The organism is Bacteroidetes Order II. bacterium (genome assembly GCA_016788705.1).
Classification (GTDB): Bacteria; Bacteroidota; Rhodothermia; order Rhodothermales; family UBA2364; genus UBA2364.
Genome location: JAEUSQ010000030.1, coordinates 1 through 55,237, shown reverse-complemented (window position 1 = coordinate 55,237; position 55,237 = coordinate 1). Strand labels below are relative to the sequence as shown.

Genomic DNA, 55,237 nt, shown 5'->3' with positions numbered 1-55,237 from the left:
ACTAAATGCCAAAAAGAGAAGACCTCGCCTGGCGCAACAACCAAGCCATTTATACAAGCAGCGCCTTTATAAATATTGTGGTGCTTTGCCTCAAAACTTTCGGTTCGACGGATTTGCTGCTGGAGGACATGACGGACGGGCCACCGAGGAGGGACACATTTTTTGCTTAGTGTTATTCCGGAAGCAAAATCCTGAAGCCTACGCTGTGCATACCGAAGCCTGCCAGACAAACGACGTTTAAGTGAGGTCATTTTTTTAGAATTAAAAGTATGCCCCAAAGTCGAAGCGAATACCTTTTTCGAAGCAAAGCATGTACCGGTAAAGGGCCAGTAAATATAAGGGGCGCAACGAAAAGATCGAAACGCCCTACAGTCTTTGTTCGTTCTAACGGAGACTGCTTATCACTACCACGTGAGCAGTTTTATTTCTTCCGCTTTCAAGCCACGTTCGTTTTCTACCACCGTAAACTCAAAAATATGGCGACTACTCGGCAATTGATATTGCACGGAGGTATTGTATAATTCTGAAAAATGGAAAAAGGCACTCTCGAAAAAGTCCGGATTGCGAACATCATTTAAATAGAGCGAGTGGGGAATCTGCTTGAGAAAGGTCATCGAGCCAATGCCTTTGTCGGGATTATAGCGGCTACACCAGCCCCGAACCCGTGTTCCAGATGCCCCCCAGTTATCGCGTTCCAGAATATTGGCCATCGGAAGCAAGTTGGGAATGATATATCCGGACGTGAAGTAGTCGGCCTCTGTACGAAGTTGATTGGAAATGTTTTCGAAGGCCAATACCTCTACCCGAACGCCCTTGTTCTGTAGTGCCTCCACCAGTCGGACAAAATCACCATCTCCAGTGGCCAATAAAACACGGTCTAAATAATCGGACTGTAACATCATGTCCACCACCATGTCTATATCGGCATTGGCCTTTGTATAGGTATTTCCTTCATCGTCTTTGTACCGAATGACATCTTTAATCACCACCTTGTATCCAAGTGCCCGAAGCGCATCATGGAAAGACAACGCCTTGTTCCGGTACATCAGATCCTCTAAAGAACGTTCACGATCAAAAGACACATAAGCGTTCATGCGGACAGGCTCCGAACCATCCCGGCAGGCGTAATCCCGAAGGACGTCATACTGCATTTTAAAGCCACCATTGTAATACAAGTTGCTACTGTCCACATAAATTCCGACTTTGTTGCCTGATCTTGGGTTGTTCATATGATTTAATCACTCCTTAATAAACACGATAATGCGTCTATAATGGTTAAAAAGAAAAAAGTCAAACGGTTAATAAGGTTCTTTGATGAGGTTTTTTTTGGCTATTTCCCACCATTTTGGATAGGGAAAAGTACTCGGCATATGCAGAGCAAAGTTAAAAATAACAACAATATAGCGTGTAGTAGCCGTGGGTAAGGCGTTGGTAGCAAGATAAAGTTTTGCCAAAAACAAAAAAGAACGGCGAAGGATACGAAATAATGCAGTACGAATGAAAGTGCTTGCTTTAAAATAAATTGAAAAACGTTTAGGAGCGTTCAAGATTTACCGTTCAAGAATCGTTTCTTTACCAAGTAAACTTCATTGTAACCGTCAAAAATCCGATAATCTACTTCATCCATAAGCTTGTTCATCAGGAAAACGCCCCAACCTCCCCCTTTTCGCGCATTGATCGAGGCACGGAGGTCTTGTGGATGGTGGTACTGTTCCCGCTGAAACGGAATGCCACGGTGGCGCAGACTGATCCGGAAGGCCAGTACATCCACTACGACCACTACTTCGATGGCTTCGGTGTTTTTTCGTTGATAGGCGTGGTCAATGATATTGGTACAAGCTTCATCTACGGCCAATTTGATGTGTTCGATCGCAAATTCGGGAAAACCAGCTATGTTTGCGTGGGCTTCGATAAAACGACGCACGTCTGCCAAGTAGCGTTTATCGCTCGGCACTCGGAGGCTATATTGCATCGTTTGTTGTATCATAAGAGTGTCGCTAAAGACAGCGAACTTTAAAAATGACATTGGTTAATGGCGCAATTCTCCGGCCATAAATTTAGCTTCAGCTTCTTCCAAGGTTGGCAATACATCAAATAAATGTGGGAAGCCTAACAGATCGAAGGTGTCATATACCTGTGGTTGTAGGGCCACAATTTTGATGTCGCCACCGCTTTCTCGTACTTCTTCGACAAAGGCCATAAATACACCAAGACCAGCACTGGAGATATAACGCAGGTTTGCGCCATTGATCACCAAAGCAAACTTGCCATTGCTTAAACTGGTCTGGATGGCCACTTCTAAGTCTTGTGCCGTGTGTGCGTCTAATTCGCCATTCAAATCCAAGATTTGGGCGGCGGGCGTGGTTCTAAACGTAACCGAAAAACTACTCATGAGGATGAAGGGTAAATGGAGGTTTCGGATATACGGACATTTTTCAAGAAGGTTACATATGTGTCCGCACAGATTGCCCATGCCATTTCAGTACAATCAAGGTGAGGTCATCAAAGTACCGGAGGTCTCCTGTAAACTGGTTTAAATCTGCCAGGAGGGCGGCATGGATCCCCGCAGCATCTTCTTGCCGACACTTCTTGAGGGCTTCTGTTAATCGTTCATAGCCATAAGGCTCTCCCATTGCGTTACGGCTTTCAATAACGCCATCGGTATATAAAACAAAGACATCACCGGGTCTTAGCGGGAGGGTAATGGGAATAAATGTTTTTGCGAGAACCTTCGAATTGGTCAGTCCCAGCCCCAATCCACCTTCCCGTAGTTGCCTCACTTGGCCGTGAAGATCTATGTGAATGGCTGGTGAATGTCCTGCCCTAAGCATGGTTAAGGTTTCCGTATCTGCATCCAATAACCCTGCAATGGCCGTAATAAAAATATTTTTTTCTTTTTGTACCGAGAGTGCTTCATTGGCTTTCAACAAGAGCGTTCGCGGGTCTGCATCGGATCGGGCGAGGGCATGATACGTTCCTTTGAGTGCGGCCATATAAAAGGCAGCCGAGGTCCCTTTACCAGAGACATCGCCGATAATAAAGCTATAACGGTTTGCATCTGCCTGTACAAAATCAAAATAGTCGCCTCCCACTTCATGTGCAAACTCATACGAGGCAAACAAGGAGGCGCCCGGGATTTCCGGGAGTTTGTCGGGGAGCAAGCGTTTTTGGACTTCGCGTGCAATCGCCAACTCACGCCCCAGCCGTTCTTTCTCGATGCGTTCTTCGAATAGGCGTGCATTGTCTATAGCGAGCGCCACCTGATCGGCAAAAGCGCCTAAACTCTTTGCATCGTCCTCGTCGAATCCATCGGCCAAGGTTTTGCCAACAAATAATGCGCCGATTACTTCGTTTCGGGTAATAAGGGGCATCATGGCCAAACTACCAATCTCGTAACCGGGTGTATGAATGCGATGGTCGCGCACGGCGTGGTTGAGAATCAGCGGTTCACGGCGGGTTTGAAGTTCTGCATAAAACGCATCTAAGTCTATCCACCGTGTCAACTGTGATTCAGCAATACCCGTCATCGCAGCCACTTTTGGACGAAGCGTACCTGTTCGGGCATCCGAGAGGGCGAGCCATGCTATTTGTTCTTCTCCCACAAACTGTCGGACGGACTCTAAAACGAGTTTGGGCAGATGCTGGGCATCAAAAACTTGGCCGACCATTTGCGTAAGGGCACGCATTGCGGCCAAGTCGTCGGTCTTGCGTTGAAAATCGCCTGAAGTGGGAAGATGGAAAATAAGAGAAAGCAATGTGGTAACACTGTACAAAATCCCCAGAACCAAGGTCAAGGTAAGCGTTAAGTTGAGTGCAAAACTATATTGTGCTACAAAGGGATCCGCTTCCCAGATAATAAAGTTCCATTTGCGCATGGGTACGGCCTCGCTAAAGGCGGCAAAAAGAACCAGTAACATAACCAAACTTACGGCAAGCCCAATTATTTTTTGTCGAAACGGCAGATAGGCAACCCACGAAAGGCGGAAGACATTGATAATAATGGTTGCACCTGCAAATACGATGGCAAACTCCACCACATAAGGGATAGGAATCATCTTCTCTAAAACCACGGCACCAAAGGTACCAACCAAACTCCAGAGCAACATATACCAGTTTCGGACGGTAACAGCGGTGCGCTTAAACAATACCAATTCGCGTAATTGTACCAATAAGAAGGCCCCGCCTGCACCCTGTAGAAACGCCATACCACAAATCACCAAAACGCCTGGAATGGTTCGGTCTGGAATTTTGTGGGTAAAAAACCACATGCCCTTTTCGTAGTGTAGCCCAAAAAGACCGCTCAGAAATACAATACCCAGCATCACCAACGACAGAGACCAAAGCGCACGAATGGGACCCAGTTTGCGTTGCTGAAAATGATCTGCCAGCAGTTGATATACCAATCCAAACGTGGCAGCAACGGCCAATTCGGCCAATACTTCGCGCCACCGTACATTCCATCCACCCCAGACTTCAAGATGAATATGATACACAACCGTACAGGCAAACAATATACCCGCTGAAAGGCCAAGTATGATTTGTTGTGTACGGAGGCTTAGAGATCGAAAACCCATGGGGTGATAACGCGATATTTGGCGAAGTAAAAACGAACATACCGCAAAGTAGAACTTTTTGTTGCGATACAACGATCTTAACCAAGTTTTTTTGCCTCGGTGCGATCCACATGTTGTACCTTTCTGGTTATGATGCAAACCGAAGACCATATTAAGGCTCAACTAATGGATGCTGCGGACTTAGACCGGACGTTGTCGCGGATGGCTCGTGAAGTGACTGAAGTATTTGAGCCTAGCACACTCTCCGCATCTAATCTGGCATTGGTGGGGATGCAGACCCGTGGGGTATATTTGGCCCGACGATTGCACCGTAAAATTCGGGAGGCAGAAAACACTTCGGTTAATTTGGGTATTCTTGACCCCACCCTCTACCGCGACGACGTGCGGAAACGCCTCCACCAACCACTGGTACGGCGTACCGAGATTTTATTTGATGTTAATGATGCGCATATTGTATTGGTGGACGATGTACTGTTCACCGGACGTACAGTGCGTGCGGCGTTAGACGCCCTGCTCGACCTGGGCCGCCCGTCAACCATTCGGCTTTTGGTACTGGTAGATCGGGGATTGCGCGAGTTACCCCTTCAGGCAGATATTGTGGGGCGTTTTGTTCCAACAACCCTCGGAGAAGAAGTGCGGGTGAAACTACAAGAATATGACAAAGAAGAGGGGGTTTGGTTGGTTGATGTCCCCACACACAAACGCAAAAGCGGAAACAATCCTGATTTTGGCCAACGAGTACACAAGCATTGATGACACAACCGCTTACCACGCTCCACCATCGGCACCTATTGGGCTTGGCCACATACAGTCCGGAAGAAATTGCCCTGATTCTTTCTACGGCACGAGCGTTTCGGGAGGTGCTCCGGCGCCAGATTCCCCGTGTCCCGTCTCTGCGCGGCCTAACGGTGGTAAATCTTTTTTTTGAACCTTCCACCCGCACCCGCATCTCGTTTGAGTTGGCAGAGAAACGACTCTCTGCGGATACCGTGAATTTTGCCTCCTCAGGCTCGTCGGTTTCAAAAGGGGAAACCCTCAAAGACACAGCACGGAACATAGAGGCCATGAAGGTGGATATTGCGGTTATCCGTCATAGGTCTCCTGGAGCGGCGTATTTTTTGACGCAGTGTATAGATGCCGTGGTACTTAATGCTGGTGACGGTGCACATGAACATCCCACACAGGCCTTGTTAGACCTCCTTACAATTTCTGACATTTCGCCCCGTTTGGAAGGCTTAAATGTATCCATCATTGGCGACATCATGCACAGCCGTGTGGCACGCTCCAACCTGTATGGCCTGACGAAAATGGGGGTTAATGTTACGCTCTGTGGTCCCAAAACCATGATGCCATTTGGCGTTTCACAATTTGGTTGCCGTGTTACGCACCGTCTGGAGGAAGCTCTCGAAGGGTGTGACGTTGCTATGGCGCTCCGCATCCAGTTGGAGCGACAAGACACGAGCCTTTACCCCAGTTTGCGTGAATACCATAACCAGTTTGGTATTAAGCGGGAACACTTGGATCGGTATCCCGACTTGCGGATCATGCATCCGGGGCCTGTAAATCGGGGAGTGGAATTGGCCAGCGAAGTAGTGGATCATGAGCGGGCCGTTATATTGGATCAGGTAACAAATGGGGTCGCTACCCGAATGGCCTGTCTGTATTTGCTCGCGGGAGGACAAAATCCGGCTTCTCTTGCGGAAACCGGATGATCGGAACCAAGCCCATGGTGTTCGATATTCTTTATGGAAATTGCCATAAATCTGACACCATTTCTCTTACAGCATTGGCGTAAAAGTGAAACAGCTCTGTGACAACTTGCGGGTTTCGGCCTCGTTAAATTGGGTGTAGCAATACAAGATATTCCACTTTAAATAATACTGTTATGAAAACCAAAATCTTTACGTACACCCTCAGCGTCTTTGCTTTTGTACTTACCCTTTTACCCAATTTTGTCACCGCACAAAATCCTCGTCAGGAAATGCGACCAGATCGTGCAGCCCTCTCGTGGCGTTTAGCCGCCGATTTACAGTCCACCCTTACCAAAGAGCAGAAAGTCCAACTTTTTGAACGCATGGAACGCGTCAAAGGACACCATAAAGACGCGATCGGCTCTGGAGGCCCTTTGATGGGGGCGCGTCAAGCAGGTCGTGGTGCGGGTATCACCCCGCTAGGGCCGGTCGGTAATGTATTAACCCAAGAACAAAAACAAGCCTTGATGCAAAAATACCATGCCGAAATGCCAGGTAACCAAATGCGGGAAGCGCATCAGCGGGCAATGGCCGAAGCCCTCAATCTTACAGCCCGCCAGCAAGAACAATTGGCAGCGCTTAGGGCCGAAACCCAAAATAAAATGCAGGCACTGCGGGAGAATGCCAAGTCCGGCAATCGTCCTGCCAACCGTACAGCAATGCAACAAATTATGGAAGAAGCCGAAGCCGCCCATGCACGCATTCTAACGCCGCAACAACTCGAAACGGTCAAAATTCATCGTGCAATGGTTGCGGGAAAAAAGATGAACCGCGATGCCGCACCAAACCAACGTATGCGGAAAGCAGGAATGCGGCAGGAGCGTTCAGGATTTATGCAAAACCGTGGCCGCGGTTTTAGGGGAATGAGAGGCCGTTTTTAAGCCATTCTCCAGATAGATAGGCATCCACCCAAAAGCCGCCAGAATCAATCCTGCGGCTTTTTTGTATATTATAGTGGCTCCACCCTGTTTTTTATCCAAAATGGTAAAGAGTAAAACCCAAACAATTTTTCTAACGTCACCCAAAAGCTAAACATGATACCCCAGATGAAAAAAATGAAGCCTTATGTTTATGCCATCGCCCGTTTTTCGCTGGGCATGATGATGATGCTCCATGGTTGGCCCAAAATATCTGGCGGGATAGAAAAATGGAACTCGTTAGGTGCCGCAATGGAAAACTTTGGAATCTACTTTTTTCCGGTTTTCTGGGGGTTTATGGGAGCAATTGCCGAATTTCTGGGAGGAATACTGGTGGCTGTGGGGCTTGGAACGCGGATTGCTGCCGCATTTGTGGTCATGACCATGATGGTGGCTGCAATGGCACACCTTGGAAAAGGAGAACCCTTCATGGAAGCCGCCCATGCCATTGAAACTGGTTTGGGATTTTTATTGATTTTATGTATAGGCGGGGGGGCTTATAGTTTAGATCGGATGTTCTTTACCTCTCGCACCGATCAACCTGCCGATGATTGACCGTTTCAACATGCTCCGTTTATCTATTCTACTTATGGTGTTGACACTGCCCGCGTGTCATGCACAAACTCCTTGGCGTTCGAAACGAAATGTCCCCTTGGTGCAGGATAACCCCGATGTACCGTTTCGTGATGGCGGAAAAACGACCATGCCTCGTTCACAACAAGCAACACTCATTCGCCAAGACCCGCTTTGGCGAAGGGCGATTGGGTTGCATTATGATGCCTTTGTAATGGACGGACACATAGACGTCCCCACCCTGATGGTATCGGATCCCAATTATCAATTTCGCAGGCGTCATAAAACACCGCCGCATGTGGACTTACCGCGTATGGTGGAAGGGGGGTTGGATGCTGCTTTTTTCTCGATTTATGTGGGATCGGAATATCCAGAGGGCCGAGAATCCATCAACAGGGCGAAGGAAGAGATTTTTTATCTACGGCGGCAATTAGAGGGGCTTGAAGACTCTGTACGTATCGTTACTTCTGCCGCTGACCTCCGAAATGTCACAAGCACAGGTAAAAAGGCAATCCTATTGGGCATTGAAGGGGGGCACGCCATCGCAAATGCCGACTTCGAGGTACTTCGCCACTTCCATAATGAAGGTGTTCGATACATTACCCTGAGCCATGTAAATACAAACTCTTTTGCCGACGCTTCACAATCACCACCGAAATGGGGTGGACTCAATGAAGCCGGACGAAATCTGGTACAGGAAATGAACCGACTCGGTATTTTGGTGGACCTCTCGCATGTGGCAGATTCTACGTTCTGGGATGCACTTGCGGTCTCCAAATCCCCCATGATTGCCTCGCATTCTTCTGCTCGGGCGCTGACCGAGAATGTACGCAACATGACCGACGACATGATTCGGGCCTTGGGCCAACGGGGGGGAGTGGTGATGGTGAACTTTATGGAAAGTGTGGTGAACCGCCAAATGACCAAAGCCGTGATGGAGGAGGTCTATGAACGGCTCCGAAACGACTATAACAATAATTATTACATGATGTGGCAAGTGATTTCGATGGTGCAGCGCGAAAAGGGTTTACGACCAGGCAACTTAGATGATGTAATTGCACACATTATCCATATCGCCCGCATTGCCGGAGTGGATCACGTGGGTTTAGGGTCCGACTTTGACGGGGCTACCATGCCGGATGGACTCGAAGATGTCACAAAACTGCCCTATATCACTTATAAACTCCTTAAAGCGGGGTTTTCTGAAGTGGAGGTCCGAAAAATTTTGGGTGGGAATAGCCTTCGTGTTTTAGCCGAAGCAGAGCGCATTGCTGCATCTCTGAAAGGGGCGCCATGAATTGTTATTCCGTTGCAAAAACAGATAAGATATGCAGAAAGGAATGTAACCTAACGCAATAAAGTAATGAAAAATAAATCAATACTCTTTTTAAAAAAGCTAACCTATTTAACGTCTTGTTTGACATTAACTTATTTGTTTATTTTGATGTTTCCAGGTTTTATTTTTGCATATTCAGTAACTTACAAACAAGTCTCGGTTTATTCTGACCGTAAAATAGACAAGAATATTTATGCAGTCGTTGAAGATGCTTTAACCAGGATTAAAAGATCTGAATTATATAATAATGAAATCCATTTTGATATCTATATCTGTAACGACCTTTGGAGGTTAGGCTTTTTTACACAAGGAAATACCTTAGCAGGAGGGATTGCACAATACAATTTTACACGTGATATTTTCATAAGAACAAGTAATATTAGAGAGAACAAAATAATTCCTCCGGATGAATGGTATTCTGCTAATAAACCCTTTTCATTTCAGGACAGACCCCTTTCCTATTACTTTGCACATGAAATGACACATATCTTGCAATCAAGATATACAGGTAGGGGGAGTTGGAGATATCCCGCATGGCTCACTGAAGGCTATGCCGACTACATCGGAAAGGGAGGAAATTTTGATTTTGATCAAAACCTACACTTATGGCATAAGGATGCGCCAGAACTTGACCCTTCTAAAGGTTTATACAGGTTATATCATTTAAAAATTTCATATCTATTAGATAAACAAAAAAAGTCAATAAAAGACCTTTATAAACGTATTCCTAATGACGATGTGCTTACCCGAAAAATATGGTCATTGAAACCAAATCAATAATTTTTTAAAAAATAGTGTTTATAGTTAAAAATGTACACGCAGAAACTCTTACAACTAAAACGTGAAGATGACAACCTCCGGCAAAAATTGCTCAATGAAGGCGTGCTTTTTCAGGGATACCATACAGAAATGGAGGCATTACATAACCGTAATGGTGCTGTTTTAGAAGAAATCATAGACCAAATCGGGTACCCCTCTTCCGAAAAAGTGGGAGAGGATGCAAGCGAGGCTGCCTGGCTAATTCTCCAACACGCCATTGCCAATCCAAGATTAATGAGAAAAGGAGCTGCTTTGTTGGCACAAGTGGTACAAGAAGGCCGTGAAAGTCCGGTTAAACTGGCCTATATCACCGATCGGATTGCTGTTTTTGAAGGGAGGCCCCAGCCTTATGGAACCCAGTTCGATTGGGATGAGCATGGAGAACTGTCACCATCTCCCTATGACACCTTAGAGGCCGTTAACCAACGGCGGGCCGCCATTGGACTGTGTGCGCTTGAAGAGCAGACAGTCCTTATGCGTGAAAGGGCCAAGGCTGAACACCAAATCCCCCCAAAAAACCGCGCGGAACGTCTGGCAACCTATGAGAGGTGGCGAAAATGTGTGGGATGGGAGCCCTCGCGACCTGATGATCTTGTTCCTGATGGTCCGCCTGAGTCTATGTAACGTATGCTCCATGATGATACTTCTATGTTGTTTGCCCTATCGGCTGTATGTGTCGCATTACACAGAAAAAAATATTTATTACCTACTTAATTTATCACAATACGGATCTTGAGATATTTTTTATAGCTATGTTGGATTTTTTTGCGGCAACTTGGGGCAATATTTTGTATGTTATATCCCAATATTACCAAATTTTGACATGGAGCATCCTGAAATGGCATTGTTCAAACCAGTATGCTTCTCGTGGTTGTGTTGTTGGGAGACGTTGGCGAATAGGCCAGATTTCTACCTTCATCCACATATTCTGAGCAAGTATGTTGCGAAATATGTTCACATCTTGGATAACATGCGCGACGATGATGTTTTTCGCTGCCTGTACTCCAACGGAATCTACTCCTTCCACCGATGGTTCAGTAACGCTTTATGCGGTTACTACTGGCGCCGACAGTACCTTTGCTGCTGAGCCATTGATGGAACCCATTGTCGTTCTTAAAGGGGGGAACTTTGAAAAGCCTATCCCTAATTTACCGGAAAACAGCACCACAGAGGCATTTGATCAGGCACTTAACAAAGCCATAAGCCGTTTTTTTCCGGCTAATGGTAAGTTTAGTTTGTACATAGGTGGGGTCCTAAGTGGAAAAGTACAAATAACCGCCAACAACGAGGGTGAAGGTGGTGATTCTGCTGGATTGGCAAATCCGGTAAAAATCATTACCAATGCGTTAAACGCCGAGCGCTTTGCCATTGCCGCAAACTCGGAGCAGTTTAATGCCCCGGGACGAAAGACGCGCAAACTAACATCGCAAGAAGAACAGGCAATTTTACCCTTAGCCAGATCGGCATTTAGCGAAAATGGTGTAAGTCCGGCCCTATTGGACAGTATCCAAACCCAAGCCATTCGGGTGTATGATCTGAATGGAAAAGGTGTGGAAACCGTTATCGGTGATTTTATAATTGAACATCGGTCTTCTTCCGTCGAAGGGGAAGCAACCATTAGCCGAGAACTGCTCTTTGTCATCGCCGAAAAGGTACAAGGCAACTTTGTGATGCGCGTTTCAGCTTTTGGCAGTAGTGGAGAATTTGCCACCGAGGACTCCCAGATGATAGACCTGATCGATGTATTGGATGTGGATGGAGACGGAGTATTCGAGGTGATCGCACGGCGGAATATGGCCGAGTCTTACGACTTCGCAATCTATAAAAAGCAGGGGAACGACTGGCGTGTGGCCTATCAAGGAGGAGGTGGAGGTGTCGCGAATTGAGACATTTCCGTTGTATATACCTCTTCTATTTGTAGCCAGATTCTAACGACTCAGGGTTCCATCTGAATACAAGCTTGGGAGGTCTGTTCCTGTTACTATACCTCGATTTAGGTACAAGTCAGGACTACTTTGCCAAAGTTTTTTCGGTCTTCGATGTATTGATGCGCTTCGGCAATGTCGGCTAATGGGAAGGTGCGATCTACATGAGGGGCCAACCAACCTTCTTCAACGCCTTTCATCAGGGCATGGCCCCACGCGGCTACTTTGGTTTGTTCGCCCCACAAATGACCCATATTTACCCCAAAAGCGCCCCTATTTTCCAGCAAAGACAATGGTGACCATAAAGGTGCTTTCAGTAGAACGGGGATAAAACGTAGCATTCCGGGCAAGCGAGACGCTGTGACTTCTGAGACACCGAACATACCAAGACGTCCTGTGGGTCTTAGAAGTTGGTAGTTTTTCTTCCAATAAGAACCGCCAATCGGGTCTAAAATTAGTTCAAATCCTTTCCCATTTGTAAGACTACTCACTACTTGGGGCCAATTGGCGTTGCGATAATCCACAGCATGGTGCAATCCAATAGCTTTTAGGCGTTCATGTTTGGCCGGACTTGCCGTTCCAATCATTGTTGCGCCTATTTTTTTGCCAATTTGTATCGCTGCCATACCCACCCCCCCTCCGGCATTGTGGATCAATACGGTTTCATCTGCAGAAAGACTCCCCATAACCACCATCAATTGCCAGGCCGTAAGGTAATTAACTGGAATGGCGGCAGCCTGTTCAAATCCTATTTCCTTGGACTTCGGAAAAATCGCGGACTCTGGTACGCACACCTTGGTTGCATTCCCCCGAAATCGGGTGAGGGCAATCACCTCTTTTCCCAACAAATCGTCTGATATCCCTTCCCCAATGGCATCCACGACACCACTGACTTCGTATCCTACCACAATGGGTAATGGCTTGGGGGCATCGGGGTATAACCCTTTCCGGGCCAGAATGTCTGCAAAGTTCACCCCACTTGCCCGCACAGCTACCCGAACTTCCCTTTTTCCGGGCATAGGATCGGGTACTTCTTCGATCCTAAATACTTTGGGGCTTCCAAATTGTGGGATACAGGCTTGAATCATTGGGAGTGATGGTCTATTGAAGAGGGTGCGCCCTGCTTTTTGGGGCAGAATCATTTGTAAGATACAAAAGATCGGGTTAATTCGTTTAGCCGTTTTCGGTCTTATTGGCTATAAATCGCCTTTTCTGCATGTTCTTTAGGCTTCACAACGGGCTACTTACAACCCTAACGGATCGAGCCAGAAACAGATAATGGTTTGGCGATGAACAGGGAACGTTGGTGCGTATTTAAGGGATTAGTTCAAAGAAAAAATATGCCAAGACGTTCCCATTCACTTGGATTTCCACCTTGTGCGTACCGGAGAAAAGCGGGCGTGTGGTCATGTTTCGTCGGAGTGGGTGTCTTTTTTCGACATGAATGGTTTCGCCAGCAGACAGGTTTATGGTACGTAGCTTAAAGATTTTCTTGTTGGCCCGCTGCCCTAATTTGCTTTGAAAGTATAAAACATAATCTACCACCAAGTTTTTGCTTTCCTCTGTTGTCAGACAAAAGGAAAACCACAGGGCTTCACCCATTCTTACCTCAAGGCTGTGCTGCACCGACGTTAGTGTGATCCCGCGATGGTCTCCATAACCCAATAATGCCAATGCGGCCGGTAATCCCGTTTTCACCAAGGTCCGCAAGGCATGTTTTTGCAAAAAAGCCATCTCGGTGGCTGTCTGGCCGCCTTGTTCGGTCCATACAGAAAGCCGTTGGAGCACGATTTCGGGGTGGGTTTTGGAGAGATCGTTCAGATGATTGGCTACACTACGGGTGACGTAGCGGGTTGGGTCGGTATAAAGGCGATCGAGGATTGGGAGGGCTTTTTCGGGGGATGAAATGAGTTTTTGGGACCACGGCAGTTTGGGGCGGCTGCCCTCGCTGCACAAGCGGCGGACGTGATAGTTCGGGTCTTGCGTCCACTCGAGCAAGGTGGAGAATGCTTCTTCGGGGAAGGCATTGATGAAATAACGGATGGCATCTTCGGCAGAGAAACGTTTGGTGATTTCACGCAATGCAGCCATCGAAAAAGCCAGATGTTCTTGGGTACATCCATAATGTGCGACAAAATCCCCAAACGGAGCATGGATAAAGTCGCCAAAATCATCGTCTGTCCTCCACTCGTCTAAAGGCGCTGGAAGGGCCTCCAAGAGAATGGCTACGGCCTGACGATAATCGCTTGGTAAATAGGTGTGCAGACAAGTTCGTATGTGTACAATCCGTTGCTTAAGTTCCAAAACAGGAAAAGAAGCCACCACATCAGCTATAAAATCGGCGGATTGAAAGCCGGGGAATACACGGGCAAGCTGTTGGGCCAACTGGGCCACTTTGTCGGGATTGAACAGATGATCTTTAAGCGAGAACTTTTCTTCCATATAGCAACATGAACAATACGGTGAATGAAGGATTTTGACCCGTCCTTGCGAGCAGAATTCATCTGCCACCGTTAAGGTAAGGCCCAAGACGTCTCGGTTTTAGAAAATTCTCATCTGTTCGTGCATTAAAACGAACCTAAATATCCTTCTCTGATCACGCACCTGGCAGATGCTCATGTCTTAACCACAAAGCCACGAACGGTTTAGGGCCAGGTTACTTTTGCGCTTCAGGAGTTTAAACGAATACCGCTTCCCATTAAAGAAGTAATACCCGTTTACCGAAGTGGGAACTGCTGAAACAGCATCATCTAAACCGTTTACCACTATATAATCGTTCATTTTTTTTCCAGAAACCGAGATATGGTCAAAACGGATATTGCCCGTTGCATCAGGGCTATCAGAAGCAGGTAGAAACTTGGACGTTTTTTTGGTTTTTTGATCTGTTGTCTTGATTTCACTGGCGCCCATGTACCCATGTGCAAATGTGAGCAGAAGGGTAATATTTTGGGTTTTACCCGTATAAAAAACCTGATCGTAGACTTTTTGGGCTTGAACTGAAGAAAGTCCCAGAAGGACCACAAAAGCCAAAAAGAAAAGCTGTTTTTTCATTATATTGGTCAGAATGGATTAAAATGAATGATTTACATGAGGGCATCGCGGTGCGCCTAATAAATTAGGTATGAAACTCCTACGGAGCAATGGCATACCGGAAAATCATCCATAAGATTTTATAACTGGCCTTTATCGTGCCCGAAACGGTTCCAGTGATTTTAGAAACCCCAATCCGTTTTCGATAGGAAGTGGGGATTTCGGCGCATCGGAACTTTTGCTGTAAGGCTTTGATTTGCATCTCGATCGTCCAACCATAGGTTTTGTCTTGCATCTGGAGGGTCAGGAGTGCGGGGTATCTAATTGCTCGGAACGGCCCCAAATCGGTAAATTCTCCTTTCCATAACAACCTCATCAGAGAACAAGCCAGCCAATTACCAAAGAGGGCTTGAGGGAGCATAGCCCCTTTCTCGCGCTTTCCGAGGGTGCGCGAGCCGATGACCAAATCCGCTTTATCTGCTAAAATAGGGGCGACAAGTTGATCCATTTCGTTGGGAAAATCGCTGTAATCTCCGTCCAAAAAAACGATGATGTCGGGCTTTTGTTTGGCTGCATAGGCCAGTCCAGCCAAACAGGCATAGCCATAGCCACGCCGCGTTTCGGTCAGCACGGTGGCTCCAGCGGCGCGTGCATTTTTCTCGGTTTCATCGGTGGAAGCATTGTTAACCACCACCACTTCGTCCACCAATCCATCAGGGATATCACCGATGACCTGTGAAATGCTTTCGGCTTCGTTAAAAGCCGGAATGATGACCAAAATCCTTGCTTGCTGCATAGAGGTTATTCCAGTACCAGAATTTTCCCTCGGGAAGTGCCTTCGCCAGAAGAAACCGTGTAGAAGTATGGCCCGTTTGCAACCTGAACACCTCGGTTGTCACGACCATCCCAGAGTTCTTCACGGCTGCCTTGGTTGCGGGCCTCCCCGGATACAAGGGTTCGGACAAGGTTCATCCCAAAATCAAAAATACGTATTGTAACAGATTCGGCCTTGATTAAGTCGTACCGAATCCGAATAACTTGATCGGTTGAGGGCGAAAAGGGATTCGGATAAGCATAGGTTTCTACCTTGGGGATTTCGTTGGCGGGGGTTGCTGGATTGACGGGGATTTCGGTTCGGAAGAGTTTCCAGGTTTTGCCTTTGTCTAAACTCCGTAGCAATCCGTCTTGCATCCCCACCCAAAGCGCTTCGTTGACGATGGAAACAGCATAAATTTTGGCATTTGGCCGGATGTAGCGGTCGGGCTGGGTGGTATCTCGAAAGTCTCTGACAGAAAGCCACGAGCGGCCATTGTCATGAGAAATAAACAAACCGTTATCGCCAGCGGCATAAATGGAATTGCCTTCAAAGGCAAAGTCATAAATTTTTTCGCCATGTAGCATTTGCTCAAAGGTTTGGCCACCATCTCGTGTAACGACCACGCCAAAGTTTTCTTTTTGTTCGGCTCTCCAACAGGCCACCCAAACCGGATTGCGGCCTGTGGTGGGTTGCTCCTCTATGGATGTAATCCAATTACCAACAAGGCCATTGGCACCACCGTTATACACAGATTTTGTCCATGCAAGGCCATCCATAGAGCGATTAAGCCCTCCCGAAGTGCCTGCCCAGATGGTTCCCATTTCATCCACCAAAACCGCGAAGCCTTTATGGTTTTCGTTTCCGGGACGGCTTTTTCCTCTGGGGACTGGTGTAAGATAGAAGTTTTGTGGCACGTTTGGGTTTGTCTCGGCTTGGGTATCGGGCGGGAGAATGGCACGTTGCCACGTGATGCCTTTGTCTTTGGAGACGCGAATACCACCCGCCCATCCAGCAGTCCATATCCATCCACGCCCAGAATCGTAGTCTATGTCGTAGGGCGGGCTTTGTACGGGCGTGGTTACGGGCAATGCCTTAATCACCGAAACACCATAGGTGAGCAATGAATCCTGCGGCGCATCCAGCGCTGGCAGGCGGAATTTCCATGTTTGCCCCCCGTCCTCACTAAAGGCAAAACCTTGCGAAACGGGTTCTACACTATCGGTGGTCTTCTGGCGTTGCGAATATCCTAAACCTACCCAAATTACTTGTCCTTCGGCATCTAAGGAATACACGCTACCACGCCCTTTTTGGATAGAATCCACTGGCGCCAATTTCCAAGTAGTTCCATTATCGTCGGTAAAGTTCAATTGTGACCCAACCCACAAACGACCGCCTTCGCCGTGTAAGTTTGAAACCGTATTACGGCTAATACCGCTAACGGTCGGAATTTGGGCATAGGAAATGCCTAAAGAAAACATGCCCAAGAGCATTAAAAAACAAATCTTTATGCGCATTATTTTGATGGATTAATCGGCTAAGAAAGAATGTACAGGACTTAGTTTATCACCTCGATGGACTTACGAATCACATTGCTCGTCAAGCCAGTCCGATCAAATGCCTGAAAGTCGAAGGTGTTTATGCCAAGAGCATTGCTGCTATTTACTTGAATGATGAGGGTAAATTTGCCATCGCCAGCGGTTTCGTCGCCGCTGAGTCCGGTTTTTTGTCCATCGTCCAAGAGCGGGAGTTCGGCACCACTTTGGGTTCTTAGCACCACCCGTTCGATATTCGAGAGGCCGTCTGGATCCGAGACGGTGGCCACAATCACGACCTTATTGGTGGCCTGTCCTGCGGTAGGACGTTTAATGGTGGCGGGCATCTCGATCGAGGCCAATACGGGCGGACTTCCGGCGGCGGCATAGGCAAAGGAGCCAAAAGCCATATTGCTGACAAGGCCGTCACGGTCTATGGCCTGCACGCGGATGCTATACACACCAACAGCTCCTTTGGCGATCAAGAGGTTAGCGGTGGCTGTATATTGACCAGCATTGCCCGTCAACGTCCCTTTTAGGATTGGCGTAACCGATTGTCCCGGGGCATAAATTCCATACGAAACCGCCTCTATGCCTGTGTTATCGGCATCGGTGACAGTGGTTTGTAGCACAAGGGGAATACGCACATTTTCGCCCTCAATCTGTGAAGCGGGTAATCCGGCCAGATTCACTGCTTGTGGCGAATACTGAAAATCGGACAATACTGGAGGTCTCCTACTGAGGGGATACGGACCAGAGGCTTCATCACAGGATGTGAGGAAAAAAGCGAATATAAAAACGGGAAAAAAACGAAAGCACTTCATGGTTTGCTACTATGATCGGCGTGGAGCCAATGCGATTTAGGAGATATCTTAAAATAGTAGCAATAAGGGCAGAATGGCGCGTGAAAATTGGTTTGGTTTGTTATAAACGGTGCATCGCAAATCATATAACGATGGTTCAAGGAAGTAAGTTCCCTATTCACGCGGATAATGACTGGTCATTTGCTGATGCGTAGATTGAAAGACAAATTGAGGAATGTTTATATAAATCATCATCACCCATAAAAAAGCTGTCTCGATGGGATTCAAGACAGCTTCTCAGGACATGATGGCTATAACAAGGCGTTAATTTTTTTGTCCGCCAGAGGAGGGACTTTCCTGTGTTTTGGGCTGTTCCAATTTGGGAGCCTCCCAAGTGTTATTGGCGCGATCCACATCGGCAAAGACCTCATCGGGATCTAACACCACCTTTACTACATTTTTATTTGAGAAAAAGCCTTTTTCAAACTTTAATTCATTGTTCCGCCAAATATCGGCAGGGATTTTCAGTTTTTCGGAAGAACCGTCGTCATAGGTAATCCCCAACTGTACTGGCATAACCATTTTGCCTTTGTTCTCGATGGTAACGCGCCAGTAATGTTGACCGCGTTTGTCATCGCCCACCAAATCCGCTGCTTTTTGTGATTTTACGTCGGTAATGGCCTGATCGTTTGCATGGGTCGTATAGAACCAGCCGCGCCAGAAGTAAGCAAGGTCCTCACCTGCGCCGTCCTCGATGGTACGGAAAAAGTCCCACGGCATGGGATGTTTAAAGGCCCATTTTTGTGAATACTCACGGAACGCCTCGTCGAATGCTTTTGGGCCAACGATGTGATCGCGCAGCATCACCAAAGCCGTGGCAGGTTTCGCATAGCCATTATTCCCAAAGTCCTTGTGGATCAGGTCGGAGTGCGTCATAATCGGCACTTGGTCGGCATCGCGCATATAGGGCACAATGTTTTTGGCAGGCCCGCGACGGCTGGGATAAACGCCTGTTTTGAACTGTTCGCCAAAAGGCGTCCCACCAAATCGTTTCGCATAGGCTTGCTCGGCGTAGTATTGCACAAACGAATTGACCCCTTCGTCCTGCCACGTCCATTTTCGTTCATCGGAGGCAATGATCATCGGAAACCAGTTATGCCCCACTTCGTGGATGGTGACCGAGATGAGGCCGCGTTCTTGTACTTCGCTAAATTTGCCCTCGGCATTCGGACGGCCAGCACAAAAGGCCAGCATGGGGTATTCCATTCCGCCAACGGTGGGAGGGCCGTTCACATTTACGGCTTTCGGGTATGGATATTTAAGCGACATGTCGCCATAGGTTTCCATGGTTTGCCAGATCGCACGGGTGGAGACCTTATCCCAAAGTGGCATGGATTCTTTTAGGTAGAGCGAGTGCAGGGCAATGGGTTTTTCGGTGGGGCTATATTGGTATCCGGCAGCATCCCAGACATAGACACGGGAGGCCACCCATGCAAAATCTCGGACGTTTTCGGCCTTATAGCGCCACGTGATGGTTCCGGAGGTTTTGGGTCGGGAAGATGGTTTCCCCACTTCTTCGGGTTTGATAATAAAAACAGGGCTGTTCTTTACCAAGTCTGTTACCTGATAGGCCTGGGCCAAGCGGTTTCGTTGTTCGGCAGTCAAGGTTTCGGCTGCGTTTTGAAGAGCGCCAGTGGCATCCACAATTACGTTCCAAGGTACTGTAAGGCTTACATCGAAATTACCAAACTCCAGATAAAACTCGCCCCGTCCCAAAAATTGATCGGTTTGCCAGCCATTAACGTCATCATATACCGAGACCCGTGGATACCATTGTGCATTCACATAGTGCCAGCCGAATTTCGTTTTCTCCTTGGCACCGCGTCCATCGTCGGGGACAATATGATTCCAATCTACCTCAAAAACAACTGTTCCACCCGGCTGGAGTGGCTGCAATAACTGTACCTTCATAATGGTATTGTTAATACGGTAGTCCATATTTTGACGTTTCCCTGCGGCATCCACCACTTGCACACGGGTGATATTAAAACCACCGTCAAATGGATCCACATTCAGAAAACGCCTTGCAGCAGGTGGAATGGACGGAGGCAATGCGCCCGCCGTCTGATAGGTACGGCTATGCTCCTTAGACATCAGGTTTTGGTCCAATTGCATCCAAATATACCGTAACACATCCGGCGAATTGTTTCGGTATGTGATGCGTTCCTTGCCTGTAATCCGGTGGTTGAGGGTGTCTAACGAGGCCTCAATTTTATAATCTACCCGTTGTTGCCAGTATTTTGGGCCAGGGGACCCCGAGGCCGTGCGGTACTCGGTGGGGGTTGGCCAGTCGGAAAGCGGACGGAATTGCGAATTATTCAAACGGTTATCACCGGGATCAACCCAATATTGGGCATGGGTCTTGGGAGTAAAGACCCACAACAACCCTATGAGGAAGAGCGAAATGTGGATTTTGTTCATGTTTAAGTGGTTTTTAGAGAAATAAACACTTGCAAGACGCCCCAAGCTCCAAAGGGTTACAAATGACTGGCTTGCAGTGGAACGAATACAACGATATTTTTTATCGCTTTAGCCCGGCTAATATCTGAGCGGCGGTATCGGTGATGCGATCGGTATCGCGGGAGGAAAGCAGATGACCGTTTACAAGGAACGAAAACGCCAACTCTTCGCCGTCAGCGGTGGTTAGGTAGCCAGAAAGCCCACGGGTATTCGCAATGGTTCCTGTTTTGGCGCGCACATTTTTGAAAGCGGGGCCTGTTTTCATGCGGTTTCGGAGCGTGCCATCTTCTCCGGCAAGGGGCATAGAATCGCGGAAAACGACCCAATGAGGTGAATTACGCATAGCCGAAAGGACCGTCACCAATATTCGGGGGTTGGTGTAGTTGTATCGCGAAAGGCCGCTTCCATCGGCATACACATAGCTATTTACCGCAATACCCCAATCCGCCAGTTGTTGTTGAACAATGGTTTTACCTGCCTCAAAACTCCCCGTGCCCGTCCGGTGCCATCCTAAGGTATGGGTAAAGGTCTCGGCATAAAGGTTTTGGCTTACTTTCATCATTTCGCTGAGTAACTTGGTGAACGGTGGGGATTGCTCCGTTAGCACAACCGTAACCTCGGTAGGTTTAAGGGCATAGCCGGGAATGTCGTCACAATCGCGCACGACACCAGAGACGTTAATGCCTTCGGCCTCTAAGGTTTCCTTTAGCACCGTCATGAAAAACAAGGTAGGATTGGTAATGGTAACGGCGTCGGAGATGGTTCGACCACCAAGTACCACTTGGCCTTTTAGTACCATGTGGTTGGTGCCAAAAGCGCGTGAAACGGTTACCGTAGAGGTTCCATTGGGCACAACATTCAACTTGTTTTCTACTGTGTAATAATTGCTGGGTGTACTGGGCTGAACCTTCATGGCTTCTCCAGCGACGCGCGGAGGCGTAATTTCCAGATCTACATAGTTTTCATTTAATTGAAAAGCCCCAATTTCGGCAGAATAATAATATTCAAAGTCATCATAAGGCCATCCACTACCGTAGGGGTAATCTTCGAAGGCATTGTCATCGCCAATCAGATCGCCAGAAATTGCGCGTATGCCTCTTGCTTTTAATTCCTTGGCCCATTTTGTCAAGACCGCCCGATTATCGCCCCAAAAGCGGAAATTAAAAGAAGGGTCGCCACTCCCAAAGACCACCAAATCGCCCTTAAGGATGCCATTTGTAATGCTTCCCCGATGCCCAATGGTGGTCACATACCGAAAGTCTGGCCCTAACGTTTGTAAAGAAACGGCTCCCGTAATTATTTTTTCGTTGGAGGCAGGCATAAACATCTTGTCTGCATTTCGCTCGTACCAGACCTCGCCTGTTTTTAGCGATTTGACCAAAACACCCCAATGTGCGTGGGCAAACGCCGGATCATTGAACAACGAATCTATCGAGGCAATGACCCGTTTTTGTGGGGTTTTGGACTCGTTGTTTAGGCCCGGTCGGAGGCCCGTGCAGGCACTCATAAAGACCAAAAAAAAGAGAATAAGACGCTTCATAGGGCGGAAAGATTGAGGATAAACAAGGTTTTAACGTGGCACTTCCACTTTTTCGATCAAGGACTTTATCACCTGGTCGGGCGTACTGCCTTCCATTTCGCGCTCCGGCGAAAGTTGGATCCGGTGTCTTAGTACCGGATAGGCCACCGTTTGTACATCCTCCGGAGTCACAAAGTCGCGTCCACGAAGGGCTGCAAAGGCTTTCGAGCCAGTGAGCAATGCCAACGATGCGCGCGGCGATGCGCCAAGGTATAAAGAAGGATTGTTGCGGGTATTGGTGGTGATTTGGGCCATGTAGCGTAAGATTTTTTCCTCTACATGCAAAGACTGCACCACTGATTGGAGCTGTTGTACGGTGCTTCCAGAAAGTAGGGGAGTGAGAGACGCCACATTGTTGATACCATGTCGTGCATGAAAACCTGAAAGAATCTGTACTTCCTCTTCTGGTGTGGGGTAATCCACCAAAATCTTAAACAGGAAACGGTCTAATTGGGCTTCTGGTAGGCGGTATGTACCTTCGTGCTCCACTGGGTTTTGGGTGGCCAATACCATAAATGGTTGTTCCATTGGATAGGTAGTTCCATCCACGGTCACTTGTCGTTCTTCCATCACCTCAAAAAGTGCCGCTTGGGTTTTGGCGGGGGCACGGTTTATCTCGTCCACAAGCACCAAATTACCAAAAATAGGACCTCTCCGAAAGGTAAAAGCCAATGATTTGGGATCGAAAATGGCCGTTCCAAGAACATCGGACGGCAAGAGATCGGGCGTAAACTGGATCCGCGAAAACCCGACAGAGACCGTGTGGGAAAGCAGTTTGGCAGTCATGGTTTTGGCTACGCCAGGCACACCTTCTATCAAAACATGGCCATTGGCCAATAATGCAGCAATCAACATATCCACCATACCTGTTTGGCCAATGATGATTTTACCGATTTCATGTTTGATGTTTTCCACCGCCTCGCTTAGGGCAGTGAGGTCTGTGCGATTGGCATAGGCTTGGTCAAGAGACATAGGACTGGGTGTATCTTAAAATGATGGAGGTTCAGAAACGATAAAGACGGCGGGTGAGCTCGCGCAAGTCTTCATTGGTGAGGGTGGTTTTTTCCCGAAGATGATCAAAGAACCGGAATAGGGAAGCCACCTCTTCTTTTCCGTGACCGGACTTGGCCGCGAGTTGCTCAAATAAAGTCTCGCTTAGGTCGGTTGTTTGTACTTGATACCGATGCCGGACCGATTCCATAAAATACATGATTTTCCGTTCCGCCAAGTCTTTGTGGTCTTTTTTTCGATAATATAAGCGTCCGAGCGTCTGTACAAAATCAAGGGTGGTATTTCGTGGTGCTTCCCAAACCGGAATGGCCCGCTGGCGTCGCTTGCTGCCAGAGAAAAGGTAAAGCCCAAGCAATACGAACAGGCCATACATGGCCCACCGTAACCCCTCCGAACGCCATACATATTGCAAAAGAGACTCATCACTGGCGCTTCCTCGGCGGTAAAAGTCCACATACGTTTCGCGAAGGGGCAACTGTGACAATACCCCAAAAGCATACGCTGCATTCTGCCCTTTCAACAAGCCATAGTTTGTAAAGGCGTATGGATGGGTGTGTAACAACAGCCTACCTTTTCCTATTTTTAGCTGGATTAAATTGGGAGAAACGCCTTCGGAGGTGTTCATAGCAAACAAATAGTCTCCCAAAATATTGGTTTGTGTGGAATCGAATCGGCTAAAGGGCACCTGTAACATAAAGGATGGGAACCAAAACTTCTTTCCAGAAAAGCGATTGTGCCGCAGTTTAACGGCCGATGTGTCGGAAACCTCGGAAGCGGCTCTGGTATATTGGTTGATGGTTTCGGCCCCCGGCATTTCATTTCCGTACCCCACTTTCACTTTTAGCGAGTCGCTTAGGATTGACGGCCAATAATACGAGGAAACAAGCGCCGCATTCCCCCTTTTGACATATTGCTTTAACGCTTTCATGGTCGGAGGAGTTATATCCACACCCACATTGATCCAAACAAAATTGGTATTTTGCTTCTTTTGTGCGTTGAGTTCGGTAAGCACTTCGTAGGCCGATCTCTTGGTGCGATGGATGGATTGCTTCGTAAATGCCTGCGGCAAAACGTTGTCTAAGGCATAAAGGCCATAAGGGATTTTGTCTTTGGGCGAAAACGTAGGGCGCCAATCCGGTGGAACAGGACGGCTCAGTTCGTACCACACATAAAGCACCACGCCCAACCCGAGCAAAGCCCATAAAATGCGGTCTGTGCGACTAAGGTTCATGCAGGCTGTGGGTTTGGCTTGTTCAAGGTATCAAAGGTTTCTACAATGTTACGGTAGTCCACTTCGTCTGGTATGTATTCACCATACCAGACATATTCAAAGTGCCTGGTTGCTTCCTGAAAAGCCCGGATTACCGATGTACCGCGTATCTCGGCCACATAATCGGCATTGGTTTTGTCCGGTTTCCAGACAATCAACCCCTGTACTTCCAACCGATGCAGGAGTTGCAGGTATTGCCACCGGACCGCTTCTCGGAAATGCCTTTGCGACTCGGCTTTGCGGATTTCTTGCTCAAAGTTGATCTGACTTAACGACGCTATTCCCACCATTTTGCCCACCCCAGATGGGCCACCCGTTCCGTAAAAAAGCCCTGTACGGTCCATGCCCGTTGCACGCCACAAAAGGAAAATCAGCAGCATAAAGAGAAAAACAATGGGCACAGTTTTCCAAAAGGTCTGTTTGCCGCGTGACCCAAACACCTGTTCCAATATCCAGTTTATGCCATCAAAGAGGTTGGTCCAAAAGGTGGGTGATGGTGTAATGGGCTTCACAACAGGCAACGGAATATCCGTCTTGAGGCGGTCTAATGTCATCGGGTCGGGGGTGCGCCAAGCCACCGAATCAGGCAAAACCGCTTCTTGGGCCGTTGTCATACATGGCCAGAAAATCCAAAACCACCACCAAAGCCACATTTTTTGCATCACAGCATCTCGTCAATTCGTTCCGATAACCCCGCGCCTTCTTTTTCTTCCAACAAGCTATAGAAATAAAGGAAAAACGAAATAATAATCATCGCCTGTAATAAACTGCCCACTTGACTAATGACATTGGTGATGTAGAAGAGTATTTTCCAGACAATCCCCATTTCCGATACCACGGCCACACCTGCAATCGTGGTAATAATGGTTGCTGGAATAGTAAAGACCAACCCCATCACCATCACGATCACATACATCAAGAAAAGCAAACCCACACCTTGCCACCAACGACCTGCCAACAAGCCCCTCCCATAAGAAATAGATGCCAAAAGTCCTATTTCTGGATTCTCCATCCGAATAGGGATCATGAGTTGAAAGAGTAATCCTGCAAAAAGGACTGTTATGATCAACAAAATAACGCCACAACAGGCAAAAAGTCCTGCTGCAAATGCACCCCCCCCTCCCAAGGCTGATAATCCTACAATGGCCAAAATCAATATCACATAAAAGACCAGAAACACCAGGAAGAACAAAATCCCCCCACCAAGAACCGTAGAGAGGATACGCCCCAATTTACCTTGCATATTTTGCCAAATATCAGAAGACTCCAAGGAGCCGCCTCGTATGTATTGTTGGATGAACGTAATCGTTACGCCATAGAGCAATAAATATCCGATTAATAAGGCCAATAGCGACAAGGCAAAGTAAGGCGTAAGGAAGGTTTGGCGATACAGTTCCAGCAATGCCCCCGGGTTTTCTTCCATCATTTTGGGGTTCATCATCTTAGACAATAACTCGCCCGACATACCCGTGGCAATCACTGCTCCAAAAAGCAAAGGGGGGAGCACAAACAGGATCAAAGCCCGTCCTAACGGTTGCAGGTTCTCCCGAACAAAGGTAAAGGTGTCGTTGATCACATCACCTAATGCCCGTGTTTTTTTAAAGTCAACAGATCTCATGGATGTTTATGTAGTTGTTTTTGAATTATTTAAAGACAAAATTCCGGCCAATTGATTTTTTATCTTTTCCATCCAATGGCCTTGGCCGAAGCGGTGATACGGATACCACACAAAATACCACAAAATGAACGCCGCCGATCCACCGATGATAGCAAGCGATAAAAGGACGGGCATTTCGGTGTGGCGGGTTACAAAACCTTCCAGAAAAGCCGCTACAATAAAGATGGGCACTGTTCCGATAACGATCTTCATGCCTTCTTTTGCGCCCCGCATCAACGAGGTACCCCGTGGAAAGGTTCCGGGGAAAAGAATGCTATTGCCCAAGACAAAACCAGCACATCCCGCCACTACAATTACCGAAATCTCTAATGTTCCATGTATCCAAATGACAAGCGTAGATTCCCAAAGCAGGTTGCGCATGGCAAAAAAGGTGAGAAAAGAGCCCAACATTACACCATTATAAAACATGAACATACCTGTCCCGAACGAAATCAACAAGCCGAAAGCATATGCCCGTAAGGCTACCATCACATTGTTATAGGCAATAGAAAAAAACATATCCCACTCGCCAGAAAATTTATACACGCCCATGGGATCGCCCTTAGCAATGTTGTCCAAGGTCATGTCCACATAGGCATCGCCAAGCACAATGCGTACAAACCGCTCGTCTTCCAATACCGATACCACGCCAATACCCACCGCCAACATAAAAATCCCAAAAGCCAGCAAAAGATTGTAGCGGTAAGCGTACATCATTTCTGGTACTTCGTCTGCCCAAAAGCGAATCAGACGATTTTTGTCTTCGCGTTTATTCTGGTAAATAAAGCGGTGATATTTGCCCGTTAAGACATTAAGAAACTCGGTGGTCTTGCTGTTGGGGTAATACGTTTTGGCATAAGCCAGGTCATCGGTTAATTCCAGATAAACCTCTGTCAGAGCATCTGCCGAGACCTGACTATTTTGCTCATAAAGCGATTCGTATTTTTTCCACTTGTCTGCATTTTGACGCAGAAAAACAACCTCGCGCATATCGTGGCTCGTTCTGGATAAGGGTTCAGGAAACAATATAAAAAAATGTGATTGGATTAGATCAATATTTCCGGCCATTTACCATTCTTGCGGAATGTAGGCGAGCCCAAGGCCGCATAATGATACCACACCTACTGAGTACAACAGGTGATATAGCATCTTAGTCAATCACGACCGACTAAGATGCTTATCGTATTATTAGGATTTAACTTATCCTCTAATGACACATAAATCACATAAAAACAATAACTTACAAACAAAAAAAGATAACATTAAGACTTGAATAAGGTGACACCCATCACCATTAAAACGAGGGCTTTACCTCTCCTGTACAGCACTGGAGATAAACTTGACCCGAAAATCAACGTACTGGGACGGTAGCAGTATTCTTGATCACCGTTTACCTATTCGGGTAACATAAGATTCGGTAGTGCGCCACTCTTTTCGTTCACGCCCCATCCAAACAAGGCAAAGTCGTAGCGAACAGGATCATGCGGAGAAAGTTCCCTACAGCATTCCGTTAACTCCAGTGCCGCTTTCCAGTCATTGACGGGACGAAGAAGCATCCCCAAATGACGGGCAACCCGACCCACATGGACATCCAGCGGCATTACCAACTGATCTGAACGGATACCTTTCCAGATGCCAAAGTCCACCGATCCTGTACGCACCATCCATCGGAGGAACATGTTCAGCCGCTTACAGGCGCTTCCCGCATCGGGTCTGGCAAGGTGTTTCTGAAGCCGTGTAGGTGTTCCCGGTACGGCATACATCATTTCAGTGGAAAATCCTTGAATCGCCGAGCCTACATCAGTGGCATTTGGGGGCAAAAAATGTCGAAAAACGTACTCCATTCTGCCGTATTTACGGATCAGGGCAGAGAGGGACAAAACCATCCAATAGGCGTCCTCTTCTGTAAACGTTCGGTGTTTGAAGCCCTTAAGCGTAGCCGCATCTTTTTCTATGCGGAAGTCATACACAAATTGCATGGGCCGGTATCCCATGCGTTCACACAACTCCGCCATTTTGTTTAGCGTTGTCTTGCGTTGTCCCCAAGCCAGCGAGGCTGCAAAAAAACCAATAACGGCGCGGTCCTGAGGGTCTTCAAAGGCGTGCGGAACCGAAATCGGATCGTTTTCAATAAAGGCTGGCTGTTCAAACCGTGCTACCTGCTCATCGAGCCACCGGATCAGTCGCGCACGATCCGGTTTTGTAACTGGGGTCATAACAAATCTTCGGGGCGAGGTAGGGCATATACATCGGTTTTAACGCGACTGTAGTCTGGTCCTCCCAACCGCGAGACAGGATCCAGCAACGCGAGGTTTATCTTGTAATCTTGAAAGAGGTGATCTGCAAAATGCCCGATCATCACACGGCAAAATACCACATTTCCTCCCATTGGCTGGTCTCCCCAAGAAACAATCTGATCCACCTCGCACTCGAAAGCAATGGGGGCAGATGCAATTCTCTGGGGCTTAACGAATAAGGAATCTACCCGTGTCAAGCCTGTTTTCTCAAATTCATCCACTTCGGGTGGCCAATTGGCAGCACTTAAGTTCATTTGGTCTTGTAGTGCATGAGGGACGATATGAATGACACATTGCCCCGTTGCCCGTACATTCTGGAGGGTGTCTTTCCGGCGGCTTTCTCCAGGATGCCCAGTTGGTGCGTTCAGTGGTGAAAAGCTAAGAATGGGCGGATTGATGGAGGCAATATTGAAATAGGAAAAAGGGGCGAGGTTTGGAATGCCGTCTTCACTTATAGAAGACACCCAAGCGATAGGACGTGGTACCACCGACCCAATGAGCATCTTGTAAATATTCGGTGGTACTTCTTTAGAAAAGTCTATATGTGGCATATCTGTGTATTAGAATCCGAATTTTCCGAGATCCAAATTATTGAGGTCTAAGCCTGTGGGAAGCCCTGCTGCTTGTTGCATGGCGTCTTTGGCTCGCTCGCTCGCATCGGCCAAAGCCTTGTTTACCCCGGCGACGATCAAGTCCTCAAGTAGTTCTACGTCGGTTGGATCCACAACTTCTTTTTCAATTTTGACCGAGGTTACCTGCATTTTGCCATTTACTGTCACCTTAACCATGCCACCGCCTGCTTCTGCGGTTGTGGTTTGTTTTTCCAGATTTTCCTGCGCCTCTTTCATCTTTTGTTGCATATCGGCCATTTTTCCAAACATATCGGCCATATTGAGGTTGCTAAAGTCCATTGTGATTGGGGTTTATGAGTCAAACGGAGAAAGATAAATTAAGGGCAAATTGAGGTTTTAAAAATGGGGTTTTTGGGAAAATGACGCTTTAGTCAGTTACCCAAGCCGAATCACCATTTACGTCTAAGCCTGCCACCTCCCCTGTTTCCTCGAACAGGAGGCGGCCTTTTTCCCAAACTTGTATCCGAAGGGTGGAGCGAAGCGTTTCCGATATTTTTTGAATCATATCGCGGGCATAGGGCGCATGAAGCAAGCCCCCTTCGGTACGTTCGGCGGCAACAATCATCCGGAAGTGCCGATCTGCCACCTCGAATGCAACAGTTGTATCGGTTATTTCTACATTGTAAAGACGTGCCCCCGAATAGGTAGTCCATTTCTGCAATCGTCCATCCGGCAATAAAAGACCAATAATGAACCCTCGAAAAGTACCCGTCGGAAATGGAATTTTGGCCACAGAAGCACTTAGGCACATACGCGGTGTTTCGAAGTGGTTGCATTGCATCCAAACGTAAGCCTCCGGAAAACCGCTCCCCCAGTCCTTTTCCAAGTAACCGATTCCCCCATCAAAGTTGATTTCTCGACCATCAACTGACAGGCTGCCGGAAAGCGTATGATAGAGACTCGGAACCCCATGATAACACTGCATAAACGGCAACAACCCAAAAGGTCCCATAATACCCGGAGAAAGCGCTGATACCGGCCACGGCGTGACTCCGTGCAGGTTTACCGTACCCTTAATGGTACGTCCTTCGCTGTTTAATACAATAGAACATTGCTCCCAGTCGAAATGGGATTCCCCAATACGTACTGAAAACTGGTCTTTTTCGGCGGAAAACGATGATACCGGAAAACGATGGTAGGTCGCCCGATGGTGTCCATCCAAAACTTGAATGAAGCTATGGGAACGGGCCGGATCTTTGTCCAAAAAAACGCCGGGGATAAAAGCAAAAACCTCCGACTTATCCGCCGTCACTATTTTGTAGAACCAACCCTCAAAATAGGGCGGACGCACGTTAAACCCGTGAAATCGTTCAGGATGATAGATGTTCAGGAAGGGCATAGGGCAAAACTGTTTCAGGTGTTGTATGCTGAAAACAAGATACAACCGTTTTCCGTATTTGATCTGCTGTTCCTCCTAAACATCGGTGAACAGATAGCGAATGGATTCAGACGCATTGCATGACGGGATCGTATGGTTTTTGGCGAGTATGATTGAAATTATGCGAGAAACCTAAATACAGCGTCAAATGGGTTACCTATCTGTATTTTATCCTCATCACACCAGCACATTCATACTGTTTGAGAAAGCTTGGTAGCCAATACAGGAAGCCACCATGGCTACTTTTTGATTTATTATAAAAATACTATTTACAATAGTTTAGTGTCTTTAAAAAAAGTAAAAAATAACTTTTTAAAGTCTTTCTATTGACTTTGTTGTGCTAAAGGCTGTATAATGTGCTTTATCTATTATCTACTCATCTATACGGAAAAGCAATAGATAAAGACTTAGTTTTATTCAAGCCTAACCCTTCTTTTATTCCACAATCATTTAAACTTTTAAACATCATGTGTAATTTTCTCCCCCCCCCCCCGCACGTTTCTTTTTTTGTTCCTAATCTTATTGGTTGCAGGATGTGACCAGCAACAGAGCAACTTGGTTAATGGCATCCCAGACTTCCCGTATGCCAAAAACCTAAAGATTGCTTCTGGTGCCCTTGAAACCTCCCAATTAAAGGAAGCCGTCGCTGCACAAGAACGCTTGCAATCCCTTTCCATCCGATATAAGGCCATTCAAAAAGGACTGAGTAAAACGGATAAGCTCTCTAACGACGACCTGAATTTCTTAACCATCAAAGACCCCGTGGTGCGATATACAACCGAACAACGTCCTGTCTTATACTTCCAAAATCGTTCGGAATTAGAAAACACCTTGACAGCATTAGAACTCCTTTCCAGTGTTGGGGCGCATGTTTATAGGGTTCCGTCCACTTTGAAAGCGTGGGTTGACGGCAAAGGAGAACTTACCGCAGAAGCCTCTCTTCTAAATGAAAAAGGCCAAATCATCGTTTCTGATTCTTTATTCACACTAACAGAAGGGAAAGTATTGTTTCAAAACCTAAAAACAGGTCAACAAGGCGAGGTATCTGCAACAGCAAGCACCCATTTGCCCCTTTCCAAAACCACAACAAGCTATGGTTCTGCGATCGTGTTTTCTCTTAATGGAACCAGCGTAACTTTACGGGCTTGTTCTGGTGAGAAAGTAGAGGGTATTATCTTCAAACGTAGGTATGTAAGAGGGCATACAGGTCTATACTTTGGTGATAGACGGTATGATGTTTATGCTAAAATTGACTGTTCATTCACACAAAGTGCTGATCTTGGTTTTTCGGGCATGCAGGCAACACACAAGGCCGAGTTGGAATTTAGCACCAAGCAAGTGAACCTTCTGGGGCAAGTAACAGGAGGATGTATTGACTCCATGCGTTTAGCCTCTTCTCAGAGTGACAATGATCATGACATCACAGTAACTGGTGGAGGGTGTAACCAACCTCTTACGTGGGTAACAGGTAGATTCGAGATGCCAAGCACGAATTTATATCGCTACACCGTCGGGTATTACGGACAATAAGACACACTTCATGGGGCTATTGCATCTAAATCATACGTTGACCTAAAGGGAGAAAATGCAATAGCCCTTCACTTTTATAAAAAATGCCATGAAATCTTTATTCTTTTGTTTATCCTTTCTGCTATTTGCCTCCCCACTTTTTGCCCAAACCAATTTCTCCATAGACGTAGGTACGCCTTATGCTTATGATAACTATGATGTTCAAGGTTTTAGTCGGGAAGCAATTGGTCTGGGGGTTGGGTTTCCTGTCCACCGGTACGGCGAAGTAAGGGCAACGGCACGGTATAGTGTATTTTATAGTGATGGTGGGAGGTTTGGATATAGCGCAATTTCTATTCCAGATGGAGAACAGATTAATCAGCAGTGGGTAGTTTCTCCATCTGTTCAACGGATTGGCAATCTCTTGGTAAGTTATGCCCATCAAACCAAAGAAGACATGAACGGCGTGGCCGCCTATGCCTTTGGAGGAACGGGATTGTCTTTCCATACCGTCACCGCCAACGAATGGAGAGATCCTAACAATCCGAATAATATAAAGATTGACAAACCTGATAATGTACTCTTGCCGGGTTGGCATATAGGGGCAGGGGCTTCCTTAAACAAGCGTCCCAAGTGGATCTACTTTTTTCAGGCGCAATTTGGGAAGTATTATGCCACCAAAGGCGAGGTGCTCTATTCCGACTGGTACAATGCTGTCGGGTACTGGAATATTGCCTTTGGCCTGCGGTTTAAGCGAAGCAAATAAGCAAGTCCCCGTGCGTTCTTGTGCGGGGAATCTTTGGCTTTATGGCGTTACGGGGACACCCCACGTCATCAATCCGCCCAGATGCGCCACATATGCCACCAAGCCAGCAGCAAAGACCGCTACCAGCAATACGGCCATGCGGAAGGGTGTTTTTTGGACAAAACCCCATTTTGCGTTTCGATCAGCGTACCAAACGAGTATCAGGAGAAAAACCAAGACCAAGTTCGCCACAATCACAAAGTCGGCAGCGGCGGCGTGTGCGCCTAAAATTTGTTCCACCATAGGTTCTCCCTCCACCCCCTCGGCAAGCGCCTCACCTGTTTTCTTAGCGAACACCGAAGAAACAAGCGCCAATACGCTCAGGTAGAACGTGCCTTGTTGCCACATTTCGCGCTTAGTCAGGAGCCACATGGCCGAGGTAGGCACACACAACAAGAGCAACACCAAAGGAAAATGCACCGCCAATGGGTGTAAATAGGGGATGGTGTATTGAGACAATATATCCATAGCATTAACGGGTTGTTCGGCAAGCCTAATATAAGGAGATTTTAGGCAATCGGCTTGGGTTGCTATACCGCTACAAAATGGATTGGAAAAGAAGACAAATCTAATCCCCGCAAATTTGTCCTGGCCTATCGTCATTAGACCGAGTTATTTTGTAAGGGTCGAACAATGCATTGAGACAAGCTCCGAGCTTTCAAAAAACGAGAAAGTTCCGTTTTAGATACCGTTTTTTATTTTGGCGTTACCATTCTTGGCCACTTCCCGTCTGCATAAGGTTCACAGGTGTTCTTCCTGATTTTCTTCACTCCAATGATACCCATATGTTTTCCAAAATTCTGTTTTTCCTTACCCTATCTTTTTGTTTTTCACCCGTTGCATCAGCACAAAAAATTAAGGATGGCCGCAGTGTAGTATTAGCGATGAAAGCCGCCGGAAAGCACCGGAAGCCTGCACTCACGTTTGAGCAAAAAACCATTTTCCATCGTCCTAATGGAAAGGCCGACACCGTTACTTGGTACGAGGCGGCTGTTCCGGGCAAACTCCGCATAGATTTTGCCCCTATAAAAGACGGAAATGGGGTTTTTTATTTCCGCAACAAACGCATGATGTTCAGAAATCATAAATTGGTGAACACCGCTCCCGATCAGAACATCCTTCAAACCCTTTTAATGGATATTCATCAAGACAAGCCGGAACGTACCCTTTTTGTCTTAGACAGCCTAAAATTCAACCTGAATGTATTTCGGGAAGATGATTGGAATGGTCGTAAGGTCTATGTGGTTGGTGCTGCAAAGGATGACAACAAGGCCGCACAATTCTGGGTAGATAAAGAGCGCAAAACCCTTGTTCGGGTGATTGAGCCGAAGGGCAACCTCTTGTTGGAGGTTCATGTGACGGGATACCGTAAGATGGGCAAAGTGTGGCAAGAAGAAGCCATGATGATTTATCTGAACGGAAAGTTAGCACAGGAAGAGTATTATCGGAATATTCGTGCACATAAAACGCTACCAGCTTCTTTGTTTGATCCTCAACAATGGACGATTGATCAGCCTTATTGGTTGTGATGACGGTTTTTTTCGTAGAGACGTGGGGCTTTCGCGTCTCTACGTTTTTTTGGCCAGTTGCTGCAAGTCACCAATCATAAACGTATGCTTGCCTTTTTCAGCAATTTTAGAAATGGTTTCAAGCAATTGGAAGAATTTGATGTTCTCATCGTCCTTCATCAATTCCGAAGCATTTTTGAGGGCACGGGCGGTGGCCACAGCGGTTCGGGCATTTTCGAGATCCGATTTTGATCGAATTTTGGATTCTAAGTGTTTGGAAAACAAATCCTGAATAGATTTGGGAAAGGTGAGGTCTCGGAGTTGTGCTTGCTCTATTGTAATCCCAAATATTGCCGCTTCCGCTGCCATTTCTTCGGTCTTAAAGTCGAGTAATTCATTCCGCTTTTCATTTAGGGTTTCGCTGTCTAATGCCGTGATGCGGTTACGAAGGTATAATTGCGCAATGTTGCAAATCCGTTGTTCCGCTTCTTGAATCAGGGCATAAATTGGCCGATCAAGCACAAAACAGCCCAAAAACTTCTTTCCGTCAGCGATGCGGTAAACAAGGTTGAACGAAAACCGAAGGGCGATATTGTCTTTGGTCAGCACTTCTTGGTTGGTAACGGTCACCAGTTTTGAAGTTTCCGGTAGCAAGACCAACTCGGTCCGGTTTTTCCAATCCCACACTTCATAATATCCCGCTGCCCAAACCTGTTCCAATACATGATCTCGGAATAAATAGCCGCTAGTATTGGGTTTTACTTGATATAGTTTTTTGAATGGTTTCATCTCTCAGACGGTTTTATCTGATTAAATCAAAAGTAAAGAACGCCAAAGCAGAGGGAAAACAGGGTGAGCACGGGTTCATTCCTATGCGGTATCTCCCATTTTGCAAGCTCTGCCTTGGCTTGGGTTTAGCCCTGTTCTTTACCTTTGTTGATGCCATAAAGGGCTGCGCGTAGTAAGACGCATTTGCAACCAACGCAAACGGGGAGTCGAACCCCATAGGACAAGCACCGCAATACCCTGTTTGATTTGCTTGTCCCTTTATAAACAGGTGACGGTTCAAGATTAAGGCGGCCCTTAGTGTACTTCTTCCTGAGTAGGGCGCTTTAGAATGGCATAAACAATGCCAAAGTATCCGGCCAAAAGTAATAAGGGGGAAACATAGAGGCTGATAAATCCAAAAGCCTCGTTCTCCATCCGCATGATTCCATAGCCGACCACCAGCAGGGCCACACATACCAACAAGATCAGATAGTTTTGCCGATCAAAAGGCATCTGCACCGCACCTTTTTTATTTAGAGCAGTATTCATACGTCTTTCTGCCCGACGATTGGGTTCTTCGGTAACCATGGGATTTCCCAACGGGGTTACTACGGATTTAGGCGTATTTTTCGGACGGTTTTGCTTGGCCATAGGGGTGATCTAAAGTAAATGGAGTCACAAAAGTTGGCGTTTTATTTATCTAACAAGCTAACATACATGCAGTTCCGGTAATTTGTCAAATAGAAGACAAAGAAACTTCTGTTTCTCTTTATTTTTTGTTATTCATTCTGGAAAGAATCTTTGTAATTTGCTCCTACCGTTGTGATGTAAGGGAAACAGATCGCTGCCGGATGTCCATCATTGCTTTTGCTTCCCTTGCTTCAATGATTTTAAGACTTTTTCTCGCTGCAAAAATATACCATGCCCCCCATTGTACGACACATACTAACGGGCATTCTGGTCCTCTTGCTGGACTGGTTGCTGTTCCGCCGCCTTCCCATCATGGGTGCTTATCCAGATGTCATTTTGATTTATCTGATCTTTATTGCGTTGCAGTATGGTCGGACAGTAGGCATGTTTGCTGGGTTTGTACTGGGCTTCATTACCGATGCCATTTATCAAACGTGGGGCGTTTCCATGTTTATTAAAACATTGGTAGGTTTTCTCATGGGATTTTTTCCACCTGAAAGCCGCGACCGTCCTATGATGATGCCGCAGCAAGTATTCTCTGCGGCCCTCATTATCTCCCTGTTCCACAATGGTCTTATGGTCATTTTTTTGGTACTGACAACCCAAGTTAGAAGTGGGTATCATATTGGCACGCTTTGGCTGGGTTCTGCCTTATACACCGCCATAGTAGGAACGCTTATTTCCCTCTTTTTGTATAGGACCCGATAGCCTGCACTCTCACCCAACATAAAGCGGGCCATACACGTTTGGTTGTGTACGGCCCGCTTTTCTATCCGTTCAAGGCTGTCTCCTCCGACGATCCACTTAAAGCTATGCTGGGTACTCATGCGGCAAAGCCACATTTACCGCTTCGTTCCAAGGAAGGCCATGCCGATTGAGCAAGTCCATAAAAGGATCCGGATTTAGTTCTTCACAATTCCATACGCCCGGTTTCATCCAGTCCGAATGGGTCAACAGAAGCATCGCCCCGATTGTCGCGGGGACACCAGTGGTGTAGGAAACCCCTTGCGCCTGTACTTCTCGCCACGCATCCTGATGCTTGCAATTATTCCAAACATAATACGTAGTCTCTTCCCCTTGTTTCCCCAGCCCTTTGATCTGACAGCCAATTGAGGTTTCGCCCGTATAGTTTTCACCCAATGTACCTGGTTCTGGCAAAACTGCTTTTAGAAATTCTAAAGGTATGATGTCCATGCCCTGAAATTTTACTGGGGCAATACTCGTCATCCCTACATTCTGTAATACGTTTAAGTGGGTGATGTATGCCTCACCAAAAGTCATCCAAAAACGAGCCCGCTTCAGTGTTGGGAAATTCTTTACCAGCGACTCCAACTCCTCGTGATAAAGTACATAGCTTTCTTTCGGACCAATACCAGGATAAGATATGGGTTTGTGGATACTCATGGCCGGAATTTCCACCCATTCTCCGTTTTCCCAATATCGGCCTGGCTGCGTTATTTCCCGTATATTGATTTCAGGATTAAAATTCGTGGCAAATGCTTTTCCATGATCTCCCGCATTACAATCTATGATATCCAGATAGTGCATTTCGGAGAAATGATGCTTGTTCGCATATGCCGTAAACACTTGTGTTACGCCCGGATCAAATCCACAGCCGAGCAAGGCCATTATACCAGCCTTCTCGTATCGCTCCCGATAGGCCCATTGCCATGAATATTCAAATTTCGCAACCTCTTTGGGTTCATAATTGGCCGTATCTAAATAATGGACACCTGTATCGAGACAAGCATCCATAATAGGTAAATCCTGATAAGGTAAAGCCACATTAATGACCAATTTTGGCTGCACCTTTTCAATCAACGCAGCTACTTGCCGGGCATCGTCGGCATCCACTTTGGCCGTGTTTACTTGCGACAAGCCCATTTTGGCACAATCCTGTGCTATGGCGTCGCATTTGGAAAGGGTCCGACTGGCCAATGTAATTTTGCCAAAAACTTCCGGATTCATGGCACATTTCTTGGTCACAACATTCCCGACGCCCCCTGCGCCGATGATCAATACATCAGACATGTTATTTATTTGTTATTTAAGGTTGCACATAACCGGAACAATTCCCGATAACGCCATAAACTACTGTTTTTAAGCCGTCCGAACAGGAATTTTTCGCCCAATTTTAGACTTGAATTGACAACACAAAAAGGCTGTTCATGCCAGATGAACAGCCCAATCTTAGTCAGATAATAATCCGTTATTCTTCCGTTGAAGGACTTTCTTGCTTGGAAGCTGCTTTTCCACGGCGGGAACGGCGCGTCTTCTTCTTTGCAGTGGAAGCACCATCTGGACGGACATCATTATAGTCCACCAATTCAATCATGGCCATTTCAGCCGCATCCCCTTTCCGCAAGCCCAAACGAATCACGCGGGTATAACCACCGTTGCGACCACTAATTTTTTCCGCAACTTCGCCAAAAAGTTCTTTTACAGCCTCTTTGTCTTGTAAATTGCGGAATGCCTCGCGGCGGTTGTGCATCGTATCGGCCTTTGCGCGGTTGATGATAGACTCCACATGCTGCCGAAGCGCTTTCGCCTTAGGCAAGGTTGTGGTAATCCGTTTATGTTGAATCAGTGCCGTAGAAAGAGCCATCATCGTCGCTTTGCGGTGCGATGCGGTACGGCCAAGTCGGGATTCTTTAACTCCGTGTCTCATGTTTTTTCAGCAGTATATCGTGTGCAGGTATAGGGTGTGCAGGTTGGAGGCGTAAAAGCCCGTACACCGCACACGAATAAGGTTAGTCTTCGAGGTACTTATCTACTTCCGTTCCGAAGCGAAGATTGCGTTCCTCCAAGACTTGTGCCAATTCCATAAGGGACTTACGGCCAAAATTGCGGAACTTGAGCATTTCGGACTCTTCGCGTCGTACCAGATCACCAATGGTTTTGATGTTGGCAGCTTTCAGGCAATTGTGCGCCCGTACAGACAGCTCAAGCTCATCCACACTTTGCAAAAGCAATGAACGAACACGCTGAACTTCTTCATCCACCTCTTTAACCGCCACCATTGGCTCAGGCTCTTCATCCATCCGCACAAAAAGGTTGATGTGATCTCGTAGAATTTTAGCCGCTTCGGTAATGGCTTCTTCCGGCGAGATAGACCCATCGGTTTCCAACTCAAGCGATAAACGCTCATAGTCCACCCGCTGGCCTACACGAGTAGGCGTTACGTGGTATTGAACCGACTTGATAGGCGTATAGATGGCGTCTATGGCGATCACCCCAATAGGATCATCTGCCCGCTTGTTATCGGATGCTGGTATATATCCACGCCCACGGCCCAAACGTAGCTCAACGATCAACCGTGCGGAATCGGCAAGGGTGGCAATATGATGATTTTGGTTTAACACCTCGTATTCACCAGTTGCCTCGGCAATATCCTTGGCCGTCCAGTTCCCAGGCCCCTTGAGGGTCAGGAAAATGGGATTTTCCGGCTCATCGTCATACTTTAACCGTACCCCTTTCAGGTTTAGAATAATTTCCACCACATCTTCCGATACGCCCGGTATGGTGGAAAATTCATGTTGTACCCCGTCTATTTTAAGTGCCGTGATTGCCGTCCCTTCTAATGAAGACAACAATACCCGACGAAAGGCGTTTCCGATCGTCACACCAAATCCTCTTTCGAGCGGCTGAATCGCAAAACGACCGTATTGCGGGGTTAACTCTTCTACTTGTACGCCTTCCGGCATTTTAAGGGCTGTGGTGCTCATAGTATTCAATTGCATGTTTTTATCCTAAGAAAATGGGTAGAAGTAAATTTTTAGACCTTCTACCATAGCACCTTGAGTGAACAAGACCCCTGTAATACTGACAACAGAATTACTTGGAGTAAAGTTCGACGATGAGTTGTTCCTTAATGTTTTCCGGAATGTCTTCACGACGCGGATTTTCTAAATACTTTCCGGTCAACAAGTTGCGGTCAACTTCCATCCAAGCTACCGTCCGACGATTACGGCTCAGGTTATCCAAAACCACCGTAAGTTGACGGCTTTTAGGACGAATCGCAATGACATCCCCCGGACGAACCTGATAGGAAGGAATATTTACCGGATGATCATTGACGGTGACATGACAGTGTGTAACCAACTGCCGCGCTTGACGGCGGGTACGACCGAAGCCGAGGCGGAATACCACATTGTCTAATCGGGCTTCCAAAAATTGGAGTAGGTTTTCACCTGTAACTCCTTTCCGACGGTGCGCCTTCTCAAAAAGATTGCGGAACTGGCGCTCCAACAAACCATAAATGTGTTTGGCTTTTTGTTTTTCTTTCAGCTGAATCGAGTATTCGCTTTCTTTACCACGCCGCGAAGGACCATGTTGTCCGGGCGGATAAGGCTTACGCTCAAGCGATTTGCTGGGGCCAAAAATCGGTTCTCGAAACCGTCTGGCCAATTTTTGTTTGGGGCCTCTGTAACGAGCCATTTTATCTCCTCTGATTGGTTGGCTTTCGGGGGTATCACCTACGTTTTGTTAGACGAAGCAAAAGTGCACCCGAAGACCCTGTTGTCTCATATTGACAACAGGAGGTTGCTGGATGAATACAATTTTTTATACACGTCGGCGCTTGGGCGGACGGCATCCATTGTGTGGAATCGGTGTGGTATCACGAATCGTTAACACATCAATTCCCGCCGAAGCGATTGCACGTATTGCAGACTCACGGCCCGATCCGGGACCTTTTACAAAAACATCTACTTTGCGAAGACCAAGATCATAGGCCTCTTTTGCTGCATTCGCAGCAGCAACTTGCGCAGCGTAAGGTGTATTTTTGCGACTGCCCTTAAATCCCATTTTTCCGGCTGATGCCCACGAAATTGCATTTCCCGAAGAGTCTGTAAGCGTAACCAGCACGTTGTTGAACGTTGCCTGAATGTACGCAAACCCCTCTGGGGTGACATTCGCTTTTTTCTTTTTCCGGGCCGCAGCCGCCGCTTTTTGTGCAGCAGATTGTTTTGCCATGGTTTTTATAAACTGGTTTTCCTATGCTTAAGCCATATACCCGATATAGGGAATTGCAGGCTGTTAAATCTTTCCGATAGACACCAAAAAGAGTGCCGGAAAAATTCCTGTTATTTCTTCGGTGCCTTTTTCTTTCCAGCAACCGTACGACGACGCCCTTTACGGGTGCGTGCATTGGTTTTCGTGCGCTGTCCACGAACTGGCAAGCCTTTACGGTGGCGAAGTCCGCGATAAGACTTAATATCCATCAACCGCTTGATGTTCAACTGGATTTCGGTACGAAGTTGGCCTTCAACCACAAAATCGTCTTCAACGATGCGGCGGATGGTAGCCGTTTCATCCTCACTCCAGGAAGATGCTTTGCGGTCTGGATCAATATCAGCTTTAGCGAGTACTTCTTTGGCATTGTTTACGCCAATTCCAAAAATGTAACTCAACGAAATATCTCCGCGCTTATTAGCGGGAATATCTACACCTGCAATACGTGGCATATCCGTTCTGGCTTTTTATCCCTGACGCTGTTTGTGCTTCGGGTTCTTCTTGTTAATGATGTAAACACGGCCCTTACGACGAACAATTTTGTCGTCTGAAGAACGCTTTTTTACGCTTGCTCGTACTTTCATTGTTTTGATACAATTATGTCTTACGGAGAAACTATCGGAAATGACTTCAAAAAAGACAAATCCGTCCTTTCAATTTATTTGTAACGATACACAATCCGACCTTTGCTCAAGTCATACGGCGAAAGTTCAACCGTTACCCGATCCCCTGGCAGGATTTTGATAAAGTGCATCCGCATTTTTCCGGAAAGTAAGCCTAAGATTTCGTGGCCATTTTCCAGACGAACCCTAAATTGGGCGTTGGGTAGGGCTTCTACCACAGAGCCATCTTGTTTGATTGCGTTTTGCTTGGCCATTTTAGTGCACCTCTTCTGGTGTTTATTTATAAGGTGGAGTTACCACCTCTTCAATATAATCCCACATGCTAATGACTTCGGGTGCGCCTCGCCGTATGCAAACCATATGCTCGTAGTGAGCCGCCGCTTTCCCGTCTTCGGTTTTTACCGTCCAGCCATCTTCCATAAACTTAACCTTTTCAGTACCTGCATTAATCATGGGTTCAATGCAGATGGTTAAGCCTTCTTTCATTTTTTTACCGTCCCCTCTTTTTCCATGATTAGGGACTTGGGGTTCTTCGTGCAATTCCCGCCCTACACCATGTCCTACTAACTCTTTCACCACACCAAAACCACGGCTTTCACAGTAGTTTTGAACCGCATATCCGATGTCACCCACACGGTTTCCTACCCTTGCACGGTCTATCCCCTCGAACAATGAGGCGGCAGTCACTTTGAGGAGTTCACGCTTGTCTTCCGATATTTCGCCAATGGCAAAGGTGTAAGCGAAGTCTCCAAAATAACCATCCAATTCTGCACCACAATCCACCGACAAAATATCTCCTTCTTGAAGCACATACGTACTCGGAATCCCATGCACAACCACATCATTGACCGATAGACAGAGGGTACCTGGAAAAGGATTCTCTGGATTAGTACCTGGATACCCTTTAAAAGCAGGACGTCCATTGCGTGTACGGATGTAGTCTTCGGCAATCGCATCCAGCTCAAGAGTGGTTACGCCCGGCTTCACGTATTTGGCAACCTCACCCAGGGTTTTGCCTACCAATTCTGCCGCGCTTCTAAGCCTAACAATTTCGTTCGGAAGCTTTAGGTGTATCATAACTAATCCGTTCTTTTCGCAAATCTACTTCGCGTTACATCCGACCACGCATCCGACCACTCTTCATGAAGCCGTCATAACGTCGCATTAGCAAATGGCTCTCTATTTGTTGTAGGGTATCCAAGGTTACCTGAACCATGATCAACAAACTTGTCCCCCCGAAAAACTGGGCCCAGCCTTGATCAATACCTACAGCCGTCGCAATAGTCGGCAAGATCGCCACAAAACCCAAAAAGATAGCGCCCGGAAGCGTTACGCGGGTAAGGATATTGTCCACAAACTCACTGGTTTGCTTACCCGGACGAATACCTGGAATAAAACCACCATTCCGTTTCATGTCATCTGCCATACTCTTCGGATTCACGGCAATGGCCGTGTAGAAGTACGTAAAAAAGACAATCAGAATAAAGAAGAACAGAGCATGCCAGAAGCCCGTATAGTCCCCAAAGATGGCACCTACACTTTGCCAAAACGCGCTGTCTGGAAAGAATAGTGCGATGGTTGTCGGAATAAACAAGATGGATTGTGCAAAAATGATCGGCATTACGCCCGCTGCATTAATCTTTATGGGTAGGTATTGTGTACTGCCTCCCATAACTTTACGACCTACCACCCGCTTGGCATACTGTACCGGAATACGGCGAACACCCTGAGAAACCCAGACCACCGCAGCAATAATCAGCAACCAGATCAAAATTTCAATAATAAAGATAAACAAGTTACCATTTACCCCGGCCGTGGCTTCGTTATAAAGGCTATGCGGCAAGCGTGCTACAATCCCAATGGTAATGATCAACGAAATCCCATTACCAATGCCAGCCTCCGTAATCCGTTCTCCAAGCCACATTACAAAGATCGTTCCGGCTGTCAAAACGATAATCGTAGAAACATAGAACATCAGGTGGTTTACCGTAATGGCTTGGCTTGCCGTACCCAACAATTGAATGGCATAACCATATGCCTGAAAGGCCGTAATCAATACGGTACCCTGACGGGTGAGTTGGTTAATTTTACGCCTTCCGTCTTCGCCCTCGCGTTGCAATTTTTGAAAATAGGGCACCACCGCACCCATCAGTTGCACAATGATGGACACCGTTATATAAGGCATAATCCCCAGTGCAAAAATGCCTGCCTTTGCAAATGCCCCTCCCACAAAAAGGTCAATGAGACCAAAGATGTTGTTCGGGGTGTTTTGAGCGGCTATCAACTGCGTCGGGTCAACACCTGGCAAGGTAACATAAGTACCGATCCGATATACAGCAAGCAAGGAAAGCGTATAGATGATGCGTTTCCGCAACTCTTCTATGCGCCACATATTTCGCAAGCTATCAACAAAACCAGCCATATAGGTAGAGAATGAAAGTCAGAAGATAATTATTATAAGCAGAAGCGTCCTGAATGCCTTAAACCACTTCAGGATATTTCCTTTCCTTGTCCCGCAACGGTTACTGAACCTCCAGCACCTTCTATTTTCGCCTTTGCGGACTCACTGAAGGCGTGAGCGGTCACATTAAGCGCCACAGCGATTTCGCCAGAACCCAACACCTTGATCAGGTCTGATTTTCCAGCAAGACCCAATGCCACAAATGTCTCCGGCACAATAGGCTCTGTCGGATTCAAACGTCCTTCCTCAATTAACTGAGAAAGACGCGTCAGATTAATGGGGTTATACGAAACGCGGAAACGGTTTTTAAAGCCGAATTTTGGAAGACGGCGTTGGAGCGGCATTTGCCCCCCTTCAAACCAAGCGCGAAATTTAGCACCGGAACGGCTTTTGGCACCATTGTGCCCTCGGGCAGATGTTTTCCCTGTCCCAGACCCTTGGCCGCGTCCTACACGTTTACGGTTGCGTGTAGAACCCGCTGCGGGTTGTAGATTACTCAGGTTCATGGTTTCAATTGGCTTTAGTCGCCCAGACGGTCAGTCCCGCCGGACTCGCATGTTAAAAACTTAAACGCTCACTCGTGGTGGGCAACAAGGAAGGCTTTCGCAACATCGCAGAAAGCCTTTCAATATAGGGTCTTAAAGACGAAGTTTTGTCTAATTTTTATTGTAAGCTATGTAAAAATACAAGCATTACACTTCTTCAACCTTCACCAAGTGGCGTACAACGGTTATCATTCCCCGAATTTGTGGTGTGTGTTCCACAGTAGTGGAAGATCCCATTTTCCGGAGACCTAAAGCTTCCATTGTTAGCTTTTGGTTTTTGGGGCGTTTAATTACGCTCCGGACTTTGGTAATTTTAACTTGAGCCATGATCTTAATCTATTCAAAGCATTATTGGTATTCAACTGAGTCTTCTCAGACCTTTAGCCTTAACCATTAAAAACCTTTTTGAGCGAAATTCCACGACGACGGGCTACGGCCAGTGGATCTTCGAGGCGAGTAAGGGCATCGAAGGTGGCCGAGACCAAGTTGTGCGGGTTAGAAGAGCCGATGGATTTCGACAGCACGTTTTCTACCCCCGCGCATTCCAATACCGCACGTACGGCACTGCCAGCAATTACTCCCGTTCCCGGTGCCGCTTGTTTTAGAAACACCTTGCCTGCATCTGCACGACCAGTAATTGCATGTGGGATGGTTCCATTCTGGAGGGGGATTTTAACCAGATTTTTCTTTGCAGCTTCGGTTGCTTTGGCGATGGCATCACTCACCTCGCCTGCTTTTCCTAATCCACGACCGATCATCCCTTTTCCATCTCCCACCACCACAACTGCACTAAAGGAGAAGCGACGCCCCCCTTTGACCACCTTTGCGGTACGGTTTACGGCAATGAGCTTTTCGATGAACTGAGATTGCTCCTCGTTTGCACGCTCTTGCTTACGATTTTTTCTTTCCTTTGCCATTTCTATTCAATATTGGAATGTGAACATCAGAAGTTAAGGCCACCTTCGCGGGCGCCCTCGGCGAGTGCTTTGACCCGACCATGATAAGGAAAACCCGCCCGATCGAAGACACACGTCTCGATGCCGGATTCTTTGGCTTTTCCAGCCAGTGTCAGCCCTACCGACTTGGCCTGTTCCGAGCCAGTTCCCGTTATGCCTTTATCTTGAACCGTAGAAGCAGCAACAAGGGTTTGGCCAGTATGGTCGTCAATTAACTGGGCATAGATATGTGCATTGGAACGAAATACAGCCAGCCGAGGGCGTGATGCCGTTCCGCTTATCTTGCTGCGGATGCTTCGACGAATTCGTTGCCGCCGAGTAACTTTTTTGTTTTTTGTTTTCTTGATTGCCATTGGTTTTGGATGCTACGCCAGAAGATTTCCGACCCTCTGGCCTTATGTTCAACTCAATGAAGTATGGTGAATAGGTTATTTTTTACCCTTACCACCCGTCTTACCTGCTTTACGGCGCACTTCTTCTCCACGATAACGGACACCTTTACCCTTATAAGGCTCTGGTGGACGAAGGGCACGAAGTTTCGCCGCAACTTGTCCTACCAATTGTTTGTCAATCCCATCTATGGTCATTATCGGGTTTTGACCACGCGCTTGCTCCGCAGACACACTAATTCCTGCTGGAGGGACGAAATAAATTGGGTGAGAATAGCCCAGTGCAATTTCCAGAACATTTCCGGAGATGACTTGTGCACGGAAACCAACACCGATAATTTCCAACTGGATTTGGTATCCTTTTGTGACACCCGTTACCATATTGGTTAATAGTGAACGATACAAGCCATGCATGGCCCGGTGGCGGTTTTGGTCGGTAGGACGCGAAACGTGAATGGTTCCGTCTTCCTGAGATATCGTGATGTCCGGATCTACCTGAAGGGTTAGTTCCCCTTTGGGTCCTTTAACTGTAACAAGGTTTCCTGAACCAATATTTACAGAGACTCCTTTTTCAAGTTTGACCGGCATTTTGCCAATACGAGACATTTCTTTGTCGGTTTATTTCCGGCGGCATAGACCGGAATAGTTTGACGATTGAACACTTTTAGGTGCAAAATTTTGTTCTGCACGAAAATAGTCTGGCCAACACAATTAATAAATATAGGCCAATACTTCTCCACCAACCCCTGCATCACGCGCTTCTTTATCGGTCATGACACCACTCGATGTAGAAAGAATCGCGATACCCAGACCGTTTCGGACCTTCGGCAGGTTATCTGCGCCAACAAACTGACGATGGCCAGGCTTAGACACCCGTTCAAGGCTTTGGATAACGGGGACATTTTTGTTGTACTTCAAATATACCCGAATCAGGCCTTGCTTACCGTCTTCGATATCAATGTACTTGGCTACATAACCTTTGTCCAATAGAATTTGGGTCATGGCGCGCTTCAACTTAGAGGCCGGGATATCCGTGTATTGGTGCCGGGCTTTTTGCGCATTCCGAATTCGGGTCAGATAATCGGCTACAGGATCTGTAATTGCACTCATTTTTTTATAGAATTATCTTGATTAACTTGGTTATTACATCCTCTATAATCTGTATATGGATTGTTCAGACTATTAAGGTTGCGAGCATATGCACTTACCAGCTTGCCTTTCGAACACCCGGAATTTTACCCGCAAGGGCCATATCTCGGAATGCAATACGAGACACCCCAAATTTTCGCATATAACCACGCGGCCGCCCACTAACTGCGCAACGATTACGCAAACGGGTAGCACTGCTGTTTCGCGGCATTTTTTGGAGTTTAACAGATGCCTCAAGCTTTGCTTCGTCCGAGGCATTTCCATCTACAATAATCGCTTTTAACGCTGCCCGCTTTTCTGCGTGTTTTTCAACGGTTACCTGACGGAGTTTTTGGCGGGCAATCCAGCTTTTCTTAGCCATTGGTTTATTTATCTGTTGTTCAAAGGTTTGAGGCTTGGGGCATCAGCCAATAAAACTGTACCCGTAAACTTGAACGTTTGTTATTTTTGGTCTCGACGAACAAACGGAATGCCCATTTCTTTTAACAGCGCGTATGCTTCGGCATCGGTCTTGGCTGTCGTAACAAAAGAAATATCCATCCCCCCAATGCGTTCAACCTTATCTATATCAATCTCCGGAAAGATGATTTGTTCTTTTAAGCCAAGCGTGTAATTCCCACGCCCGTCAAAACTCTTGTCTGAGACCCCTTTAAAGTCCCGTTCGCGCGGAAGGGCAAGGGTTATGAACCGATCAAGAAATTCATACATCGTATCTCCACGAAGGGTAACAAATACCCCGACAGGCATCCCTTCACGCAGTTTAAAATTGGAGATAGACTTTTTGGCCTTCGATACGACTGGATGTTGGCCAGTAATTTTACGAAGTTCTTCTACCGTGTCATCCAGAAGTTTTTTGTTTTGGTTGGCATCTCCCAAACCTTTGTTAACACTAATCTTAACAAGTTTGGGAACTTCCATGATATTTTTGTATCCGAACTGCTTTACGAGGGCCGGAACAACTTCATTTAGGTATTTTGCTCTTAAGCGTGCTGTATAGCTCATGGCATTAATGTATGTGGGGCGTGTAGGCATTTGGCTTTCACGTATCCCGCGTGAGTAGATAATCGGGCTCAAGACCCATAAAATCTTATTTATCCAGTTCTTGTCCGGTGGTTTTCGCAAAGCGTATCCAACGCCCCTTACCAGTATTGGCATCCGTTACGTATTTGCGTCCAACACGTGTCGGTGCACCATTATTGTCTAATGGTAATACATTGGAAGCATGAATCGGCATTTCGCGCTGGATAATGCCACCGTTAGGATAGTCTTTATTGGGCTTTGTATGGCGCAAGCGTACATTTACCCCTTCCACCAAAACCATTTGTTTGGCTGGAAAAACCCGAAGTACCCGGCCGGTGTATCCTTTCGGACGATCCATTTCCAACGACTGTGCAGAGGTGATAGCTTTGGTTAAGGCCACCATATCCCCTTTTTTGACGTGGAGTTTATTTTGTTTGTTAGTCGTGCGTGGCATGTTTTTCTGTTATTTTTGAATCCGGTGGGAGCCAGCCCCAAGACGGAGTCCCGGTCAGAGTACTTCCGGAGCGAGTGAAACAATCCGCATAAAGCCTTTGTCCCGCAATTCGCGTGCAACGGGCCCAAAAATACGCGTGCCAATCGGCTCATCATCTTTATTAATGAGCACAACCGCATTTTCATCAAATCGAATGTAAGAACCATCTTGACGACGGAATTCCTTTTTCGTCCGAACAACAACTGCGCGTTGTACATCTTTCTTTTTGGCCGTTCCACCGGGAATGGCAGACTTTACAGATACAACGACCACATCTCCGATGCGGGCGTAACGACGGCCACTTCCTCCGAGTACCCGGATGCAAAGCACTTCTTTTGCCCCGCTGTTATCGGCGACGGCCATTCTGGATTCCTGTTGAATCATGACTGATTACCTCTTTCTTTTTCAGTACTAACTGTTGTCAAACAGGAGGTATTGAGCGCGCCTCCCCCGCAATCCACAACAAACTACTCTGCGCGTTCTACCACCTCAACGAGGCGCCAGCGTTTTTTCGCGCTTAACGGACGGGTCTCCATAATTCGTACCGTATCCCCTTTACGGGCATCATTGGTCTCGTCATGGGCCATCAGTTTGGTCGTTTTCTTAACAAATTTCCCATAAATCGGGTGCTTAACTTGGCGTTGAATGGCCACAACGATGCTTTTATCCATCTTGTCGCTTACCACCAAGCCTACCCGTTCTTTGCGTGCATTTCTCATGGTCATGTCTTCCGTTTATGCTTCGGCTGCTGCCGCCAATTTTTCTGCCAAAATGGTCTTGAGCCGTGCAACTGCACGACGGGTATTTCGCATTTGCATCGGGTTTTCAAGATTGGCAATGGTATGCTGAAACTTTAGTTTCCGATACTGGGCTTCGTGTTCCGCAATCTGGGCTTCAATTTCCGAGGCGGACATTTCGCGTATTTCCTTGGTTTTCATAGCTGGTTTTGGTTACGGCTATATGTATGGGGGGGACGGTAAAAGAATAAACCGAGAGTTCCCTTGATACCGATCAGTTCTCCGTAAAATCTGGCCGGACGATGAACTTGGTTTTGATGGGTAATTTGTTCTGGGCCAGTCTCATAGACTCCTTGGCCAGATCGAAAGAAACACCATCTCCCAGTTCAAATAAAATACGCCCCGGCTTAACTACCGCAACCCAATACTCCAATGAACCTTTACCACTACCCATACGGGTTTCAGCTGGTTTTTTGGTGATGGGCTTGTCCGGAAAAATCCGGATCCAAACCTTGCCCTGACGACGCATATGACGGGTCATGGCAATACGTGCGGCCTCTATCTGGCGACTTGTGATCCATCCGGCTTCAAGCGCCTTGATTGCGAAGTCACCGAAAGAGATGAGCGTACCACGACCGGAGTTACCGTTCATACGACCTTTCATCATTTTGCGGCGCTTCACGCGTTTAGGCATCAACATGGCTACTTACCTTTTATGCTTTTATGAATGAGATTCCTGAAAATAACCCACAGGTGCTTATCTATCACCACCCCTGTTACCACCACGGCGTCCACCTCGGTCGCCTCCGCGATCACCCCGGTCGCCACGGTCATTACGGCGACGGCGCTCCGGACGCTCATTACGTTCTTCCGTTCCACCTGTTGCAGGATTGCGTTGGGCCTGAAGATTAGGGCTAAGGTCTGGACGACCAATAATTTCACCCTTAAATATCCAAACTTTAACCCCCATGGTACCATAAATGGTGAAGGCGGTTGCTTCACTATAGTCAATATCTGCCCGGAGGGTATGCAACGGAACCCGGCCCTCTAAATATTGCTCCGTGCGGCTCATTTCTGCACCACCTAAACGTCCAGAAACCCGAACACGGATCCCTTCTGCACCCATGCGCATCGCAGCCTGAACGCCTTGCTTCATTGCCCGACGGAATGCGATACGACCTTCCAATTGCTGTGCGATTGTTTGTGCTACCAAACTGGAATCCAATTCCGGACGTTTAATCTCATTGATATTGATCTGGACGTCTTTGCTGGTAAGCTTTTTTAGCTCTTCACGAAGTTTTTCTACTTCCTGACCACTTCGTCCGATGACAACACCCGGACGGCTGGTATGGAGCGTTAGGATCACCCGTTTGGGTGTACGCTCAATAATCACACGGCTGAGGCCGGCTTTTTTTAAACGTGCCCGAAGGTATTTGCGAATTTCTTCGTCTTCAATCAGTTTATCGGCAAAATCCTTGCTGTACCAGTTGGATTCCCAACCGCGGATAATTCCAAGACGCAGGCCGATAGGATTAGTTTTTTGTCCCAAAGTCGTACACTTTTTTTGTACCCAGCGGTACGGTGATTTACTCGGATGCTTCTTCTTTATTGGCCACTACTACCGTAAGATGGCTATTTCTTTTCTTAATCCGGAAAGCCCGGCCTCTAGAAACGGGTTGAATCCGTTTAAACATAGGTGCACTGTCCACAAATATCTCGCGGATGTAGAGCGCGTTTTCGTCAATAGACTCTGCTCCAAACTTATCGCGCAGATTGCTGTATGCCGAGGCAATGGTTTTTTCTACCGTTCTGGCAGCCATCTGAGGCATAAAGCGCAGTTTGTTCAGAGCATCCGGAACCCGCATCCCGCGCACTTCATTTACAATAATGCGCATTTTAAGAGGGGACATCCGAACATAGGTTTGGCGTGCTTTTGCTTCCATCGTATTTAGGTAATTCGTCAAATACAGGTGTTAGGTGATCGCAGTCCCAGACAACATGGTCTGTTCCGCGCGTACCATCTTATCGCTTACCGCGCTTGTCTTTTTTGTCTCCAGCATGACCCCGAAATGTTCGTGTCAGCGAAAACTCGCCCAGTTTGTGGCCCACCATCATTTCGGTCACATAAACCGGGATAAATTGCTTCCCGTTGTGTACACCAAATGTGTGACCCACCATTTCAGGCACAATCATCGAGGCGCGGCTATAGGTGTTAATCACCTTTTTTTTGCCCGATGCATTGACCGCATCTAATTTTTTGAGGAGTTTGTGATATACAAACGGTCCTTTTTTGAGTGAACGAGGCATAACTCGAATTCAATTATTATGATCAGATTTTGGTTGATTACCGCCCTAACTTTGCGAAAAAGTTAAACGGTTATGGCCAACTACCTTAGGCTTTGTTGCGCTTACGAACGATAAAACGATCCGAAGGTTTTTTACCACGACGCGTTTTATACCCTTTGGCTGGTTGTCCCCAAGGCGAGCGTGGATGCCCCCCAGAAGCCCGGCCTTCACCACCACCCATTGGGTGATCTATTGGGTTCATCGCGACCCCACGAACCTTTGGACGAACACCTTTCCAACGCTTGCGTCCGGCTTTTCCAAGAATCACGTTCATGTGATCTGGGTTACTTACTGTACCGACAGTTGCCGTACACAAGGCAGGTACCATGCGCATTTCTCCGGAGGGCAGTTTAAGAGTCGCCATCCCACCCTCTTTTGCAGCCAACTGTGCCGAAGTTCCGGCCGACCGTGCCATCTGGGCGCCTTTTCCTGGCTTCATTTCGATACAATGAACAAACGTACCAAGCGGAATTTTCGCAAGTGGGATGTTATTCCCCACTTCAGGCATGGCGGTATCGCTCGATATTACTTTCGTACCAACCGTCAGTTTATCTGGGGCAATGATGTAGCGTTTTTCACCGTCGGCATAAACGAGCAAGGCAATCCGCGCAGAACGATTTGGGTCGTACTCTATACTCGCTACCGTTGCCGGAATATCTTTTTTATTACGCTTAAAATCAATGATACGATAGCGGCGTTTGTGCCCCCCTCCTTGGTGGCGAACAGTAATCCGTCCATTATTATTCCGCCCACCTTTTCGCTTAGACTCATCCAACAAACTTTTCTCTGGTGCGGATTTTGTCACCATCGTAAAGTCCGCCATCGAGCGTCTGCGCTGTCCTGGTGTCGTGGGCTTTAAGGTTCTCAGTGCCATTTTATATTTGGTTTGATCCTTTTCTTACAGGCAATTTCAGGCCTTGTTTTGCAGGATACGGTTCGGTTTAAATTTCCTCGTAGAAGTTGATTTCGCCCGATGCGAGGGTGACGATTGCCTTTTTCCAAGAAGCACGGCGTCCGGCAAGTACACCACGTTTGGTCATTTGGCGTCGTGCTTTCCCGCGAACGATCATCGTCCTAACTTCTTTCACCTGAACACCCGGATAGAAATCTTCCACTGCACGGGCAATCTGAATTTTATTGGCTTCTTTGGCCACTTTAAATCCATAGTGTTTTGCAACGCCCAGTGCGGTCATTTTTTCGGTCAGTACGGGCCGAATCAGAATTTTAGTTGCATCCATTGCTGTTTCTCCTGTAGGCTTATTGGGCTTGCTTAGAAAGAAGAGCAGTGAGTTCTTCCACTGCACTCTCTTGCATCAACACTACTTGTGCGTTCATCAGATCTAGGGTTGAAACATTGGCGGCTTCCATAACGCTTACTTTCGGAAGGTTACGTCCAGATTTGAAAATCACCTCGTCGTGATTCCCCGTAAGAACCAATACTTTTTGGCCTGCCAATTGAAGCGCATTCAATACTGCCACCATATCTTTGGTGCGTGGTACATCCATTTCAAAGTTTTCGACCACACGCAGGGCATCGGCTGTTGCTTTGTAGCTGAGCGCAGAACGGCGAGCCAATTGCTTGGTTTTACGGTTCACACTCACGACATATTTATGTGGCCGTGGTCCAAAAACTGTACCACCACCCCGTTTTAAAGGCGACTTGTAGTCACCAGAACGAGCACCACCCGTTCCTTTCTGGCGATACAATTTACGGGTAGAACGTGCTACCTCGCTTCGTTCTTTTGACTTATGCGTGCCTTGACGGCCTGCGGCTTGAATCGAGCGGACATCTAACCAAATTGCATGGTTATTGGGCGCAATACCGAACACCGAGTCATCCAGTGTAATGGTGCGGCCTGCGTTTTGTCCGTCTCGTGTATAAACTGTGAGTTCCATTTTATGCTGAGTCTAGATAATCTGTCGTTAAACGGAGAACTTGTTTGGCTTTCTACAAGCCCTGCTATTTGGCTTTACGGATTTCAACCAAACTGTTCTTTGCACCTGGAATTGCGCCCTTGATGAGCACCAAGTTTTGATCCGTCAATACCCGAACAACCGTCAGTTTTTTGAGGGTTACCCGGTCTCCACCAGTGCGGCCCGCCATTTTCATTCCTTTGAAAACGCGGCTAGGATCGGAAGACTGTCCCAAAGAACCTGGGGCGCGCATCCGGTTATGCTGACCGTGCGTCCGCATCCCAACGCCGCTAAAGCCGTGACGCTTTACAACCCCTTGAAAACCTTTCCCTTTTGATGTACCAGACACATCTACTTTCATGCCTTCCGTCAGCACGTCCTCAGCCGAGAGCGTGTCTCCGAGAGATACTTCTTTTTCGTAGTTCCGAAATTCCACCAGATGGCGTTTGGGTGTGGTACCTGCCTTCTGAAAGTGGCCCTTCATGGCCTTCGTGGTGTTTTTTTCTTTTGCTTCTCCAAAGGCGAGTTGAACAGCGGTATAACCGTCTGCTTCTTCTGTTCTCACCTGTGTGACGACGCATGGTCCGGCTTCGACGACGGTACAGATTACCTGATTTCCGGCAGCGTCAAAGACGCTCGTCATACCGATTTTTTTTCCTAAGATAGCGCTCATTGTAATCGTTTTGTGCTTTGGTCTCATTAATAAGTTTTAAGACCGGGGCCTTATTGATTAAGTTAAGCTCTTGTATTTCAAAGAGGTGGTATTTGGGGCTTCTCCGTTGGAGCCTGCCCCAAACACCGTCAAGTTCGCTTATTAGGGCTTGGTTGCCGTAATGGTAACAGTTCCCTGATAAGCAGTGCTATTAAAGATTACGTTTACCACGGCGGCAGGCAGCGAGAAGGTCACTTCATTGTTATTGCCTTCCGAGAATGCGTAGTTCAACGTAAGCGTGGTTCCCATATTTTTCAGTTGTAATTGCTTACTGGCTTCTACAACCACATAGGTACCAACATTCGAAACATCGGTTGCACCTGCTGCTTTTGCAGCCGCAGAATACAATACTTCAAATTTATCGCTAAGATCAGCATTCATCGTAACGCGTAACGTGGTTACACTTTGCTTAAAGGCTGTCGTTATGTCGCCCCGTCCGTCTGTGATCTTCGTCAGCGTCCAAGCGCCCACGAGTTTTTCACTGTCCGTTGGTTCACTGTCGCACCCTACCGCTACCATGGCTAAGAATGCAAATACGAGCATGCGGGAAATAATTTTCATGGTTTTACCTCGCTTTTGGGTTTAATGGATTAAGAGGTTTATTCAATGGGACAAGTGGAACGCCTGTCAGACACTGAATGCGGTATGTTAAGGAACCTTAATTTCGACATCCACTCCACTCGGCAATTCGAGTTTCATAAGCGCATCTACTGTCTTGGAAGAAGTAGAAAGGATGTCAATAAGGCGCTTGTGGCTGCGAGACTCAAACTGTTCGCGGCTCTTCTTATCTACGTGTGGAGAGCGCAAAACTGTATGAATTTGCTTATCGGTGGGGAGCGGAATAGGACCGCTTACAACAGCACCGGTGGCTTTTACCGTTTTGATAATTTTTTCGGCGCTCTTGTCAATCAGCGTATGGTCGTAAGACTTTAGCTTGATTCTAATTTTTTGGCTTGCCATATGTATTTTGGAATGCAAGTTGTCGGTAGTCGGTGGCCGATACAAACACGCACGACCACCGACAACAATTCTCTGACTTAATCAAGGATTTTGGATACCACACCAGCCCCAACGGTGCGTCCACCTTCGCGGATGGCAAAGCGGAGACCTACTTCCATCGCAATCGGTTGGATGAGATCCACCTTGAATTGGGTATTGTCACCAGGCATAATCATTTC

General features: G+C 47.1%; 71 protein-coding genes (1 of these 71 cut by a window edge). 12 read left to right on the top strand and 59 right to left on the bottom strand.

Annotation, left to right across the window (positions count from 1 at the left end):
- The 6 genes from JNN12_07990 to JNN12_07965 form a co-directional block, all read right to left on the bottom strand.
- Positions 1–251: the beginning of a VanW family protein gene (locus JNN12_07990; protein MBL7978269.1), read on the bottom strand. Its footprint begins 490 nt before the window's first position; 251 of the gene's 741 nt are visible here — the first part of the coding sequence; it begins with the start codon at positions 249–251; its stop codon lies beyond the left edge, outside the window.
- A 153-nt stretch (positions 252–404) separates the two neighbouring features.
- A complete protein-coding gene (locus JNN12_07985; GenBank protein ID MBL7978268.1) occupies positions 405–1,229 on the bottom strand; it encodes an NYN domain-containing protein in 825 nt (274 codons plus the stop codon).
- A 69-nt stretch (positions 1,230–1,298) separates the two neighbouring features.
- Positions 1,299–1,547 carry a hypothetical protein gene (locus JNN12_07980; protein MBL7978267.1) on the bottom strand — a complete coding sequence of 83 codons (249 nt, stop codon included), beginning with the start codon at positions 1,545–1,547 and terminating at the stop codon, positions 1,299–1,301.
- Positions 1,544–1,972 carry an ATP-binding protein gene (locus tag JNN12_07975; GenBank protein MBL7978266.1) on the bottom strand — a complete coding sequence of 143 codons (429 nt, stop codon included), beginning with the start codon at positions 1,970–1,972 and terminating at the stop codon, positions 1,544–1,546. The genes JNN12_07980 and JNN12_07975 overlap by 4 nt, the downstream gene beginning before the upstream one ends.
- Before the next feature lie 57 nt (positions 1,973–2,029).
- Complete coding sequence (locus JNN12_07970) at positions 2,030–2,392, bottom strand: STAS domain-containing protein (GenBank protein ID MBL7978265.1); 363 nt, start codon at positions 2,390–2,392, stop codon at positions 2,030–2,032.
- A gap of 52 nt (positions 2,393–2,444) precedes the next feature.
- The gene (locus JNN12_07965) at positions 2,445–4,574 is read right to left on the bottom strand and encodes a SpoIIE family protein phosphatase (GenBank protein MBL7978264.1); all 2,130 of its coding nucleotides are present in this window, start codon (positions 4,572–4,574) and stop codon (positions 2,445–2,447) included.
- A 132-nt stretch (positions 4,575–4,706) separates the two neighbouring features.
- On the opposite strand from JNN12_07965, the gene pyrR reads away from it, so the two are divergent.
- The 8 genes from pyrR (at position 4,707) to JNN12_07925 (ending at position 11,856) form a co-directional block, all read left to right on the top strand.
- The gene (gene pyrR / locus JNN12_07960; GenBank protein MBL7978263.1) at positions 4,707–5,327 is read left to right on the top strand and encodes a bifunctional pyr operon transcriptional regulator/uracil phosphoribosyltransferase PyrR; all 621 of its coding nucleotides are present in this window, start codon (positions 4,707–4,709) and stop codon (positions 5,325–5,327) included.
- A complete protein-coding gene (locus JNN12_07955; GenBank protein ID MBL7978262.1) occupies positions 5,327–6,286 on the top strand; it encodes an aspartate carbamoyltransferase catalytic subunit in 960 nt (319 codons plus the stop codon). The genes pyrR and JNN12_07955 overlap by 1 nt, the downstream gene beginning before the upstream one ends.
- Before the next feature lie 173 nt (positions 6,287–6,459).
- Complete coding sequence (locus JNN12_07950) at positions 6,460–7,206, top strand: hypothetical protein (protein ID MBL7978261.1); 747 nt, start codon at positions 6,460–6,462, stop codon at positions 7,204–7,206.
- A gap of 174 nt (positions 7,207–7,380) precedes the next feature.
- On the top strand, positions 7,381–7,797 hold the full coding sequence (locus JNN12_07945) for a DoxX family protein (GenBank protein MBL7978260.1): 417 nt from the start codon (positions 7,381–7,383) through the stop codon (positions 7,795–7,797).
- Positions 7,790–9,112, top strand: coding sequence for a dipeptidase (locus JNN12_07940; GenBank protein MBL7978259.1), 1,323 nt, complete (start codon positions 7,790–7,792; stop codon positions 9,110–9,112). The genes JNN12_07945 and JNN12_07940 overlap by 8 nt, the downstream gene beginning before the upstream one ends.
- Positions 9,113–9,178: 66 nt before the next feature.
- Positions 9,179–9,931 carry a hypothetical protein gene (locus JNN12_07935; protein MBL7978258.1) on the top strand — a complete coding sequence of 251 codons (753 nt, stop codon included), beginning with the start codon at positions 9,179–9,181 and terminating at the stop codon, positions 9,929–9,931.
- Between the two features lie 30 nt (positions 9,932–9,961).
- The gene (locus JNN12_07930; GenBank protein MBL7978257.1) at positions 9,962–10,594 is read left to right on the top strand and encodes a hypothetical protein; all 633 of its coding nucleotides are present in this window, start codon (positions 9,962–9,964) and stop codon (positions 10,592–10,594) included.
- Positions 10,595–10,950: 356 nt separating this feature from the next.
- A complete protein-coding gene (locus JNN12_07925; protein ID MBL7978256.1) occupies positions 10,951–11,856 on the top strand; it encodes a hypothetical protein in 906 nt (301 codons plus the stop codon).
- A gap of 107 nt (positions 11,857–11,963) precedes the next feature.
- Here JNN12_07925 and JNN12_07920 read toward each other — a convergent pair whose 3' ends face one another.
- The 17 genes from JNN12_07920 to JNN12_07840 all read right to left on the bottom strand — a co-directional run bounded on the left by JNN12_07920 (position 11,964) and on the right by JNN12_07840 (position 30,382).
- Positions 11,964–12,983, bottom strand: a complete 1,020-nt coding sequence (locus JNN12_07920) for a zinc-binding dehydrogenase (protein ID MBL7978255.1) — start codon at positions 12,981–12,983, stop codon at positions 11,964–11,966.
- Between the two features lie 226 nt (positions 12,984–13,209).
- A complete protein-coding gene (locus tag JNN12_07915; GenBank protein MBL7978254.1) occupies positions 13,210–14,424 on the bottom strand; it encodes a hypothetical protein in 1,215 nt (404 codons plus the stop codon).
- Positions 14,425–14,517: 93 nt separating this feature from the next.
- Positions 14,518–14,946 (bottom strand): hypothetical protein, encoded by a 429-nt coding sequence (locus JNN12_07910; protein MBL7978253.1) that lies wholly within the window; start codon positions 14,944–14,946, stop codon positions 14,518–14,520.
- A 79-nt stretch (positions 14,947–15,025) separates the two neighbouring features.
- Positions 15,026–15,721: a glycosyltransferase family 2 protein gene (locus tag JNN12_07905; GenBank protein ID MBL7978252.1), complete on the bottom strand. Its 696-nt coding sequence runs from the start codon at positions 15,719–15,721 to the stop codon at positions 15,026–15,028.
- A gap of 5 nt (positions 15,722–15,726) precedes the next feature.
- The gene (locus JNN12_07900; GenBank protein ID MBL7978251.1) at positions 15,727–17,256 is read right to left on the bottom strand and encodes a hypothetical protein; all 1,530 of its coding nucleotides are present in this window, start codon (positions 17,254–17,256) and stop codon (positions 15,727–15,729) included.
- 41 nt (positions 17,257–17,297) lie between these two features.
- Positions 17,298–18,098 carry a hypothetical protein gene (locus JNN12_07895; protein ID MBL7978250.1) on the bottom strand — a complete coding sequence of 267 codons (801 nt, stop codon included), beginning with the start codon at positions 18,096–18,098 and terminating at the stop codon, positions 17,298–17,300.
- A gap of 303 nt (positions 18,099–18,401) precedes the next feature.
- The gene (locus tag JNN12_07890; GenBank protein MBL7978249.1) at positions 18,402–20,558 is read right to left on the bottom strand and encodes a M1 family metallopeptidase; all 2,157 of its coding nucleotides are present in this window, start codon (positions 20,556–20,558) and stop codon (positions 18,402–18,404) included.
- Between the two features lie 100 nt (positions 20,559–20,658).
- Positions 20,659–22,137, bottom strand: coding sequence for a D-alanyl-D-alanine carboxypeptidase/D-alanyl-D-alanine-endopeptidase (dacB, locus tag JNN12_07885; protein ID MBL7978248.1), 1,479 nt, complete (start codon positions 22,135–22,137; stop codon positions 20,659–20,661).
- A 30-nt stretch (positions 22,138–22,167) separates the two neighbouring features.
- On the bottom strand, positions 22,168–23,148 hold the full coding sequence (locus JNN12_07880) for a MoxR family ATPase (GenBank protein MBL7978247.1): 981 nt from the start codon (positions 23,146–23,148) through the stop codon (positions 22,168–22,170).
- 31 nt (positions 23,149–23,179) lie between these two features.
- Entirely contained in the window at positions 23,180–24,418 is a 1,239-nt protein-coding gene (locus JNN12_07875; GenBank protein ID MBL7978246.1) for a hypothetical protein, read from the bottom strand.
- Positions 24,415–25,071: a DUF4129 domain-containing protein gene (locus JNN12_07870; GenBank protein MBL7978245.1), complete on the bottom strand. Its 657-nt coding sequence runs from the start codon at positions 25,069–25,071 to the stop codon at positions 24,415–24,417. The genes JNN12_07875 and JNN12_07870 overlap by 4 nt, the downstream gene beginning before the upstream one ends.
- A 47-nt stretch (positions 25,072–25,118) precedes the next feature.
- Entirely contained in the window at positions 25,119–26,075 is a 957-nt protein-coding gene (locus tag JNN12_07865; GenBank protein ID MBL7978244.1) for a hypothetical protein, read from the bottom strand.
- A 6-nt stretch (positions 26,076–26,081) separates the two neighbouring features.
- Positions 26,082–27,104: a stage II sporulation protein M gene (locus JNN12_07860; GenBank protein MBL7978243.1), complete on the bottom strand. Its 1,023-nt coding sequence runs from the start codon at positions 27,102–27,104 to the stop codon at positions 26,082–26,084.
- Positions 27,105–27,508: 404 nt separating this feature from the next.
- Entirely contained in the window at positions 27,509–28,330 is an 822-nt protein-coding gene (locus tag JNN12_07855) for a TIGR02757 family protein (GenBank protein MBL7978242.1), read from the bottom strand.
- Entirely contained in the window at positions 28,327–28,962 is a 636-nt protein-coding gene (locus JNN12_07850; protein ID MBL7978241.1) for a flavin reductase family protein, read from the bottom strand. The genes JNN12_07855 and JNN12_07850 overlap by 4 nt, the downstream gene beginning before the upstream one ends.
- A gap of 9 nt (positions 28,963–28,971) precedes the next feature.
- The gene (locus JNN12_07845; protein MBL7978240.1) at positions 28,972–29,322 is read right to left on the bottom strand and encodes a YbaB/EbfC family nucleoid-associated protein; all 351 of its coding nucleotides are present in this window, start codon (positions 29,320–29,322) and stop codon (positions 28,972–28,974) included.
- An 88-nt stretch (positions 29,323–29,410) separates the two neighbouring features.
- Positions 29,411–30,382: a hypothetical protein gene (locus tag JNN12_07840; protein MBL7978239.1), complete on the bottom strand. Its 972-nt coding sequence runs from the start codon at positions 30,380–30,382 to the stop codon at positions 29,411–29,413.
- A 546-nt stretch (positions 30,383–30,928) separates the two neighbouring features.
- Here JNN12_07840 and JNN12_07835 point away from each other — a divergent pair.
- Positions 30,929–31,951: a hypothetical protein gene (locus tag JNN12_07835; GenBank protein MBL7978238.1), complete on the top strand. Its 1,023-nt coding sequence runs from the start codon at positions 30,929–30,931 to the stop codon at positions 31,949–31,951.
- An 88-nt stretch (positions 31,952–32,039) separates the two neighbouring features.
- Complete coding sequence (locus tag JNN12_07830; protein ID MBL7978237.1) at positions 32,040–32,696, top strand: hypothetical protein; 657 nt, start codon at positions 32,040–32,042, stop codon at positions 32,694–32,696.
- Between the two features lie 39 nt (positions 32,697–32,735).
- Here JNN12_07830 and JNN12_07825 read toward each other — a convergent pair whose 3' ends face one another.
- Positions 32,736–33,203: a hypothetical protein gene (locus JNN12_07825; protein MBL7978236.1), complete on the bottom strand. Its 468-nt coding sequence runs from the start codon at positions 33,201–33,203 to the stop codon at positions 32,736–32,738.
- Positions 33,204–33,520: 317 nt separating this feature from the next.
- Between JNN12_07825 and JNN12_07820 the strand changes: the two genes are divergently transcribed.
- On the top strand, positions 33,521–34,264 hold the full coding sequence (locus tag JNN12_07820) for a hypothetical protein (protein ID MBL7978235.1): 744 nt from the start codon (positions 33,521–33,523) through the stop codon (positions 34,262–34,264).
- Positions 34,265–34,303: 39 nt separating this feature from the next.
- Here JNN12_07820 and JNN12_07815 read toward each other — a convergent pair whose 3' ends face one another.
- Both JNN12_07815 and JNN12_07810 read right to left on the bottom strand, forming a co-directional pair.
- Positions 34,304–35,032 carry a slipin family protein gene (locus tag JNN12_07815; GenBank protein MBL7978234.1) on the bottom strand — a complete coding sequence of 243 codons (729 nt, stop codon included), beginning with the start codon at positions 35,030–35,032 and terminating at the stop codon, positions 34,304–34,306.
- 294 nt (positions 35,033–35,326) lie between these two features.
- Entirely contained in the window at positions 35,327–35,524 is a 198-nt protein-coding gene (locus tag JNN12_07810) for a DUF3098 domain-containing protein (protein MBL7978233.1), read from the bottom strand.
- A gap of 408 nt (positions 35,525–35,932) precedes the next feature.
- On the opposite strand from JNN12_07810, the gene mreD reads away from it, so the two are divergent.
- A complete protein-coding gene (gene mreD, locus JNN12_07805) occupies positions 35,933–36,409 on the top strand; it encodes a rod shape-determining protein MreD (protein MBL7978232.1) in 477 nt (158 codons plus the stop codon).
- A 102-nt stretch (positions 36,410–36,511) separates the two neighbouring features.
- Here mreD and JNN12_07800 read toward each other — a convergent pair whose 3' ends face one another.
- The 33 genes from JNN12_07800 to tuf form a co-directional block, all read right to left on the bottom strand.
- Positions 36,512–37,732, bottom strand: a complete 1,221-nt coding sequence (locus JNN12_07800; protein MBL7978231.1) for a saccharopine dehydrogenase family protein — start codon at positions 37,730–37,732, stop codon at positions 36,512–36,514.
- Positions 37,733–37,910: 178 nt separating this feature from the next.
- Complete coding sequence (gene rplQ, locus JNN12_07795; protein MBL7978230.1) at positions 37,911–38,369, bottom strand: 50S ribosomal protein L17; 459 nt, start codon at positions 38,367–38,369, stop codon at positions 37,911–37,913.
- Positions 38,370–38,451: 82 nt separating this feature from the next.
- Positions 38,452–39,426, bottom strand: coding sequence for a DNA-directed RNA polymerase subunit alpha (locus tag JNN12_07790; protein ID MBL7978229.1), 975 nt, complete (start codon positions 39,424–39,426; stop codon positions 38,452–38,454).
- A 109-nt stretch (positions 39,427–39,535) separates the two neighbouring features.
- Complete coding sequence (gene rpsD, locus JNN12_07785) at positions 39,536–40,138, bottom strand: 30S ribosomal protein S4 (protein ID MBL7978228.1); 603 nt, start codon at positions 40,136–40,138, stop codon at positions 39,536–39,538.
- Positions 40,139–40,264: 126 nt separating this feature from the next.
- Positions 40,265–40,675 (bottom strand): 30S ribosomal protein S11, encoded by a 411-nt coding sequence (gene rpsK / locus JNN12_07780; GenBank protein MBL7978227.1) that lies wholly within the window; start codon positions 40,673–40,675, stop codon positions 40,265–40,267.
- A 110-nt stretch (positions 40,676–40,785) separates the two neighbouring features.
- On the bottom strand, positions 40,786–41,166 hold the full coding sequence (rpsM, locus tag JNN12_07775; protein MBL7978226.1) for a 30S ribosomal protein S13: 381 nt from the start codon (positions 41,164–41,166) through the stop codon (positions 40,786–40,788).
- Between the two features lie 15 nt (positions 41,167–41,181).
- Positions 41,182–41,298, bottom strand: coding sequence for a 50S ribosomal protein L36 (gene rpmJ, locus JNN12_07770; protein ID MBL7978225.1), 117 nt, complete (start codon positions 41,296–41,298; stop codon positions 41,182–41,184).
- Positions 41,299–41,372: 74 nt separating this feature from the next.
- On the bottom strand, positions 41,373–41,591 hold the full coding sequence (infA, locus tag JNN12_07765) for a translation initiation factor IF-1 (protein MBL7978224.1): 219 nt from the start codon (positions 41,589–41,591) through the stop codon (positions 41,373–41,375).
- 22 nt (positions 41,592–41,613) lie between these two features.
- Positions 41,614–42,414: a type I methionyl aminopeptidase gene (gene map, locus JNN12_07760; protein ID MBL7978223.1), complete on the bottom strand. Its 801-nt coding sequence runs from the start codon at positions 42,412–42,414 to the stop codon at positions 41,614–41,616.
- A 34-nt stretch (positions 42,415–42,448) separates the two neighbouring features.
- On the bottom strand, positions 42,449–43,759 hold the full coding sequence (gene secY, locus JNN12_07755; GenBank protein ID MBL7978222.1) for a preprotein translocase subunit SecY: 1,311 nt from the start codon (positions 43,757–43,759) through the stop codon (positions 42,449–42,451).
- A gap of 68 nt (positions 43,760–43,827) precedes the next feature.
- A complete protein-coding gene (gene rplO / locus JNN12_07750; GenBank protein MBL7978221.1) occupies positions 43,828–44,304 on the bottom strand; it encodes a 50S ribosomal protein L15 in 477 nt (158 codons plus the stop codon).
- A 186-nt stretch (positions 44,305–44,490) separates the two neighbouring features.
- The gene (gene rpmD / locus JNN12_07745) at positions 44,491–44,670 is read right to left on the bottom strand and encodes a 50S ribosomal protein L30 (GenBank protein ID MBL7978220.1); all 180 of its coding nucleotides are present in this window, start codon (positions 44,668–44,670) and stop codon (positions 44,491–44,493) included.
- A 59-nt stretch (positions 44,671–44,729) separates the two neighbouring features.
- Positions 44,730–45,260: a 30S ribosomal protein S5 gene (gene rpsE, locus JNN12_07740; GenBank protein ID MBL7978219.1), complete on the bottom strand. Its 531-nt coding sequence runs from the start codon at positions 45,258–45,260 to the stop codon at positions 44,730–44,732.
- A gap of 26 nt (positions 45,261–45,286) precedes the next feature.
- Positions 45,287–45,652, bottom strand: a complete 366-nt coding sequence (locus JNN12_07735) for a 50S ribosomal protein L18 (GenBank protein ID MBL7978218.1) — start codon at positions 45,650–45,652, stop codon at positions 45,287–45,289.
- Between the two features lie 75 nt (positions 45,653–45,727).
- Positions 45,728–46,294, bottom strand: coding sequence for a 50S ribosomal protein L6 (gene rplF, locus JNN12_07730; protein MBL7978217.1), 567 nt, complete (start codon positions 46,292–46,294; stop codon positions 45,728–45,730).
- 105 nt (positions 46,295–46,399) lie between these two features.
- Positions 46,400–46,798, bottom strand: a complete 399-nt coding sequence (gene rpsH, locus JNN12_07725) for a 30S ribosomal protein S8 (GenBank protein MBL7978216.1) — start codon at positions 46,796–46,798, stop codon at positions 46,400–46,402.
- Positions 46,799–46,892: 94 nt separating this feature from the next.
- Positions 46,893–47,198 (bottom strand): 30S ribosomal protein S14, encoded by a 306-nt coding sequence (gene rpsN, locus JNN12_07720; GenBank protein ID MBL7978215.1) that lies wholly within the window; start codon positions 47,196–47,198, stop codon positions 46,893–46,895.
- Between the two features lie 80 nt (positions 47,199–47,278).
- Positions 47,279–47,839 carry a 50S ribosomal protein L5 gene (gene rplE / locus JNN12_07715; GenBank protein ID MBL7978214.1) on the bottom strand — a complete coding sequence of 187 codons (561 nt, stop codon included), beginning with the start codon at positions 47,837–47,839 and terminating at the stop codon, positions 47,279–47,281.
- An 85-nt stretch (positions 47,840–47,924) separates the two neighbouring features.
- On the bottom strand, positions 47,925–48,311 hold the full coding sequence (rplX, locus tag JNN12_07710; protein ID MBL7978213.1) for a 50S ribosomal protein L24: 387 nt from the start codon (positions 48,309–48,311) through the stop codon (positions 47,925–47,927).
- A 54-nt stretch (positions 48,312–48,365) separates the two neighbouring features.
- On the bottom strand, positions 48,366–48,734 hold the full coding sequence (rplN, locus tag JNN12_07705) for a 50S ribosomal protein L14 (GenBank protein MBL7978212.1): 369 nt from the start codon (positions 48,732–48,734) through the stop codon (positions 48,366–48,368).
- A gap of 83 nt (positions 48,735–48,817) precedes the next feature.
- Positions 48,818–49,075, bottom strand: coding sequence for a 30S ribosomal protein S17 (gene rpsQ, locus JNN12_07700; protein ID MBL7978211.1), 258 nt, complete (start codon positions 49,073–49,075; stop codon positions 48,818–48,820).
- A 9-nt stretch (positions 49,076–49,084) separates the two neighbouring features.
- Entirely contained in the window at positions 49,085–49,288 is a 204-nt protein-coding gene (gene rpmC, locus JNN12_07695; GenBank protein ID MBL7978210.1) for a 50S ribosomal protein L29, read from the bottom strand.
- A gap of 73 nt (positions 49,289–49,361) precedes the next feature.
- Positions 49,362–49,787: a 50S ribosomal protein L16 gene (rplP, locus tag JNN12_07690; protein ID MBL7978209.1), complete on the bottom strand. Its 426-nt coding sequence runs from the start codon at positions 49,785–49,787 to the stop codon at positions 49,362–49,364.
- Between the two features lie 57 nt (positions 49,788–49,844).
- Entirely contained in the window at positions 49,845–50,636 is a 792-nt protein-coding gene (gene rpsC, locus JNN12_07685) for a 30S ribosomal protein S3 (protein MBL7978208.1), read from the bottom strand.
- A 37-nt stretch (positions 50,637–50,673) separates the two neighbouring features.
- Entirely contained in the window at positions 50,674–51,030 is a 357-nt protein-coding gene (gene rplV / locus JNN12_07680; protein ID MBL7978207.1) for a 50S ribosomal protein L22, read from the bottom strand.
- A 79-nt stretch (positions 51,031–51,109) separates the two neighbouring features.
- Entirely contained in the window at positions 51,110–51,394 is a 285-nt protein-coding gene (gene rpsS, locus JNN12_07675; GenBank protein MBL7978206.1) for a 30S ribosomal protein S19, read from the bottom strand.
- Positions 51,395–51,479: 85 nt separating this feature from the next.
- The gene (gene rplB, locus JNN12_07670) at positions 51,480–52,307 is read right to left on the bottom strand and encodes a 50S ribosomal protein L2 (GenBank protein ID MBL7978205.1); all 828 of its coding nucleotides are present in this window, start codon (positions 52,305–52,307) and stop codon (positions 51,480–51,482) included.
- Positions 52,308–52,374: 67 nt separating this feature from the next.
- The gene (rplW, locus tag JNN12_07665) at positions 52,375–52,671 is read right to left on the bottom strand and encodes a 50S ribosomal protein L23 (GenBank protein ID MBL7978204.1); all 297 of its coding nucleotides are present in this window, start codon (positions 52,669–52,671) and stop codon (positions 52,375–52,377) included.
- Between the two features lie 19 nt (positions 52,672–52,690).
- The gene (gene rplD, locus JNN12_07660; protein ID MBL7978203.1) at positions 52,691–53,329 is read right to left on the bottom strand and encodes a 50S ribosomal protein L4; all 639 of its coding nucleotides are present in this window, start codon (positions 53,327–53,329) and stop codon (positions 52,691–52,693) included.
- 64 nt (positions 53,330–53,393) lie between these two features.
- Positions 53,394–54,020 carry a 50S ribosomal protein L3 gene (gene rplC / locus JNN12_07655; protein MBL7978202.1) on the bottom strand — a complete coding sequence of 209 codons (627 nt, stop codon included), beginning with the start codon at positions 54,018–54,020 and terminating at the stop codon, positions 53,394–53,396.
- A gap of 141 nt (positions 54,021–54,161) precedes the next feature.
- Positions 54,162–54,620, bottom strand: coding sequence for a hypothetical protein (locus tag JNN12_07650; GenBank protein ID MBL7978201.1), 459 nt, complete (start codon positions 54,618–54,620; stop codon positions 54,162–54,164).
- An 87-nt stretch (positions 54,621–54,707) separates the two neighbouring features.
- Complete coding sequence (gene rpsJ / locus JNN12_07645; GenBank protein ID MBL7978200.1) at positions 54,708–55,019, bottom strand: 30S ribosomal protein S10; 312 nt, start codon at positions 55,017–55,019, stop codon at positions 54,708–54,710.
- Between the two features lie 77 nt (positions 55,020–55,096).
- On the bottom strand, positions 55,097–55,237 hold a 141-nt coding region (gene tuf / locus JNN12_07640), incomplete at its 5' end, for an elongation factor Tu (protein MBL7978199.1).

Bases quoted from the DNA above. Each gene is read 5' to 3' on its own strand.
- JNN12_07985 (MBL7978268.1), bottom strand. From the start codon at position 1,229: ATGAACAACCCAAGATCAGGCAACAAAGTCGGAATTTATGTGGACAGT.
- JNN12_07975 (MBL7978266.1), bottom strand. From the start codon at position 1,972: ATGCAATATAGCCTCCGAGTGCCGAGCGATAAACGCTACTTGGCAGAC.
- JNN12_07970 (MBL7978265.1), bottom strand. From the start codon at position 2,392: ATGAGTAGTTTTTCGGTTACGTTTAGAACCACGCCCGCCGCCCAAATC.
- JNN12_07965 (MBL7978264.1), bottom strand. From the start codon at position 4,574: ATGGGTTTTCGATCTCTAAGCCTCCGTACACAACAAATCATACTTGGC.
- pyrR (MBL7978263.1), top strand. From the start codon at position 4,707: ATGCAAACCGAAGACCATATTAAGGCTCAACTAATGGATGCTGCGGAC.
- JNN12_07955 (MBL7978262.1), top strand. From the start codon at position 5,327: ATGACACAACCGCTTACCACGCTCCACCATCGGCACCTATTGGGCTTG.
- JNN12_07950 (MBL7978261.1), top strand. From the start codon at position 6,460: ATGAAAACCAAAATCTTTACGTACACCCTCAGCGTCTTTGCTTTTGTA.
- JNN12_07945 (MBL7978260.1), top strand. From the start codon at position 7,381: ATGAAGCCTTATGTTTATGCCATCGCCCGTTTTTCGCTGGGCATGATG.
- JNN12_07940 (MBL7978259.1), top strand. From the start codon at position 7,790: ATGATTGACCGTTTCAACATGCTCCGTTTATCTATTCTACTTATGGTG.
- JNN12_07935 (MBL7978258.1), top strand. From the start codon at position 9,179: ATGAAAAATAAATCAATACTCTTTTTAAAAAAGCTAACCTATTTAACG.
- JNN12_07930 (MBL7978257.1), top strand. From the start codon at position 9,962: ATGTACACGCAGAAACTCTTACAACTAAAACGTGAAGATGACAACCTC.
- JNN12_07925 (MBL7978256.1), top strand. From the start codon at position 10,951: ATGATGTTTTTCGCTGCCTGTACTCCAACGGAATCTACTCCTTCCACC.
- JNN12_07920 (MBL7978255.1), bottom strand. From the start codon at position 12,983: ATGATTCAAGCCTGTATCCCACAATTTGGAAGCCCCAAAGTATTTAGG.
- JNN12_07910 (MBL7978253.1), bottom strand. From the start codon at position 14,946: ATGAAAAAACAGCTTTTCTTTTTGGCTTTTGTGGTCCTTCTGGGACTT.
- JNN12_07905 (MBL7978252.1), bottom strand. From the start codon at position 15,721: ATGCAGCAAGCAAGGATTTTGGTCATCATTCCGGCTTTTAACGAAGCC.
- JNN12_07900 (MBL7978251.1), bottom strand. From the start codon at position 17,256: ATGCGCATAAAGATTTGTTTTTTAATGCTCTTGGGCATGTTTTCTTTA.
- JNN12_07895 (MBL7978250.1), bottom strand. From the start codon at position 18,098: ATGAAGTGCTTTCGTTTTTTTCCCGTTTTTATATTCGCTTTTTTCCTC.
- JNN12_07890 (MBL7978249.1), bottom strand. From the start codon at position 20,558: ATGAACAAAATCCACATTTCGCTCTTCCTCATAGGGTTGTTGTGGGTC.
- dacB (MBL7978248.1), bottom strand. From the start codon at position 22,137: ATGAAGCGTCTTATTCTCTTTTTTTTGGTCTTTATGAGTGCCTGCACG.
- JNN12_07880 (MBL7978247.1), bottom strand. From the start codon at position 23,148: ATGTCTCTTGACCAAGCCTATGCCAATCGCACAGACCTCACTGCCCTA.
- JNN12_07875 (MBL7978246.1), bottom strand. From the start codon at position 24,418: ATGAACCTTAGTCGCACAGACCGCATTTTATGGGCTTTGCTCGGGTTG.
- JNN12_07870 (MBL7978245.1), bottom strand. From the start codon at position 25,071: ATGACAACGGCCCAAGAAGCGGTTTTGCCTGATTCGGTGGCTTGGCGC.
- JNN12_07865 (MBL7978244.1), bottom strand. From the start codon at position 26,075: ATGAGATCTGTTGACTTTAAAAAAACACGGGCATTAGGTGATGTGATC.
- JNN12_07860 (MBL7978243.1), bottom strand. From the start codon at position 27,104: ATGCGCGAGGTTGTTTTTCTGCGTCAAAATGCAGACAAGTGGAAAAAA.
- JNN12_07855 (MBL7978242.1), bottom strand. From the start codon at position 28,330: ATGACCCCAGTTACAAAACCGGATCGTGCGCGACTGATCCGGTGGCTC.
- JNN12_07850 (MBL7978241.1), bottom strand. From the start codon at position 28,962: ATGCCACATATAGACTTTTCTAAAGAAGTACCACCGAATATTTACAAG.
- JNN12_07845 (MBL7978240.1), bottom strand. From the start codon at position 29,322: ATGGACTTTAGCAACCTCAATATGGCCGATATGTTTGGAAAAATGGCC.
- JNN12_07840 (MBL7978239.1), bottom strand. From the start codon at position 30,382: ATGCCCTTCCTGAACATCTATCATCCTGAACGATTTCACGGGTTTAAC.
- JNN12_07830 (MBL7978237.1), top strand. From the start codon at position 32,040: ATGAAATCTTTATTCTTTTGTTTATCCTTTCTGCTATTTGCCTCCCCA.
- JNN12_07825 (MBL7978236.1), bottom strand. From the start codon at position 33,203: ATGGATATATTGTCTCAATACACCATCCCCTATTTACACCCATTGGCG.
- JNN12_07820 (MBL7978235.1), top strand. From the start codon at position 33,521: ATGTTTTCCAAAATTCTGTTTTTCCTTACCCTATCTTTTTGTTTTTCA.
- JNN12_07815 (MBL7978234.1), bottom strand. From the start codon at position 35,032: ATGAAACCATTCAAAAAACTATATCAAGTAAAACCCAATACTAGCGGC.
- JNN12_07810 (MBL7978233.1), bottom strand. From the start codon at position 35,524: ATGCCTTTTGATCGGCAAAACTATCTGATCTTGTTGGTATGTGTGGCC.
- mreD (MBL7978232.1), top strand. From the start codon at position 35,933: ATGCCCCCCATTGTACGACACATACTAACGGGCATTCTGGTCCTCTTG.
- JNN12_07800 (MBL7978231.1), bottom strand. From the start codon at position 37,732: ATGTCTGATGTATTGATCATCGGCGCAGGGGGCGTCGGGAATGTTGTG.
- rplQ (MBL7978230.1), bottom strand. From the start codon at position 38,369: ATGAGACACGGAGTTAAAGAATCCCGACTTGGCCGTACCGCATCGCAC.
- JNN12_07790 (MBL7978229.1), bottom strand. From the start codon at position 39,426: ATGAGCACCACAGCCCTTAAAATGCCGGAAGGCGTACAAGTAGAAGAG.
- rpsD (MBL7978228.1), bottom strand. From the start codon at position 40,138: ATGGCTCGTTACAGAGGCCCCAAACAAAAATTGGCCAGACGGTTTCGA.
- rpsK (MBL7978227.1), bottom strand. From the start codon at position 40,675: ATGGCAAAACAATCTGCTGCACAAAAAGCGGCGGCTGCGGCCCGGAAA.
- rpsM (MBL7978226.1), bottom strand. From the start codon at position 41,166: ATGCCACGTATTGCAGGTGTAGATATTCCCGCTAATAAGCGCGGAGAT.
- rpmJ (MBL7978225.1), bottom strand. From the start codon at position 41,298: ATGAAAGTACGAGCAAGCGTAAAAAAGCGTTCTTCAGACGACAAAATT.
- infA (MBL7978224.1), bottom strand. From the start codon at position 41,591: ATGGCCAAGCAAAACGCAATCAAACAAGATGGCTCTGTGGTAGAAGCC.
- map (MBL7978223.1), bottom strand. From the start codon at position 42,414: ATGATACACCTAAAGCTTCCGAACGAAATTGTTAGGCTTAGAAGCGCG.
- secY (MBL7978222.1), bottom strand. From the start codon at position 43,759: ATGGCTGGTTTTGTTGATAGCTTGCGAAATATGTGGCGCATAGAAGAG.
- rplO (MBL7978221.1), bottom strand. From the start codon at position 44,304: ATGAACCTGAGTAATCTACAACCCGCAGCGGGTTCTACACGCAACCGT.
- rpmD (MBL7978220.1), bottom strand. From the start codon at position 44,670: ATGGCTCAAGTTAAAATTACCAAAGTCCGGAGCGTAATTAAACGCCCC.
- rpsE (MBL7978219.1), bottom strand. From the start codon at position 45,260: ATGGCAAAGGAAAGAAAAAATCGTAAGCAAGAGCGTGCAAACGAGGAG.
- JNN12_07735 (MBL7978218.1), bottom strand. From the start codon at position 45,652: ATGGCAATCAAGAAAACAAAAAACAAAAAAGTTACTCGGCGGCAACGA.
- rplF (MBL7978217.1), bottom strand. From the start codon at position 46,294: ATGTCTCGTATTGGCAAAATGCCGGTCAAACTTGAAAAAGGAGTCTCT.
- rpsH (MBL7978216.1), bottom strand. From the start codon at position 46,798: ATGAGTGCAATTACAGATCCTGTAGCCGATTATCTGACCCGAATTCGG.
- rpsN (MBL7978215.1), bottom strand. From the start codon at position 47,198: ATGGCTAAGAAAAGCTGGATTGCCCGCCAAAAACTCCGTCAGGTAACC.
- rplE (MBL7978214.1), bottom strand. From the start codon at position 47,839: ATGAGCTATACAGCACGCTTAAGAGCAAAATACCTAAATGAAGTTGTT.
- rplX (MBL7978213.1), bottom strand. From the start codon at position 48,311: ATGCCACGCACGACTAACAAACAAAATAAACTCCACGTCAAAAAAGGG.
- rplN (MBL7978212.1), bottom strand. From the start codon at position 48,734: ATGATTCAACAGGAATCCAGAATGGCCGTCGCCGATAACAGCGGGGCA.
- rpsQ (MBL7978211.1), bottom strand. From the start codon at position 49,075: ATGACCATGAGAAATGCACGCAAAGAACGGGTAGGCTTGGTGGTAAGC.
- rpmC (MBL7978210.1), bottom strand. From the start codon at position 49,288: ATGAAAACCAAGGAAATACGCGAAATGTCCGCCTCGGAAATTGAAGCC.
- rplP (MBL7978209.1), bottom strand. From the start codon at position 49,787: ATGTTGATGCCTAAACGCGTGAAGCGCCGCAAAATGATGAAAGGTCGT.
- rplV (MBL7978207.1), bottom strand. From the start codon at position 51,030: ATGGAAGCAAAAGCACGCCAAACCTATGTTCGGATGTCCCCTCTTAAA.
- rpsS (MBL7978206.1), bottom strand. From the start codon at position 51,394: ATGCCTCGTTCACTCAAAAAAGGACCGTTTGTATATCACAAACTCCTC.
- rplB (MBL7978205.1), bottom strand. From the start codon at position 52,307: ATGGCACTGAGAACCTTAAAGCCCACGACACCAGGACAGCGCAGACGC.
- rplW (MBL7978204.1), bottom strand. From the start codon at position 52,671: ATGGATGCAACTAAAATTCTGATTCGGCCCGTACTGACCGAAAAAATG.
- rplD (MBL7978203.1), bottom strand. From the start codon at position 53,329: ATGGAACTCACAGTTTATACACGAGACGGACAAAACGCAGGCCGCACC.
- rplC (MBL7978202.1), bottom strand. From the start codon at position 54,020: ATGAGCGCTATCTTAGGAAAAAAAATCGGTATGACGAGCGTCTTTGAC.
- JNN12_07650 (MBL7978201.1), bottom strand. From the start codon at position 54,620: ATGAAAATTATTTCCCGCATGCTCGTATTTGCATTCTTAGCCATGGTA.
- rpsJ (MBL7978200.1), bottom strand. From the start codon at position 55,019: ATGGCAAGCCAAAAAATTAGAATCAAGCTAAAGTCTTACGACCATACG.